We start from the raw sequence: 57,102 nt of genomic DNA, 5'->3' as shown, positions 1-57,102 counted from the left end.
GAGCAGGATGCGCTCCGGCATGCGCTCGCCGATGAGGCCGAAGAACTCGCGGTTGAGGTAGGGCCGGCCCCATTTGCGCGCGCCGGTATCGGCGTAGAACTCGTAGAACGCATCCCAATGGGCCGGCGTCAGGTCGGCGCCGGTGACGTGCTCGATGGTGATGCCCTGGCTCAGGGCGTCGCGGCGCTCGCGCCGGATCGCCTTGCGCTTGCGCGAGGAGAGCGCCCCGAGGAAATCCTCGAACCCGGCATAGCCGGCATTGTCCCAATGGAACTGCTGGTCGAGCCTCTGGAGGAGCCCCAGCGCGCCGGCCTGTTCCCATTCCCGCTCCTGCATGAAGGTGACGTGGATCGAGGAGGCCTTGGTCTCCGCCCGGAGCGCGCGCAACCCGGCGATCAGCGCGGAGGCGGCCTCGGCCACGTCCTGGCCCGGCGCGATGAGGAAGCGCGGGCCGGTGACCGGCGTGAACGGCACGCTGACCTGGAGCTTGGGGTAATACGCCCCGCCCGCGCGCTCGTAGGCATCGGCCCAGCCATGATCGAACACGTATTCGCCCTGGCTGTGCGACTTGAGATAGCACGGCGCGACCCCGACGAGCCGCCCCTCGCGCTCCACCGCCACATGCAGGGGCAGCCACCCGGTCCTGCGCGAGACGCAGCCCGAATCCTCCAGGGCCGAGAGGAAGGCGTGGGAGACGAAGGGATTGTGGGTCTCGTCCCCCGCCGCCAGGGTCTCGGGCGACGTGGCGCAGGCATCCCACTCCGCCGCCGGGATCTCGGCGAGGCCGGTGACCGCGCGCACCTGCAGGGTCGGTGCGGGATCCAGTTCTGGCTCGGCTACCGGTCCGGTCTTTTCCATGACCGCAATCTAACCCTGTCGGGCGAGGGGACAAGCGCGCGGTGCGGACGCAGACGCCGACCGCCTCCGGGGGCCGATCTCGTAGAACACGGCCCTTGCGGCTCGAAGGGCCCTGGATCAAGAATGACGGAAACTATTCCCGAGGAGGGATGAGATAGATGGGACCGACGGCTCTTGATGTCCGCCCCGGCAGCGAAAGGCGGGCACCGCCGGATGACTTCGCCGACGATGTCCTGATCGAGATGGCCAATCTCGATGAGCAGGACACCAACGTCCTCGGCACGATCTTCGTTTCGACGGCGCTGGGTTCGCACGGCCCTCGGGTGAAATGGTATCCCGACCGTGCCGGTCGCGACCTGCCCTGCCTGATCGTGTCAATCGGAGCCGATCCGAAAGTGCGCGACGATTTCTTGCCCAAGGGCGCTTCCCGCCTGGCGAGACCGCTCGTGATCGCATGGGTGCGGCTCAACCACCTAGCCCTGCTCCGATTCTGGACCGATGGCGCATCCTGGAACCGCCGCGAAGTCACGGCCTTCCTCGACGGACTTGTCCCGATTCCGAAATAGACCGTCGGCCCTCGCATCGTCGTTCACAGGAAGACCGCCCCCCATCACGCCGATCCTCAGGGCCGGAACCCCTCGAACACCATCTGGTCCGCGTGCTCGTGCGCGCGTTGACGCTGGTCGGGATTGCGCACCGTCCACGTCATCAGCGGCATCCGGCCGAGATGGCGGCAGAGATAGGTGGCGGCGCAGGGCAGGTCGTCCACGCGCCAGGACAGGAAATCGGGGCGACTCGCTTCGAGATGCAGCAGGTCGGAGAGTGAGCGCCGCAGGCTCTCCGGCATCAGCGCATAGGCCGGATCGTCCTGGGCGGTCTCGCCGACGATTCCGCGCGGGATGTCCGGCGCGAGACCGGCGAAGGCCTCGATCAGGGCCGGGTCGAAGGACTTCACCGCCACCGGGCCGTCATACCCCGAGACGATGGCGGCCACGCGCTCGACGAGGCGCAGGTCGCCGGTGAAGCGCGACTTGACCTCGACCACGAGGGGCACCCGGCCGGCGATGGTGGCGAGGGTGTCGGGCAGGGTGGGGATCGTCTCGGGCGAGCCGGCCACCGCCAGGGACCGGAGGGCGTCCGTCCGCGTCTCGGCCACGAGGGCGACGGCGCCGGTGAGGCGCCCGAGCGCCTCGTCGTGGAACACCATCGCCTCGCCGTCGGCGCTGAGCTGCACGTCGCACTCGATGGCGTAGCCGCCGGCGATGGCGGCTCTCGCCGCCGCCAGGGTGTTCTCGGGGATGCCGGCGGCCCGGTCGTGCAGGCCGCGATGGGCGATGGGCGTCGCGGTGAGCCAGGCGGGGGCGTTCGACCCCATCCTCACTTCACCTCGAACATCGCCTCGACCTCGACGGCGGCGTCGAGGGGCAGTTCGGCGACGCCCACGGTGGAGCGTGCGTGCCGGCCGCGATCGCCCAGGATCTCGACCATCAGGTCGGAGGCCCCGTTCATGATCCCGGCGAGGCCGGCGAAGGTCGGCACCGCATTGATGAAGCCGCCGAGGCGCAGGCATTGCACGACGCCATGGTCGAGATCGCCCACGGCCGCCTGCACCTGAGCCAGCACGTTGAGGGCGCAGAGCCGGGCGGCGGCGATGCCGGCCTCCGGGGAGATCTCGGCGCCGAGCTTGCCCTTGTGGGCATCGGCGAGCTTGCCGTCGGCGCCAAAGCAGATCTGGCCGGAGATGATCACCAGATTGCCGGTGCGGATGAAGGGTACGTAATTCGCTACCGGGGCCGCGGCTTTCGGCAGCACCAGGCCGAGGGCATCCAGGCGTTCCTTGACCGTGCTCATCCGTCCGTCCTTCCCTGAAGGCATGCCATTCTCGGGGGCGCGCCCGACGGGGCGGCACAGAGCACACTTGCTCCGAGCCGCGCAAGCTCGGAGCCGCGCAAGCTCGGAGCCGCGTTCCCGGCCATCCGAGCCGCACCCGCCGCGCGGGCGTCGCAGGACCATCGGCAGGACCGCCGGATCGTGTCCTCGCGCACAGCTTAACCCTCAGGCATGTCAGGCATATGAACCGGGCCGATCATTGACAGAACCGGCCAATTCTCTAGTAATCACAGCGGTGCCGCCCGGTTTCGAGGCGGCACTTTCATTTGGTGCCGCGGCCAATCCGCGTGCCCGCTTTGACGATGGGAAGTCGGGATCGTGACATCCGCCCTTCTGCCGACCTACGCCCGGGCTCCGATCGCCTTCGAGCGCGGAGAGGGCGCCTGGCTCGTGACGCGCGACGGCGAGCGATATCTCGATTTCGGCGCCGGCATCGCCGTCAACGCCCTCGGCCACGCCCATCCGCACCTCGTGGAGGCCCTGACCACCCAGGCGCAGAAGCTGTGGCACACCTCGAACCTGTTCGAGATCCCCGAGGGCGAGCGCCTCGGCCGGCGGCTCGTGGACGCGACCTTCGCGGACGTGGCGTTCTTCGCCAATTCCGGGGCCGAGGCCAACGAGGCCGCCATCAAGATGGCGCGCAAGTACCATGCGGCGGGCGGACACCCGGAGCGCTTCCGCATCGTCACCTTCGAGGGCGCGTTCCACGGGCGGACGTTGGCCACCATCGCGGCGGGCGGACAGCAGAAGTACATCGACGGCTTCGGCCCGAAGGTGGACGGATTCGACCAGGTGCCCTTCGGCGATCACGACGCGCTGGTGGCGGCGATCGGCCCGGAGACGGCCGCCCTGATGATCGAGCCGATCCAGGGGGAGGGCGGCATCCGCACGGTGCCCACCGAGATGCTGCGCGGCCTGCGGGCGCTCTGCGACGAGCACGGCCTGCTCCTGATCATGGACGAGGTCCAGACCGGCGTCGGCCGCACGGGCCGCCTGTTCGCCCATGAATGGGCGGGCGTCACACCCGACATCATGAGCGCGGCCAAGGGCATCGGCGGCGGGTTCCCCCTCGGCGTCTGCCTCGCCACGGCGGAGGCCGCGCGCGGCATGACGGCGGGGAGCCACGGCACCACCTTCGGCGGCAATCCGCTCGCCATGGCGGTGGGCAATGCCGTCCTCGACGTGGTGCTCGCCGACGGCTTCCTCGACCACGTCCTGCGGATGGGCCTGCTCCTCAAACAGCGTCTCGGCGCCGTCATCGACCGGCATCCGGGGGTGATCTCGGAGATTCGCGGCACCGGCCTCATCCTCGGGCTCAAGCTCGGCGTGCCCAACACCGCCTTCACCGCGGCGGCGCGCGACGAGCGCCTGCTGGTGATTCCCGCGGGCGACAACGTGGTCCGACTCTTGCCGCCGTTGATCGTCTCCGAGGCGGAGGTGGCCGAGGCGGTCGAGCGCCTCGACGCCACGGCCGGACGACTCGGCGCGCAGATGCGCGGAGCCGCGGAGTAACGCATGGCCGTCCGGGTCCGGCCTCGTCGCCGGACCGCGACGCCCGCAACGTCGATATGCCCAACACGAAGAACGAGCCGATGATTCCCCAGACCAACGGGACCGCCACCAGGCCCCGCCACTTCCTCGACCTGAAGGACTTCTCCGGCGAGGATCTGCGTGCCGTCCTGACCTCCGCGGCCGCGATGAAGGGCCGTCGCCGCAAGGGCGAGATCGCCGCCGAGCGCCCGCTGACGGGCAAGATGCTGGCGATGGTGTTCGATCGGCCCTCCACCCGCACCCGCGTCTCCTTCGACGTCGCCATGCGCGAGCTCGGCGGCGAGACGCTGATGCTGACGGGCAGCGAGATGCAGCTCGGCCGGGGCGAGACCGTGGGCGACACCGCCCGCGTGCTGTCGCGCTACGTCGACGCGATCATGATCCGCATCCTCGACCACGACACGATGCTGGAACTGGCCGACTTTGCGGAAGTGCCGGTGATCAACGCCCTGACCAAGGTCTCGCATCCCTGCCAGATCATGGCCGACGTGCTGACCTTCGAGGAGCATCGCGGGCCGATCCAGGGGCGCACCATCGCCTGGTCGGGGGACGCCAACAACGTGCTGGCCTCCTGGGTGCACGCGGCGGCGCGGTTCGACTTCACCCTCAACATCGCCGCCCCCCTGGAACTGTCGGCCCCGCCGGCCCTCCTCGCCTGGGCCAGGGCCGAGGGCGCGCGCATCAACGTCACCACCGACGCCTTCGAGGCGGTGGACGGGGCGGATGCCGTCGTCACCGATTGCTGGGTCTCCATGGGCGACGACGACGAGCATTACCGCCACAACCTGCTCTCGCCCTATCAGGTCAACGCCAAGCTGATGGCGGCGGCCAAGAACGACGCGATCTTCATGCACTGCCTCCCCGCCCATCGCGGCGAGGAAGTGACCGCCGAGATCATGGACGGCCCGCGCTCGGTGGTGTTCGACGAGGCCGAGAACCGGCTCCACGCGCAGAAGGGCATTCTGGCGTGGTGCCTGGGGGCGTGAGGAACGGCCCGGACGCGCTCGCCCATATCCGCTGACGACGATCTCGGTCGAGACCTTCCGACTGGGCCGGTGGCGGATGTGGTGTTCGCGCGGGGCGGAAGGCCGTGTGAAACGGCGAGCTCATCCCTATATCCGGTCTTGGATGCACGGTAGGCGGTCGAGTCCCATACTCGACGATGCAGACAGTCGCGATCCTCGCAGCGTTGCTCATCCCCCGCGCGACGTCACCCTGAGGTGCCGCGAAGCGGCCTCGAAGGAGGTCTCCAGTGTTCGTCGCGCGAACTGGAGGCGTCCTTCGAGGCCTTCGCTTTGCTACGGCGCCACAGGATGAGGTCGAGATCGAGAATCGGGCCAATGCGTTCGGTCCGCGGACCGAATGGACAAAAGACATGGAGAGGCCATGACCTCCGGACACGAGATTTCCCCCACGATCATCGACGGCGCCGACGACGTCGCCCTGCCGTTCTCTGTGGAGGCGCTGGACGTGCGCGGTCGCGTGGTCCGGCTCGGCCCCAGCGTCGACACCATCCTGCGCCGCCACGGCTATCCCGACCCGGTGGCGCGTCTGCTGGGTGAGGCGGCGGCGCTCACCGTGCTGCTGGGCTCGTCCCTGAAGTTCGAGGGCCGGTTCCAGCTCCAGACCAAGACCGATGGTCCGGTGGAGATGATCGTGGTGGATTTCGAGGCGCCCGACCGCCTGCGCGCCACGGCACGATTCGACGCCGCGCGGATCGAAGCTCTGGGGAGCGCCCCTCTCAAGGATGCCGATCTGATCGGGCAGGGCCACCTCGCCATGACCATCGACCAGGGCAACGATTTCAGCCGCTACCAGGGTGTTGTGGCCCTGGAAGGCCAGAGCCTGGAAGAGGCGGCCCATCAGTATTTCCGCCAATCCGAACAGATCCCGACTCAGGTCCGCCTCGCGGTGGCCGAGCAATTCGCCAACGGCACCAACAGCTATCGTGCCGGCGGACTCCTGATCCAGTTCCTGCCGCAATCCATCGACCGCGCCCGCCTTGCCGACCTCCCCCCCGGCGACATCCCCGAGGGCCACGCTCATTTCGATGCGGGCGCGGCGCCGGAGGACGATGCCTGGGTCGAGGCGCGCAGCCTCGTCAACACGGTGGAGGACCACGAACTGGTCGATCCGGAGGTCTCCTCCGAGCGCCTGCTCTACCGGCTCTTCCACGAGCGCGGCGTGCGGGTGTTCGAGCCGCAGGCCATCCACGAGCGCTGCCGCTGTTCGCCCGAGCGCGTGATGGGGATGATCCGCTCGTTCTCGCCCGAGGAACGCCGAGACATGATCGCCGAGGACGGGCGCATCGGCATCACTTGCGAGTTCTGCTCGCGCCGCTACGACATCGACCCGGCCGAGGCGGAGATCGATCCGGCGCGGTAGGGCGCCTTCGACCTCAGGCGAAGTGTTTCGACAGCTTCAGACCCTGGGCCTGATAGTTCGACCCGGCATCGGCGCCGTAGAGGGCGGCGGGGCGTTCGGCCATGCGCTCGTAGACGAGGCGGCCGACGATCTGGCCGTCCTCCAGCAGGAACGGAACGTCGCGCGAGCGCACTTCGAGCACCGCCCGCGCGCCGGCTCCCCCCGCCCCGGCAAAGCCGAAGCCGGGATCGAAGAAGCCGGCGTAATGGACCCGGAACTCGCCCACCAGCGGATCGAACGGAACCATCTCGGCGGCGAAATCCGGTGGCACCTGCACCGCTTCCTTGGAGGCGAGGATGTAGAACTGGCCGGGATCGAGGATCAGCGCGCCCGAGCCGTCGGCGGCCAGCGGCTCCCAGAAATCCGCGGTGCGGTGCCGGCCCGGCGCGTCCACATCGACGAGGCCGGTATGGCGCTTGGCGCGGTAACCGATGAGCCCCTCGAAGCCGGCGAGATCCACCGACACGGCGATGCCGCCCTGGAAGGACGGGGTGGCCGAGGCCACGAGCGGCGTGGCCGCATGAAGCGAGGCGAGTTCGGTGTCGGTGAGGCGCGGCTCGCCCCGGCGGAACCGGATCTGCGACAGGCGCGACCCGGTACGGACGCGGACCGGGAAGGTGCGTGGCGAAATCTCGGCATAGAGCCGGCCCCGGTAGCCCGCCTCCACCTGATCGAAGGCCTGCCCCCGGTCGGTGATGACGCGGGTGAACACGTCGATGCGGCCTGTGGAGCTTTTGGGGTTGGCGCTGGCCGCCACATCCGCCGGAAGGGCCAGGGTCTCCTGCAATTCGGCGATGTAGACGCAGCCGGTCTCCAGCACCGCACCGGCGGTCAGGTCGATCTCATGAAGGGCGAAGGCCGCGATACAGGCTGAGACCGGGCGGGCACCGGGCAGGAAGCTCGTGCGGACCCGGAAGGCGCGGGACCCCAGGCGCAGGTCGAGGCTCGCCGGCTGAACCTGATCGGCCGCGAAGGGGGTTTCGGGGAGGATGGCACCGGCCGCATGCAGGGCCTGGATCCCTTGCGCCGCCAGAATGCCCCCGGAACGCGGGTTTGTAGAAGAGAGGAGGCCCGGTCGTGCCGTGTCCTGCTTGGTATCCGGCATGGTCTCGCGTCGCCCGCTCCGAACTGGGCCACCGCCCCCGGCTGGGGATCGCGACTGCCGCATGGTTTCGCACAGTCTCTCGCGTATCCTCTAAGGGTCCCTTAACCCTCCTCGTCCTCCCGCCGGGTCCGCAGCACGATCCAGGCGACCACGAGACGGGCGATGGCGCCCATGGCGATCAGGCCCGCCAGCGCGCTCGCCACGGGGGGAAATCCGGCGGGCCAGAGCAGGAGCGCCACCGCGAAGAGCACGGCGCCGAGCCCGGCTGCCGGGCCGAAAGCCAGGACCAGCGAGGGCAGCCCGGCGATCCGGGGCGCCGGGCCGCGCCGGGCCAGCAATGCGCCTGCCAGCAGGGCGAGACCGTCGAGCACCAGCGCTCCCGCCAGGGCGAGCGCGGCCCAGCCGTTCCGCTCGGGCGCGTTCCAGGCAAAGGCACCGGCCAGGACAGCGATGGCGAGGCTGGCGAGCACGGCCCGACCTGGAAACGGAGCGGGCAGGGGCGAGACGGTCTCCTCGACCACGGTGCACGACCTTCCCATTGGAGCGGGCAGCCCCGCATTCAGCACGATTGACGCGATTTCGCCCGGGACGTACCACGGCGAAAAGGCTATGTCGCTTATGGGTGGGCGACGGCACGGGAGGCTTTGAAGGCGATGTACAAGGCCCAGACGCGCGGCATCAGCGTGACCGTCCAGCCCCGCTTCGTCGAGGAGGAATCCTCGCCCGACGAGAGCCGCTACTTCTTCGCCTACACTGTCGAGATCGTGAATAACGGCTCCGAGCAGGTGCAGCTGCGCTCGCGCCACTGGCGCATCGTCGATGGCCGCGGCGAGACCCAGGAGGTGCGCGGCGCCGGCGTGGTCGGCAAGCAGCCGGTGCTCGGCCCCGGCGAGTCGTTCAGCTACACGAGCGGCTGCCCGCTCACCACGCCCGACGGGCTGATGGCCGGCAGCTACACCATGTCGACCACCGCCGGCGAAAGCTTCGAGGCCGAGATCCCCGCCTTCTCCCTCGATTCGCCGCACGTCCGCCGTAGCGTCCACTAAGCGGGTTCACGTTGGCAGGCCAACGCTTCACCCTGCTTGGGTTCTTGCTCTGACGCAGGTTTTTGCCGCAAAATCGGGGGCCACTTTTGCGAAACCTGCTGAGGCCCATGTCGGGCGGCGGAGAACGGTTGAGCACGCTCGACCTGCTGGCGCGCCTCGTCGCCTTCGACACGGAGAGTTCGCGCTCCAACCTCGCGCTGATCGACAGCGTCTGCGCCTATCTCGACGGCTGGGGCGTGAGCCATGTGCGCATCCCCAATGAAGCGGGCGACAAGGCGGCGATCTTCGCGACGATCGGCCCGATTGTGGATGGCGGTATCGTCCTCTCCGGCCATACCGACGTGGTGCCGGTGACGGGACAGGCCTGGACCAGCGACCCCTTCACCCTGCGGATCGTGGATGGGCGCGCCTATGGGCGCGGCTCCGTGGACATGAAGGGCTTCTGCGCCCTGGCGCTCTCCGCCGTGCCGGACATGCTCGCCGCCGACCTCAAGCGGCCTATCCATATCCTACTCTCCTACGACGAGGAGACCACGTGCCTCGGCGTCGCCGACACCATCGCCCGCTTCGGCAAGGACCTGCCCCGCCCAGGCGCGGTGATCGTGGGCGAGCCCACCGATCTCGAAGTGGCGGACGCCCATAAGAGCATCGTCACCTATTTCACCACCGTCCACGGCCACGAGGCGCATTCGGCCAAACCCATGCTCGGCGCCAACGCGGTGATGGCGGCGGCCGAGCTCGTCTCCGAATTGAACCGCATCGCCGATGCGATGATCGAGCGGGGCGACGCATCGGGCCGCTTCGACCCGCCCTCCACCACCGTGCATGTGGGCACGATCTCCGGCGGGACGGCGCGCAACATCCTGCCCAAGATCTGCACCTTCCACTGGGAGTTCCGCGGCCTGCCCGATCTCGACATGGCCGAGATCCCGACCCTGTTCGCCGCCAAGGTCGAGACGGTGCTGAAGGACCGGCTCAACCGCTACGGCGATTACGGGCGGATCGAGACCGTCGAGGAGGTGGCGGTGCCGGGCCTCGCCCCCGAGCCGGGTTCCGAGGCCGAGCGCCTGACCCTGCGGGTGGCGGGGCGCAACCACACCGTCTCCGTGCCCTACGCCACCGAGGCCGGGCGGTTCCAAGGGGCGGGCATCCCCACCGTGGTCTGCGGACCCGGCTCCATCGACCAGGCCCACCAGCCGGACGAGTACATCACCCTCGCCGCCCTCGAAGCCGGCGAGGCGTTCATGCGCCGTCTCATCACGGAATGCGTCGTGACTCCATGAGCAAGTTCGCTCCCCGCACCATCGCGGCCGACGGCCCGGTGAAGCTCCGCCCGCTGGAGCGCGAAGACCTGATGTTCGTGCATCAGCTCAACAACAACGACAGCATCATGCGCTACTGGTTCGAGGAGGCCTACGAGTCCTTCGCCGAACTGGCGCAGCTCTACGAGCGCAACATCCACAACCAGACCGAGCGGCGCTTCATCATCGCCAATTCGGAGGGCGCGCCGGCCGGCCTCGTGGAGCTCGTGGAGATCAACCACCTGCACCGACGCTGCGAATTCCAGATCGCGATCCACCCGGCCTTCCAGGGCCAGGGCTACGCCCCGCGCGCCACCCGCATCGCCATGGATTACGCCTTCAGCGTCCTCAACATCCACAAGCTCTACCTGCACGTGGACAAGGACAATGCCCGTGCCGTGCGCATCTACGAGCGTTGCGGCTTCGTGCCGGAGGGCATCCTGAAGGACGAGTTCTTCGTCAACGGCAAGTACCGCGACGCGGTACGCATGTGCCTGTTCCAACCGGAATACCTGGCCCGGCGCGGCAGCGGCGATATCTCGGAGCCGGTGCTGAAGTCGTAGCCGTCGGTCCCGGACGGTCTCTGATCGCCTTCGTGCGATCGCCTCGGCAGCGATCCGCGTTCAGGCAATGCCAAAAAACACGGCCAGCGCCCGCGTCACCGCCAGCATCGTCTCGGCATCGAGATGCCCGATCCGTGCGCCGATCTTCTCCCGCTTCACCGACATGGCCTTGTCCACCATGACCTGTCAGCGTTTCTTCAAGCCATTGGCCTCTCTCGGCTCGACGGTCGTGCGGATCAGGGGAGCCTCGGCCAGCGTGCCGGATATGAGCAGCACCGTGACCGTGCCGGTCTCGACGAACGCGTCAGATTGGATGATGAGCGCCGGACGAGGTTTGCCGAAATCGCCGGGCATGGCGATGGTGACGAGATCGCCCCGCTTCATGCCTCGCGCTCAGGGAGCATATCGAGGAGCGCCGCCTCCATGAAGGCATCCAGTTCCCGATCGGCTGCATCTATCGCCGCTACGACCCGAGCCTGCCGCGCGCATTCTTCGGCAAAGCCCGCCCTCCGGGTGTCGGGCACCCAGATCTGGATGGGCCGCAGGCCGGCCGCCCGGAGCGCATCACGACGCTTGCTGACGCGCTGACCGACAGTTGCCGACATGACGAGACCTTTCCCGAGGCGTTACATGTAACGTAGGCTCCGCATGCGACGATGCCAAGGCGCCAGGACGGTGACGGACCGCCGGTCCTCGGTCTCAGCCGAAATCCGCCGCCGCGCGGTCGAGCAACCATGTCAGGGTGCCGGTGCTCGAGATGTGGCGCGCGGGCAAATCCTCGCCCTCGGCGATCCGGGCAAGGGGATCGCGCTTGCCCGCCCCCGTGACCAGAACGAGAAGCTGCCGCGAGGAGGCGAGCGCCGGAAAGGTGAGGGTGACGCGCGGTACGAATGGCGTCAGCCCGGCCTCGGGCACGGCGGCGACCCAGGATTCGCGTTCGTTCACGGCGGGCTTGCCCGGAAACAGGGAGGCGGTGTGCCCGTCCTCGCCGAGGCCGAGAAGCACGAGATCGAAGAGCGGGCGCGCCGGGTCGAGGCTATCGGCGCCGTAGAAGTCGCTCAGGGTCGCCGCATAGGCGGAGACCGCCGAGTCCAGCGTCCCGTCGGTGGGAATGCCGTGGAGATGGCCCTCGGGGATCGGGGCGTCCCCGAACGCCACGCGGGCCATGTGCATGTTGCTGGCCTCATCGGTCCAAGGCACGAACCGGTCGTCGCCGAAGAACCAGTGCAGCCGGTCCCAGGAGAGGGCACCGACATAGTCGGGTCCGCCCAGCAGGGTGTAGAGCCGCTTCGGCGTGGACCCGCCCGAGAGGCAGATGGCGATGCGCTCCTGCTTGCTCTCGACGCAGAGGGTCACGAGGCGGTCGGCCGCCGCGCGGGCGACGCTCTCGCCATCGGGAAAGATTTCCGCGTTGTTCGGTAGCGGGATCATGCGGAGATGCCTCCTCCTGGTCTGGTCCTCGATCGCCTGCACGACAGGCTATTTCGGTTCGACGTGGCCGCCGAAGCCCTTGCGCATGGCCGAGAGCAGCTTGTCCGCGTAGGAGGCGTCCTCGCGCGAGCGGAAGCGGGCGTAGAGGGCGGCCGAGAGCACATTGGCCGGTACCGATTCCTCGATGGCCGCGTTCAACGTCCAGCGCCCCTCGCCGGAATCGGCGACGAAGCCGGAGAAACCGTCCAGGGCTTCGTTGCCCGCCAGCGCCCCGGCCGTCAGGTCGAGGAGCCAGGACGAGACCACGCTGCCGCGCCGCCAGACTTCGGCGATGTCACCGATATTGAGGTCGAAGCGCTGGTCCTCGGCCAGATCCTTCGAATTGGCGTGTTTCAGGATGTCGAATCCCTCGGCATAGGCCTGCATCAGCCCGTATTCGATGCCGTTATGGACCATCTTGACGAAATGCCCGGCCCCGCTCGGCCCGGCATGAATGTAGCCCTCCTCGGCGCGGGTATCGCGGCCCTCACGGCCCGGCGTCTTCGGGATGGTGCCGACGCCCGGCGCCAGGGTCTTGAAGATCGGGTCGAGCCTGTCGAGGGCGTCGTTGCTCCCCCCGATCATCATGCAATAGCCGCGTTCCAGGCCCCAGACGCCGCCCGACGTGCCGACATCGACGTAGTGGATGCCCTTCGGCTTCAAGGTGGCCGCCCGCCGGATGTCGTCCTTGTAGAACGAGTTACCGCCGTCGATGATGACGTCGTCCGCCTGCATCAGGTCGCCGAGCTGCGCCACGGTGGCCTCGGTGATCGCGCCCGCCGGAAGCATCACCCAGGCCGCGCGCGGCACGTCGAGTTTGGAGACGAACTCTTCCAAGCTCGCCGCCCCGGTGGCGCCCTCGGCGACCAGGGCCGCCACGGCCTCCGGGTTCTGGTCGAACACCACGGCCGTGTGCCCGTCCCGCAGGAGACGGCGGACGATGTTGCCGCCCATCCGGCCGAGGCCGATCATGCCGAGTTGCATTGGGGATCTCCTGATTGAGGGGGCCTCGTCAGCCCGAGCACCGATGCGTGGTCCTATCAACCCACCTCATCCTGAGGCGCCGCAGCGCAGCGGAGGCCTCGAAGGAGCCCTCCAGCCGGCACAGTGATCTCTGGAGTCCTCCTTCGAGGCCCGCAGGAGCGGGCACCTCAGGATGAGGTAGTAGGTTGGAATGATCCGGCGGTTCCGGGTCATCCCGCTGTCCTCACACCACCGCCGCCTTGATCGCCGCCGCGATGCGCTTGAGCCCGGCTTCCACGTCGCCACCCTTGATGTGGACGCGTAGGGCCCGGCGGCCGCGCTCGGCCAGGACCGCGAAATCGCCGCGCGCCTGGGCCGCCACCACGGTGCCGAAGCCCAGCGCCCGGCCGGGGATCGCGAGATCCTCCGACGGGTCGGCGGTGATCTGCAGGAACACTCCGGTATCCGGCCCGCCCTTGTAGGCCTGGCCGGTGGAGTGGAGGAAGCGCGGCCCGAATTCGAGGCAGGTCGCGACCTTGCGCTTGTCGCGCAGAGCGATGCGGGCCTCCTGCAGGATGGCTTGGTGCGCCTCGTTACGGTCGACGTAGGCCAGCAACGCGGCGTAGTCGCCGTCCTTGATCCGCGCGAGATGGGCCTTCAGTGCCGCCTCGAACCCGTCCGCCGTCTGCGGCAGAGCCCCGGCATTGGTCGGGTCGGCGTAGAGGGCGATGGTCTCGTCGTCGAAGAGCGGCGTCTCGGAGGGCAGCGAACCGCTCTTCTCGGCGGCGTCGAACAGCTTCTTCGTCTCGATCTTGCTCGCTTCCACGTCCGGCTGGTCGAACGGGTTGATGCCGAGCAGCGCGCCGGCCACCGCCGTGGCGATCTCGAAGCGGAAGAATTCCTGCGGCAGCTGCTCCTCGTTCGCCATGGTGACGTGGGCGACGGGGTGCCCTTCGCGCTCCAGGCTGCGCACGGCCTCGTCCTGCTGCGCGTCCGCCCGGTTGTCGAGGCGCAGATAGACGAAGAAGCGGTCGCGGCCATAGACCGCCGGCACGCCCACCGGCTCGCCGTCGACGGGGATGAGACCCTTGCCGTCCTTGCCGGTGGATTCGGCGATGAGCTGCTCGGCCCAGGCCCCGAACGTGTCGATGCCCGGCGAGGCGATGAACGTGACCTTGTCGCGACCGTCATGCAGCGCCGCCGCCGCCATGGCGGTGCCCAGCAGAACGCCGGGATTCTGGGCCGGCGGCACGGCCGGGCCGCAGGAGCGGACCATGGTCCGCGCCGTGTCGAGGAACTGCTTCACGTCGATGCCGGACGCCGCCGCCGGGACCAGGCCGAAGGCCGAGAGCACCGAATAGCGGCCGCCGATCTGCTTCACCCCGTAGAAGATCCGGCGGAAATTGTCGGACTTGGCCGCCGCCTCCATGGCCGAGCCGGGATCGGTGACGGCCACGAAATGCGCGCCGGCCCGCTCGCCGACCAACGCCTTCATCCGGCCGAGGAAATAGTCGCGGAACACGTTGGGCTCGAGGGTGGAGCCGGATTTCGAGGCGACGATGAACAGGGTCGTCTCGAGGTTCACCGCGCTTTCCACGGCGCGGACCTGGTCGGGATCGGTGGAATCGAGGATGCGCAGCGTCGGGAAACCGTCGCGGGTGCCGTAGGTCTCGGCCAGCACTTCCGGGCCGAGGCTCGACCCGCCCATGCCGAGGACGACGACGTCGGTGAAGCCGGTCTGCCGGACATCCTCGGCGAAGGCCTGGTATTCGGAGACACGGGCGAGTTCGTCCTCGACGATGCGGAGCCAGCCGAGCCACTGGTCCTCGTCGGCATTCGACCAGACCGTCTTGTCATGCGCCCAGAGCCGGCGGATCGAGCCCGAGGCGCGCCAGGATTCGACCGCCTTCTTCGCCTCCGCGCCGATGGCATCGCCGAGGATCAGGGTCTGGCCGTCGAGCTTGGCGCCGAGGAAATCGGCGCGCTTGCCCGCCACCGCACCGAGCAGCTTGTCAGCGGCGTCGATGAAGAGCTGGACGCCCTCCTCCACGAGTTGCTTGGCCACCGCACCGATGTCGATGCCGGCCCTGGCCAGACGGGCCATCACGGCTTCGGCGTCGCCGAGGTTCTCCTCAATGGCGGGCTTGACCGTGCCGTGGTCGCGGAACGCATCCATCGTGGCCGGCGGCATGGTGTTGACGGTATCGCGGCCGATCAACTCTTCGACGTAGAGCACGTCGGAATAGGCCTTGTTCTTGGTCCCCGTGGAGGCCCAGAGCAGGCGCTGTGCCTTGGCGCCCTTCTGCGCGAGCGCCTGCCATTTCGGCTCGGCGAAGATGCGCTTGTAGCGCTGGTAGGCGAGCTTGGCGTTGGCGATGGCCACCTTGCCCTTGAGGGCTTCCAGTTCCGCCTTCTCGTCGGGATCGTTGGCTTCCGCGATCTTGGCGTCGAGGGCCTTGTCCACGGTGACGTCGATACGGCTGATGAAGAAGCTCGCGACGCTGGCGACCTTCGAGACGTCGCCGCCCTTGGCGCCGAACTCCTCCAGGCCGTCGATGAAGGCGCGCGCCACCTCCTCGTAGGAATCCTGGCCGAAGAGCAGGGTGACGTTGATGCTGATCCCGTCGGCGGTGAGGGCGCGGATCGCCGGGATGCCGGCCGGGGTGGCGGGCACCTTCACCATCAGGTTGTCGCGGGCCACGGTCTTGTGCAGGCGGCGGGCCTCGTCGAGGGTCTCCTCGGTGTCGAGGGCGAGGTAGGGCGAGACTTCGAGGCTGACATAGCCGTCGGCGCCGTCGCTCTCCTCGTAGACGGGGCGCAGCACGTCGGCCGCCGCCTGGATGTCGGCGATGGCACAGCCCTCGTAGAGATCGATGACGCGGGCATCGCCCGCATCCATGACCTCCTTCAGCGCACCGTCATATTCCGTGGAATCGCCGATCGCCTTCTCGAAGATCGAGGGGTTCGAGGTCACGCCCCGCAGGCCGTCCTCGTCCACCAGCTTCTTGAGGCGTCCATCGGCGATGAAACCGCGGGCCACGAAATCCAGCCACACGGCCTGGCCCTGTTCAGGGAAGAGAGCCTTGAGCGGGTTCATGCAAAAACTCCTCGTCGTCGGTCGTCGTGAGTAGCGCGCGAAAGGCGGCGTCGTTCAACACTCGTTGTCAGTGTGCGCGCCTCTCCTCCCCCTTGTGGAGAGGAGCCGGAGGTGGGCGTGGCTCCGCTGGCCTCCGCAGCCCGCGGGTCACCCAACCACCCCCACCCCTGACCCCTCCCCACAAGGGGAGGGGGACGTGCGTTCCGTCGTTCAGGGAACCCGCGAGACCTACTTCTTGTGCCGCGCGATCTGGTCGCGGGCGGCCTGCAGCACCTTCTCCGGCGTGAAGCCGAACTTGGTCTGCAGATCCTTGATCGGGGCCGAGGACCCGAACGTGTGCATGCCGATGATCGCGCCGGCGGAGCCCGCATAGCGGTCCCAACCGATGACCGAGCCCTGCTCGACAGCGACGCGGGCGAGCACCTCCGGCGTCAGCACCGCGTTGCGGTAGGCCTCGTCCTGACGCTCGAACAGGTCCCAGGACGGCATCGAGACCACGCGGGCCTTGATGCCCTCCGCCGTCAGCGCCTCGTAGGCCGAGACGCAGAGCTGCACCTCGCTGCCCGTGCCGATGAGGATGACCTCCGGCGTCCCCTCGCAATCGGCCAGCACGTAGCCGCCCTTCGCGACGCCGGCGGCGCTGCCGTACTTAGTCCGGTCGAAGGTCGGCAGCGGCTGGCGGCTCAGGGCCAGCACCGCCGGCTGATCCTTCAACCCCATGATGACCCGGTAGGCTTCCGCCACCTCGTTGGCATCCGCCGGGCGCAGGGTGACGAGGCCGGGGATGGCACGGAGCGTCAGGAGCTGCTCCACCGGCTGGTGGGTGGGGCCGTCCTCACCGACGCCGATGGAATCGTGCGTGAAGACGTGGAAGACCGGCAGTTCCATCAGCGAGGCGAGGCGGATCGGCGGGCGCATGTAATCGGCGAAGACCAGGAAGGTCGCTCCGTAGGCGCGCAGGCCGACGAGGCCGAGGCCGTTGACGATCGACCCCATGGCGTGTTCGCGGACGCCGAAATGGATGTTGCGACCGCCCGGCTCGAAGGGCGAGAGGGTACCGGCCCCCTCGAATTCGAGCTTGGTCTTGTTGGAGGGCGCCAGATCCGCCGAGCCGCCGAGCAGGTGGGGCACGTTCTTGGCGATGGCGTTGAGCACCTTGCCGGAGGATTCGCGCGTGGCCATGCCCTTGGCGTCGGCCGGGAAGACCGGGATGTCATTGTCCCAGCCCTCGGGCAGGCGGCCCGTGAGGAGGGCGTCGATCTCTTCGGCCAGGGCCGGATCGGAGGCCTTGGCCTCGGCCATGAAACCCTCCCAGGTGGCGAACAGCTCGGCGCCGCGCTGGCCGATGCCGCTGCGGAAGTTCTCCACCACGCCGTCCGGCACCAGGAACTGGGAATCCTCGGGCCAGCCATAGGCCCGCTTGGCGCCCTTCGCCTCCTCCTCGCCCAGGGCGTCGGAATGGGCCTTCGAGGTGTTCTGCTTCTTCGGGGCGCCGAAGCCGATGATCGAGTTGACGACGATGAGCGTCGGCCGGTCACTGGATTGGAGGAAGGTCTCCAGGGCGGCGGAAATGGCGTGGACGTCGTTGGCGTCGGCCACACGCAGGACCTGCCAGCCATAGCTGAGGAAGCGCGTCGCCACCTCTTCCGAGAAGGCGAGTTCGGTGTGCCCCTCGATGGTGATCGTGTTGTTGTCGTAGATCCAGCACAGGTTCGACAGGCGCAGATGCCCGGCGATGGAGGCGGCCTCGGCGGCCACGCCCTCCATCAGGTCGCCATCCGAGCAGATCGCGTAGACGTTGAAGTCGAACAGCGGCAAATCGGGGCGGTTCAGGGTCTCGCCGAGGAAGCGGCCGCCCATCGCCATGCCGACGGAATTCGCCACACCCTGGCCGAGGGGCCCGGTGGTGGTCTCGACGCCCGTGGTGAAGTGGTATTCCGGGTGCCCAGGCGTCTTGCTGTCGAGTTGGCGGAAGTTCTTGATGTCCTCGATGGTGATCGCCGGCTCGTTGCCGCCATCGCTCTGGGCGACACCGGCGAGGTGCAGCAGACCGTAGAGCAGCATCGAGGCATGGCCCGCCGAGAGCACGAACCGGTCGCGGTTGGGCCAGTGCGGATGTGCCGGATCGTAGCGCAGGTAGCGGTTCCACAGGGTGTAGGCCACGGGCGCCAGGGCCATCGGCGCGCCGGCATGGCCGGAATTCGCCTTCTGCACCGCGTCGATCGCCAGGGTACGCAGGGTGTCGATGGAGAGCTTGTCGATCTCGCTCAGTTCACCCTTCGGCTTGGTCTCGGCTCCGCTCATGGTCTCGTCTTCCTATTCTTTGCGGGGCTGCGGCGATCAGCTGTGCTGGGCCGCGGCGCCTTCTCAATTTGCGACACCCTGGCCGGGAGAACTCGCCCGGTTTGGCGATGTGGCCCGGGCGAGGGCGGATTTCTCGCTGCGCTCCCGCGCCGGCCCGCTGGCACGGCTATAGTTCAAAATCGTGTTCACCAACGTGACGTGACTGAACGCCTGGGGGAAATTGCCCACAAGGCGCTTGGCTCCCACGTCGTATTCCTCCGCCACGAGCCCGACATCGTTGCAGACGCCGATGAGGCGTTCGATCAGCTCCCGCGCCTCGTGGCAGCGGTCGAGGCCGATGAGATTGTCGGCGTACCAGAAGCTACAGGGCAGGAAAGCCCCCTCGCCGCCGGGCAGACCATCGGTATTGTCATCCTCGGTGTCGTAGCGCAGCACGAATCCGTCACGCATCAGGTGTTTGCCGATGGCCTCCACCGTGCCGACGACACGCGGGTCGTCCTGGGGCAGGAAGCCCATATGGGCGATGAGGAGCAGGCTCGCATCGAGGGGCTTGGCCCCGTAATACTGGACGAAGCTGTTCAGCTCCTTGTCGAACCCCTTCTCGCAGACCTCCTCGTGGATATGGTCGCGGATCGCACGCCAGCGATCCACGGGGGCGGGCGGCCCGTCGCCCATCTCGAAGGAGCGGATGGCCCGGTCGAAGGCGACCCAGGCCATGACCTTGGAATGGACGAAGTGGCGGCGGCCGCCGCGCACCTCCCAGATGCCCTCGTCGGGCTCGCTCCAGACCTTCTCCAGATGCTCCAGCAGGGCGAGGCCCACACGCCAGCCGTCGGCATCGCCGAGAAGGCCGCGCTGACGGGCCTGATAGAGCGCGTCGAAGATCTCGCCGTAGACATCGAGCTGGAACTGGTCGACCGCCGCGTTGCCGATCCGCACCGGCTTCGACCCCTCGTAGCCGGGAAGCCAGTCGAGCTCGATCTCGGGCAGGAGCCGCTCGCCTGCGATGCCGTAGAGGATGTGCGCCTGCTCCGGATTGCCGGCCACGGCGCGGATCAGCCAGTCGCGCCAGGCCCGCGCCTCGTCGAGAAAGCCGCCATCCATCAGTGCGATCAGGGTGAAGGTCGAATCCCGCAGCCAGCAGAACCGGTAATCCCAGTTGCGCACGCCGCCGAGTTCCTCGGGCAGGGAGGTGGTGGGCGCGGCCACGATCCCGCCCGTGGGCGTGTAGATCAGAGCCTTGAGTGTCAGCAGCGAGCGCTTGAGGATCGCGTCCCAGGGCGTGCCGGACGCGCAGCGGCTCGACCAGTCACGCCAGTAGCGATCGGTCTGGAACAGCACCTTGCGCGGCTCGATCGGAGGCGGGTCGTCCTCGTGCGAGGGGCCGTAGCTGAGGCAGAACGACAGGCTCTCGCCCTCCGCCACGGTGAAGTCCGAAACCGTGGTCTGACCGACCCCATCGAGGGGCGCGCGGGTGCGGAGAACCACCTTATGGGGACCGGAAATCGCCCGCAGGTCACCGAGTTCGTTGTGAGACACCCACGGCACCGCGAGCCCGTAATCGAAGCGCACGGCGAGGACCATGCGCATGTCGACCGAGCCGGACAGGCCTTCGACGATGCGCACCATGTGCGACCCGTCATTGGCCGGCATGTAGTCGATCACCCTGGCCTCGCCTGCGGAGGTCACATAGCGCGTCTCGAGGACGAGACTGCCCTCCCGGTAGCGGCGCGTGACCGTGGCCTCGCCATCCGCCGGGGACAGTTTCCAGAACCCGTGTTCCTCGGTGCCGAGGAGGGAGGCGAAACAGGCGGCGGAATCGAAACGGGGCCAGCAGAGCCAGTCGATGCTGCCGTCGCGCCCGATCAGCGCAGCGGTGCGGCCATCGCCGACCAGCGCGTAATCCTCGATCCGTCCCGCCATGCCCATCCTTGCCGCCGGGCCCCCGCGGCAATGCGGTCCTCGCGCCCGTCTCGTCGACGAAGGCTCACCTAGTCCCCGACAGGGGGAGAATCCAGCGGCAAAGCTCTGAAAGACTGGCCGGACCGGCCCGAAACCGCGCGTGATGCGTGAGCCGGTGCGATCAGGGCCGCAACGGCAGGCGGTCGACGAGCCCGGTCACGACATTGCCGAGGGCCATGGCCTCGGCGCCCACCGCCGCGCTCTGGGTGCCCACGAAGCTGCCGGCCCGGCTGATCGCGGAGATCGCCGGCGCGAAGGGCAGGGCGAGATGCGGAATCAGTTCCTCGTCCGCCTCGGCCTCGACCCGGAACGGCTCGGGCGAGACGGCGGCCTTCGCAGCGACGACCGACGGAACCCGGTTGGCGTCGGGTCTCGTCGCCTCGGTCTTCGCCATTTCGGACCGCGCGGAATCGGGCCGGCGTTGAGACGGTTTCACGGCGGCGGTGCGGGACGTCGCGCGGCGCGGCGCGACGCTGGCGGTCGTGGTCACGAGGTCGCGCAGCGGAAACTGATCACGGAAGGCGAAGGCGGCCGGGACGAAGGCCGTGCCCAGATCGGCGGTCTCGATCGGGCTCGCCTGCGTCGTCCGGCTCTCCATCTCGACGATCCGCGTGCTGGCGGGCGTCTCGGGAACGGGCGCGGAAGGCGTCTGGCAGAGGAAGGAGGCGGCGGACACGATCACCGCGACGACGATCGTCGGCAGCAGGGGAAGCGCCATGCCGGTCCCGGCCTCGGAGGCGAGGGCGTTCTCGACAGGCTGCGATATGCGGCACTCCACCATCCGAACACCTCACCCCGCTTCGACACCGCCATTAGCGCCCGCGTTTGCGGCGGAAGCTGGGCCATTTCCTTTCCCGAACGTATCGAAAGGTGTCGAAGCCGATGATTCGGCGACGTTCTTTTTCGGCGATGCCGGTGTGTCGGGGAGATCCGTGCGGTCGAGCCCTGTGTTAGGTACGCCTCTTGCCCGTTCCCGCCGGCACGAACCGGCCGTCCCGCCCCCCATTGGGCCCCGATGACAGAACCTTCCTTCACCGTCGCCGTGATCGATCCGAGCCGGGCCCGCGCAGCGATCCTCGAAGAGGGCCTGCGCGCCGCCGGAATCGCGGATGTGGTCATCATCCCCGACACCGCCGACCTGCCGGCGCAGGTGGCCGCCCTCAATCCCGACGTGGTGGTGATCCACCTGGAGAGCCCCAGCCGGGACATCCTCGAACAAATGTCGGGCCTGTCCCGCCATGTGGAGCGGCCGGTGGCGATGTTCGTCGACCGCTCGGACGCGCCGATGATGCAGGCGGCGGTGGATGCCGGTATCTCGGCCTATGTGGTGGACGGGCTGCATCCCCAGCGCATCCGGTCGATCCTCGACATCGCCATCCTGCGGTTCCAGGCCTTCGCCCGGCTGCAGCGGGAACTGGTGGAGGCGCGGGGCGAGCTCGCCGACCGGAAGATCGTGGAGCGCGCCAAGGGCATCCTCATGGCCGCCCGCTCCCTCAGCGAGGAGGAGGCCTACAAGCTGATGCGGCGCAAGGCCATGAACGAGAAGAGCAAGATCGCCGACATCGCCCGCGCCATCGTCACCACGGCGGACCTGTTCGGATGAGGCTCGCGCTCGGATACGTCCCCCTCGTGGATGCCGCGAGCCTGATCGCGGCGGCGGAGCTCGGCTTCGCCAAGGCCGAGGGGCTCACCCTCGACCTCGTGCGCGAGCCCTCCTGGGCGACCCTGCGCGACAAGCTGGCGGTGGGCCATCTCGATGGCGCGCATATGCTGGCGCCCCTCGCCATCGCCAGCGCGCTCGGGCTGAGCGGGCCGCTGACCCGGCTTTGCGTGCCGATGGCGCTCAACCTCAACGGCAACGCCATCACGGTGTCCCGCCCCCTATGGGAGGCGATGGAGGCCGCGGACGACGAGGTCGACACCGTGGCCGCCGCTTTCGCGCACATCGCCATGCGGCGGGAGCGGGAGGGGAGGCCATTGACGCTGGGCACGGTGCATCCGTTCTCCAGCCACACCTACCAGCTCCGGATCTTCGCCGAGCGCGGCGGCCTCGACCTCGACACGCAGACGCGCCTCGTGGTGATCCCGCCGCCACAGATCGCCGAGGCGCTGCGGCGCGAACTGATCGACGGGTTCTGCGTCGGGAGCCCCTGGAACAGCGTCGCCGTGGCGGAGGGGTATGGCCGCATCGCGGTCCTCGGCAGTGAACTCCTGCCCGATTGCCCGGAGAAGGTTCTGGCCCTGCCGGAATCCGAAGCGCCGCGCTGCGCCCCCCTGGTGCGTGCCCTCGACCGGGCCGGGCGCTGGTGCGCCGATCCCGGCAACAGCGCCGAACTCGCCTCCCTCCTTTCGCGCGACGGCTACCTGAACGTACCGGCGCCGATTCTCGAACGGGCGCTCACGGGGGACGTGATCGTCGATTCCGACGGGCGGCGGCGGCGGGACCCGCATTTCAGCCTGTTCGGCGAGCGCGCGCACCGGCCCGACCCCGGCCATGCGGATTGGTTCGTCGGCGAGGCGGAGCGCGCCGGACAGCTTGTCGCCTCCGACGAGCTTCGTTCCGCCGCCCGCGCGATCTACCGCCCGGACCTGTTCGATGCCGCTCTGAGCGGCTGATCGGGGCCGGACGCCGCTTTTGGCGGCACGAAAAGCCTCCCGATTGTGCAACGCACGCCCCGCCGAAGCCGCAGGGCCGCGTGCTCTCCCGCGCCGTCCGAACCGCCTTCGGACTTAGAGCCGTTACAGGCTGGACTGCGTCTGGCACGGAACCTGCTGAGCCTATCCCGCTCGTCAACGGCGACGGGCACGAATGTCGGCAGAGCCGCTGACCCAAGTAACCCGTTGGCGCGCTTTCGCGGCTGCCTTCGGTTGCGTTTGGGCAGCGGTTTTTTTTCGTTTTCGGGTCGAATGCTTAAGCTTCGAGGGATCGAGTTTTCCATGACTGACGGGTTTCAGAACAGCCGCCGCAGCCTCTTGAAGGGCGCCGCCGCGACCTTGTCGCTGGCAGCCCTGGCGCGCACTGCGCTGCCCGGCGGTGCCTTCGCGCAGGGGGCCGGCCCGGAAGTGAAGGGCGCCAAGCTCGGTTTCATCGCCCTCACCGATGCCGGTCCGCTCTTCGTCGCCAAGGAAAAGGGCTTCTTCGCCAAGCACGGCATGCCCGACGTGGAGGTGCTGAAACAGGCGAGCTGGGGCACCACCCGCGACAACCTCGTGCTCGGCTCGGAGGGGAACGGCATCGACGGCGCTCACATCCTGACGCCGATGCCCTACCTGATCTCGGCCGGCCGCGTGACGCAGAACAACGTCCCCGTGCCGATGCAGATCCTGGCGCGCCTCAACACCAACGGCCAATGCGTCTCGGTGGCCAAGGAGTATCTGGACGCCAAGGTCTCCCTCGATTCCAAGGTGTTCAAGGCGGCGATCGACAAGAAGAAGGCCGCCGGCAAGTCGGTGAAGGCGGCCATGACCTTCCCCGGCGGCACCCACGACCTCTGGATCCGCTACTGGCTCGCCGCCGGCGGGATCGACCCCGACAAGGACATCGAGACCATCGTCGTGCCGCCGCCCCAGATGGTGGCGAACATGAAGGTCGGCACGATGGATTGCTTCTGCGTCGGCGAGCCGTGGAACGCGCAGCTCGTGCAGCAGGGCCTCGGCTACACCGCGCTGACCACCGGCGAATTGTGGAAGGACCACCCGGAGAAGGCGTTCGCCATGCGCGCCTCCTGGGTCGAGAAGAACCCCATCGCCGCCAAGGCCCTGACCATGGCGGTGCTGGAAGCGCAGATGTGGTGCGACAAGCCCGAGAACCGGGACGAGTTCTCGGCAATCGTCGCCAAGCGCCAGTGGATCAACATCCCCGTCGGCGACGTCGCCGGCCGCATGAAGGGCACCATCGATTACGGCGACGGCCGCGTGGTCGAGAACAGCCCCTACGTCATGAAGTTCTTCGCCGACAACGCCTCCTACCCCTACCAGAGCCACGACCTCTGGTTCCTCACCGAGGACATCCGCTGGGGCAAGTTCGACGCGCAGACGGACACCAAGGCGCTCATCGCCAAGGTGAACCGCGAGGATATCTGGCGCGACGCCGCCAAGGCGCTGGGCGTCACCGCGATCCCGAGCTCCACGTCGCGCGGCAAGGAGACCTTCTTCGACGGAAAGGTCTTCGATCCCGCCGATCCCGCCGCCTACCTGTCCAGCCTCGGCATCAAGAGGATCGCGTGATGGCCAACACCTCCACCATCGCCGTGACGGGAGCCGCCGCGAAACCGGCGGCCAAGGCCCCGCGCAAGCCCCTGGTGACCCTGGCGACGTTCCGCCGGATCGCCGTCAACCTGATCCCGCCGGTCGTGGTGCTGATCGCCTTCCTGGTGATCTGGGAGCTGCTGTGCTCGCGGCCCACCGCCGGTCTGCCGCCGCCCTCGCGCGTCGTCACCGAGGCGTGGGACATCATCGCCCACCCGTTCTACGACAATGGCGGCACCGACAAGGGCCTGTTCTGGCACATCTACGCCAGCATCCAGCGCGTCGCCTTCGGCTTCGCCCTGGCCACCGTCGTGGGCATCATGGTCGGCACCCTGATCGGCCAGTCGGACTGGGCCATGCGCGGCCTCGACCCGATCTTCCAGGTGCTGCGCACGATCCCGCCGCTGGCCTGGCTGCCGCTCTCCCTCGCGGCGTTCCGCGACGGCCAGCCCTCGGCCATCTTCGTGATCTTCATCACCTCGATCTGGCCGATCATCATCAACACGGCGGTGGGCATCCGCAACATCCCGCAGGATTACCGCAACGTGGCGGCGGTGCTGCGCCTCAACCCGCTCGAATTCTTCGTGAAGATCATGCTGCCCTCGGCGGCTCCCTACATCTTCACGGGGCTTCGCATCGGCGTCGGTCTGTCCTGGCTCGCCATCGTGGCGGCGGAGATGCTCATCGGCGGCGTCGGCATCGGCTTCTTCATCTGGGACGCCTGGAACTCGTCGCACATCTCCGAGATCATCGTCGCCCTCGTCTATGTCGGGGTGATCGGGTTCTTCCTCGACCGGTTCGTGGCCTTCATCGGCACCCTCGTCACCCGCGGCGCCACCGCCTGAACGCCTCCGCACGGCACGCCGGGGCTTCCCCGTCGTGCCGTGCCCCGACCGCCTCTCGCAGAGGGACACGAGACCCATGAGCTATCTCAGCATCGAGAATGTCGGCATCAGCTTCACCCGCGCCGGGCGCACCAACGAGGTGCTGCGCGACGTGAGCGTGAAGATCGACAAGGGCGAGTTCGTCTCGCTGATCGGCCATTCCGGCTGCGGCAAGTCGACGGTGCTCAACATCGTCGCCGGGCTGCTCAAGGCCTCCACCGGCGGCGTCCTCCTTGAAGAGAAGGAGGTGAACAGCCCCGGCCCGGACCGCGCCGTGGTGTTCCAGAACCATTCCCTGCTGCCCTGGCTGACCGTGCGCGAGAACGTGGCGCTCGCCGTCGAGAAGGTGCTCAAGGGCAAGAAGACCAAGGCCGAGCGGTCCGAATGGATCGACCACAACCTCGCCCTCGTGAACATGACCCATGCCGCGGACCGTCGCCCCAACGAGATCTCGGGCGGCATGAAGCAGCGCGTCGGCATCGCCCGGGCGCTCGCCATGGAGCCGAAGGTGCTCCTCCTCGACGAGCCGTTCGGGGCGCTGGACGCGCTGACCCGCGCCCATCTGCAGGACTCGCTGATGGACATCCATGCGCGGCTGAAGAACGCCGTGATCATGATCACCCACGATGTCGACGAGGCGGTGCTGCTCTCGGACCGGATCGTGATGATGACCAACGGTCCCTCGGCCACGGTCGGCGAGATCCTGAAGGTCGATCTCGAGCGTCCCCGCCGCCGCCTCGATCTGGTGGAGGACGCCACTTACACCCATGCCCGCGCCGCAGTGCTCGAGTTCCTCTATGCCCGCCACGCCAAACCCGCCATGGCGGCGTGAGGATCGGACGCAGGTCATGAAGGAGCGTCTGGTGGTGATCGGCAACGGCATGGCGTCGTTGCGGTTTCTGGAGCGGCTGACCGAGCGCGCGCCCGGTCGCTACGACGTCACCGTCGTGGGTGCCGAGCCGCAGGCGGCCTATAACCGCGTGCTGCTCTCGTCCCTGCTGGGCGGCGAGGTGGATGAGGCGGCCTGCGCGTTCCGGGGCCTCGACTGGTACGAGGCGCACGGCATCCGCCTCATCACCGGAGCGCCGGTGACGCAGATCGACCGGGAGAACGCCCTCGTCATGGTCGGCGAGACCCATGTCCTGCCCTTCGACAAGCTCGTTCTCGCGGTCGGCTCGTTGCCGATCCGGCTGCCGAAGCCCGGCATGGACCTGCCCGGCATCATCACCTTCCGCGATCTCGCGGATGTGGCGGCGATCCGGAAGGCCGCGGTGACGGGGGCGAAGGCCATCGTCATCGGCGGCGGCCTGCTCGGGTTGGAGGCCGCCGTCGGCCTCGCGCGGCTCGGGGTCGACACCACCCTGCTCCATGTCATGGACCGGCTGATGGAGCGCCAACTCGACCACCACGCCGCCGGCCTGGTGAAGCGCGCCATGGAATCCCGCGGTGTCCGCGTCCTCCTCAAGGCCGATACCGCCCATGTGGAGGGCGACGGCCGGGTCGAGCGCCTCGTCCTGTCGGACGGCACGGTGCTGCCGGCCGACCTCGTGGTGATGTCGGTGGGGGTACGCCCCAATGCCGTCCTCGCCCAGGGCGCCGGGCTCGATGTCGGGCGCGGCATCAAGGTCGACGACCGCATGACGAGCTCCGATCCGCGCATCTTCGCGCTCGGCGAATGCGCCGAGCATCGCGGCATGGTCTACGGCCTCGTCGAGCCCGCCTACGACCAGGCCGAAGTGTTGAGCCGCCACCTCGTCGGCGAGGAGGCGGCCTATCTCGGCACCTCGCTGGCCACCAGCCTCAAGGTCTCGGGCCTGCCGGTCTTCTCGGCCGGCGAGATCGAGGCGCCCGAACATGCCGAGACGGTGGTGATGTCGGACCCCGGCCTCGGCCTCTACCGCAAGCTGATCATCGGCGACGGCAAGCTCCTCGGCGCCGTCTTCGTCGGCGACATCGCCGAACAAGGCTGGTGCAAGACGCTGATCCGCACCGGCGAACCGATCGCCGATCACCGTGACGACCTGATGTTCGGGCGCGTCCACGCCCCCGATTCCCAATCCCTGGCAGCATGATGGAGGCTTCCATGGCCGACGACTTCAACGCCGAGCAGAAGCGCTACCTCGAAGGCTTCGCCTCGGGCATCGCCGCCGCCCGCCTCACCGGCGGCCTCGCCCTCGGGCAGGGTGCCGCCGCGCCCTCCGAGCCCACCGGCCCGGACGCCATCCACATCAAGGCCCAGGACGCCACGGTGAAGGCCGGCGGCAAGCTCTGCGACCAGGAGAAGTGGAAGCGGGCCGAGAACCCGTTCGACGGGCACAACCGCCTCATCGCCGAGGCCGCCACCGGTAAGGCCCCGAAGCCGGAGGACAATTTCCGCTGGCGCTATCACGGCCTGTTCTGGCTCGCCCCGGCCAGCGGCGACTTCATGTGCCGCCTGCGCATCCCCAACGGCATCCTGCAGCATTGGCAATTCGCCGGTATCGCGGATCTGGCCGATGCCCATGGCGGCGGCTACAGCCATGTCACCACCCGCGCCAACCTCCAGGTCCGCGAGATCACGGCGGAGCACGGCCAGCCCTTCCTCGACGGGCTGATCGACCTCGGCCTCACGGCGCGCGGCTCGGGCGCTGACAACATCCGCAACGTCACCGGCTCGCCCGTGGCAGGGATCGACGCCCAGGAACTCCTCGACACCCGGCCCCTGGCCAAGTCCTGGCACAACTGGATCATCAACGACCGTTCGCTCTACGGCCTGCCGCGCAAGTTCAACGTCGCCTTCGACGGCGGCGGCGTGATGCCGGTGCTGGAAGAGACCAACGATATCGGCTTCCAGGCGGTGAAGGTCCTCGACGGCGCGGCCGTGGAGCCCGGCATCTGGATGCGCCTCGTGCTCGGCGGCATCTCCGGCCACCGCGATCTCGCCCGCGACACCGGCGTGGTGCTGAAGCCCGAGGCCTGCAACAAAGTCGCCGACGCGATCCTGCGGGTCTTCATCAAGAACGGCGACCGGACCAACCGCAACAAGAGCCGGATGAAATACGTCCTTGATGCCTGGGGCTTCGACAAGTACCTCGCGGCCGTGGAAGACGAGCTCGGCTACAAGCTCGACCGGGTCGACCCGGCCCACATCGCCCCGCGCGGACCCATGGACCGCTTCTCCCATGTGGGCGTCCACAAACAGGTCCAGCCGGGCCTGAACTGGATCGGCGTGATCCTGCCCGTGGGCAAGATGACCTCGGAACAGATGCGGGAATTGGCAAAGATCTCGTCGGAATGCGGCGACGGCGCCATCCGCATGACGGTGTGGCAGAACTTCCTGTTCTCCGGCGTGCCCGACGCCAAGGTGGCCGAGGTCCAGGCCCGCGTGGCGGCGCTTGGCCTGACCACGGAAGCCTCCAGCATCCGCGCCGGCCTCGTGGCCTGCACCGGCAACAAGGGCTGCAAGTTCGCCGCCTCGGACACGAAGGGCCACGCGCTCGTCATCGCCGATTACATGGAGGCCCACCTGCCGGAACTCGACGTGCCCGTGAACGTGCACGTCACCGGCTGCCACCATAGCTGCGCCCAGCATTACATCGGCGATATCGGCCTCATCGGCGCGAAGGTCGTCGTCTCGGAGGAGGGCGACACGGTCGAGGGCTACGACATCGTCGTCGGCGGCGGCTTCGGCGACAGCCCGAAGATCGGCACCGAGATCTGGAAGGCGGTGAAGGCGGAGGATTGCCCCTCGCGGATCGAGGCGCTGCTGCGCAGCTATCTCGGCCGCCGCGAGAGCCGGGAGGAGAGCTTCCAGGCCTTCACCGCGCGCACCGGCCCCGAGACCCTCCGCAACCTCGCCGAAGATCAACCCGTCCTGAAGGCCGCAGCATGAGCGAGCACGTCATCCCCCCGCTCGTTCTCATCCCCGAGAACGCCCCGTTCAACCCGGATCAGCGTTCCTGGCTGTCGGGCTATTTCGCCGCCCTGCTCGGCCCCGCCGTGGAGGGCGCGACGGCCCTCGCGCCCGGCGATACGGGCAGCGGCCCGAAGCTCGCCGACAATGACGACGCGCCCTGGCACGATCCGTCGATGCCGCTGCCCGACCGGATGGAGCTCGCCAAGGAGCGTCCCGAGCCCCAGAAGCTCATGGCCGCCATGGCCCAGCAGGATTGCGGGCAGTGCGGCTACAATTGCGCCGACTACGCCAACGCTCTGTTCCTGAAGAAGGAAGAGCGCCTGAACCTGTGCCAGCCGGGGGGCAAGGACACCCTCCGCATGCTCAAGAAGCTGGATGAGGAATTCGGCGCGGGCGGCGGCGCGAAGGCGGCCGAAGCGGGGGAGGGCGAGGCCAAGGCGGAGGCGCCCCTCGGACCGCTCGGCTATTGCCGCGAGAACCCGGTGGAGGCCGTGTTCCTGTCCCGCACCCGCCTCAACGAGCCGGGCGGCGAGAAGGAGACCTGGCATGTCGAGATCGATCTCACGGGCACGCCCATCGAGTACGTGGTCGGCGATTCCCTCGGCCTGTTCCCCTCGAACCCGCCGGCCCTGGTGGATGCGGTGATCGCCGAACTCGGCACCCGGCCCGAGCGCATGATCGGCGGTCAGACCCTGCGGAACCGGCTGATCAAGGATTACTCCCTGGGCGCCGCGCCGGACGGGCTCTACCAGCTCCTTTCCCTCCTCACCTCGGGGGAGGCCCGCAAGAAGGCGCGGGCGCTCTCGGCGGGCGAGGACCCGGACGGCGATGCCGCCTATCTCGACGTGCTCGGCGCGCTCCACAAGTTCCCCGGTGCCCGGCCCGACGCGGAGGTGTTCCTGGAAGCCCTCGACGAGCTGCAGCCGCGACTCTACTCGATCTCCTCCTCGCCCAAGGCCGATCCGGGCCGGGTCTCGCTCACGGTCGACGCGGTGCGCTACAACCACCGCTCGCGGCTGCGTCTGGGTGTCGCCTCGACCCATCTCGGCGAACGCATCGCCGAGAAGACCACGGTCAAGGTCTACCTGCAGAAGGCGCACGGCTTCGCCCTGCCGGAGGACCTGTCGAAGGACGTGATCATGTGCGGGCCGGGTACCGGCATCGCACCGTTCCGCGCCTTCCTGCGCGAGCGCGCCGCGACCCAGGCGCCGGGACGCAACTGGCTGTTCTACGGCCACCAGCGCCAGGCCAGCGACTTCTTCTACAAGGACGAGCTGAACGCGCTGAAGGACGGCAAGGTGCTCACCCGCCTGTCCCTCGCCTGGTCGCGGGACGGGACCGAGAAGACCTATGTGCAGGACCGCATGCGCGAGAACGGCGCGGACCTGTGGAAATGGCTCGAAGGCGGCGCCCATTTCTACGTCTGCGGCGATGCCAAGCGCATGGCCAAGGATGTGGAGCGGGCAATCATCGACGTCGCCGGAACCCATGGCGGTAAGAATCCCGACGAGGCCGTGGCCTACCTCGCCCATCTCAAGAAGACCGGGCGGTATCAGGCCGACGTGTACTGAAACCGGGAAACGCCCTCCTTTGCGGGCCATCGGATTCAAACACCTGATCGCGCTGGCAGAGCATGTCCCTCTCCCCCTTGTGGGGAGAGGCCAGCAGTGGGGGTGGCGCCGCTTGTCTCACTCGGCTGAGGGGTACCCAACCACCCCCACCTCCAACTCCTCCCCACAAGCTCGACGGATCTCGGGCAGGCCCGAGATCCGCTGGGGAGGAGAGCCACGTCGCGCGCCGGCCCGACTCTTGCTGCCCTTCGAACCCTGGAATTCGCCGAGGATTTCGCCATGAACGCGCACGTCCAGGCACCCGCCGCCGCCGTGAAGACCACCTGCCCGTATTGCGGCGTCGGCTGCGGCGTGCTGGCCACCCCCGACGGGTTCGGGGGGGCGGGCATTGCCGGCGATACCGAGCATCCGGCGAATTTCGGCCGCCTCTGCTCCAAGGGCTCGGCCCTCGGCGAGACCCTGTCCCTCGACAGCCGCCTGCTGCATCCCTCCGTCGACGGGGTGCGAGCGAGCTGGGAATCGGCGCTCGGCACCGTGGCCGGCGGCCTGCGCAAGGTCGCCGAGCAGCACGGCCCGGATTCGATCGCGTTCTACCTGTCCGGCCAGCTTCTCACCGAGGATTACTACGTCGCCAACAAGCTCGCGAAGGGCTTCCTCGGCACGCCGCATGTGGACACCAACTCGCGCCTCTGCATGTCGAGCGCGGTGGCCGCCCACCGGCGCGCCTTCGGCTCCGACACGGTGCCGGGCTGCTACGAGGATCTCGACGAGGCCGACGTGATCGTGCTGGTCGGCTCCAACACCGCCTGGTGCCACCCGATCCTGTTCCGCCGCATGGTCGATGCCCGCGCCAAGCGCGGCACCAAACTCGTGGTGATCGACCCGCGCCGGACCCAGACGGGGGAGGAGGCGGACCTCTTCCTCGGCCTGAAGCCGGGCACCGACACCGCCCTGTTCTCCGGCCTCCTCGTGCATCTCGCGAGCGCGGGCGCCCTCGATTACCGCTTCGTCCTCGACCACACGACGGGCTTCGAGGGGGCGCTCGAACGCGCGCGCTCGATCGCGCCGGACATCGCCGCGACGGCCGCCGCCACCGGCCTTTCGGACGCGGATGTGGGCGCCTTCTTCGCGCTGTTCACCCGCACGAAGCGCGTCGTCACCGCCTTCTCACAGGGGGTGAACCAGTCGGCGCAGGGGACCGACAAGGGCAACGCGATCATCAACTGCCATCTGGCCACCGGCCGCATCGGCAAGGCCGGCGCGGGGCCGTTCTCCCTCACCGGCCAGCCCAACGCCATGGGCGGGCGCGAGGTCGGCGGCCTCGCCAACATGCTGGCCGCCCACATGCATTTCGCCCCCGAGGAGGTGGACCGGGTCCGCCGGTTCTGGTCGGCGCCCAACATCATCACCGGCGAGGGCATGAAGGCCGTCGCCCTGTTCGAGGCGGTGGAGCGCGGCAAGATCAAGGCCCTGTGGGTGATGGGCACCAACCCCGTCGTGTCGATGCCACGCGCCGACGCAATCCGCGAGGCGATCAAGGGCCTCGACCTCTACGTCGTGTCCGAGGCCGTCGCCGACAGCGACACCGCCATGGCGACAGGCCGCAAGACCGTTCTGCTGCCGGCCCAGGCCTGGGGCGAGAAGGACGGCACCGTCACCAATTCCGAGCGGCGCATCTCGCGCCAGCGCAGCTTCCTCAAGGCCCCCGGCGAGGCACGGGCGGATTGGGCGATCATCAGCGACGTCGCCAAGCGCCTCGGCCACGGCGAGGCCTTCGCCTATCCGAACGCCGCCGCGATCTTCCGCGAGCACGCGTCGCTCTCGGCCTTCGAGAACAACGGCACCCGCGACTTCGACATCGGCGCGGTGAGCGATATCTCGGACGCGACCTATGCCGGCGCGAAGCCGCTGCAATGGCCGCTGACGAAGCGCGGGGCCAAGGACGGCAAGCCGCGCCTCTTCGCCGACGGACAGTTCTTCACCTTCGACAAGCGTGCCCGCTTCGTCGCCGTACAGCCTCCGGCGCTGGCCCAGGCCGTGAGCCCGGACTTCCCCTTCGTGCTCAATACCGGCCGGGTCCGCGACCATTGGCACACGATGACGCGCACGGGGAAGAGCCAGCGCCTCTCGGCTCATCGCGACGTGCCCTTCGTCGAGATCCATCCCGACGACGCGGCGGCGATGGGCGTGGTCCATGGCGGCCTCGCCACGGTCTCCACCGCGCATGGTGCGGCGGTGCTGGAGGTGATGGTGGGGGAGGGTATGCGCCGGGGCGACCTCTTCGCCGCCTTCCACTGGAGCGGGGCCACCGCGTCGGAGGGCCGCGTCGGCGCCCTCGCGCGCGGCATCCCCGATCCGGTCTCCGGACAGCCCGAGCTGAAGGCGACGCCGGCCGCCATCGCGCCGGCGGTCTATCGGAGCCGAGGCTTCCTGTTGACCCGCGAGCAGCGGTCGCTTCCCACCGGATGGTGGTGGGCGCGCGCCACGATCCAGGGCGGGTCCGGGCTGCACTTCGCCACCCAGGAGAGCTCGCGCGAGGTCGCGCTGATGCTGCGGGGGATGTTCCAGGGCCTCGAGATCGCCGAATATGCCGACCACGCCCGTGGCCGCTACCGCTTCGCCGCCTATGACGGGGAGCGTCTCGTCGCCTGTCTGGCCCTGACGCCCGGCGACGCGAAACCGGGCTGGGAATCGGAGAAGGCCTATTTCGCCTCCCCCGACCTCGAACCCTCCGCCCGGCGCGCCTTGCTTTCAGGCCGGGCCGAGACGGCGTCGGCCGGGCCGACCGTCTGCGCCTGCCACGGGGTCGGCCTCGACGTCATCACCGGCACCATCGCTGCCGGGGCGCAGAGCGTCGAGGCGGTGGGTGCCGCCTGCAAAGCCGGCACGAATTGCGGCTCGTGCATCCCAGAGATCCGCAAGCTGCTGCCGCAGGCGCTTGCGCGCGACGCCGCATAAGCTCATTTTCATAGGATGAGCACGCCCCGCCAGCCCCGGGAAACCCGACCCGCCGGAATCGCCGCCCGTGAGGGCGCCGGACATGCCGGTCTCGAACCGTTGGCGGTCCTGCCGGTCTTCGTGCCGCTGCAGGGCAAGCGCGCGGTGCTGGCCGGGTCCAATGGCGGTGCGCCGTGGAAGGTGAAGCTGCTCGCCGCCGCCGGGGCGGATGTGGACGTCTATGCCCCCGAGCCCAGCGACGAGCTGCGCGCGGTGCCGGGCGAGATCGTCGCCGGCAGCGTCACCCTGCACGAGCGCCAATGGCAGCCCGCCGACCTCCAGGGCTCGGCCTTCTGCATCGGCGCCATGGAGGACGAGGCCGATTGCATCGCCTTCGTGGCCGCGGCGCGGGCGACCGGAGCGATCGTCAACGCCGTCGACCGGCCGCATCTCTGCGACGTGAAGTTCGGCGCCATCGTCAACCGCTCGCCCATGGTGGTGGGCATCTCCACGGAGGGCGCGGCTCCGGTCTTCGGGCAGACCGTGCGCGCCCGGATCGAGGGCATGCTCCCGCGTGGGTTCAAGGCCTGGATCGGCGCCGCCCGCGACTGGCGCGAGGAGGTCACCTCCCGCTTCCACGCCTTCTCCGACCGCCGCGCCTTCTGGGAGCGCTTCACGGATCGCGCCTTCGCCGAGCCGGACCGGACACCCACCGAGGCGGATCTGGCCGAACTCCTCGGCCAGACGGAGGTGGCCCCCAAGGGCGGGGCGGTGACGCTCGTCGGCTCGGGGCCGGGCGATGCCGAACTCCTGACGCTGAAGGCCCTGCGGGCGCTCCGCAACGCCGACGTGATCCTCTACGACGACCTCGTGGCGCCCGAGATCCTCGATTATGCCCGCCGCGAGGCGCGCACCATGCTGGTGGGCAAGACCGGGCACGGCCCCTCCTGCCGCCAGGACGACATCAACGCGCTGATGGTGCAGCTCGCCAAATCCGGCAAGCAGGTGGTGCGCCTCAAATCCGGCGACCCCCTGGTCTTCGGCCGGGCCGGCGAGGAGATCGACGCCTGCCATCAGGCCGGCATCCCCGTGAGCGTAGTGCCGGGCATCTCGGCGGCGCAGGGGGCGGCCGCGTCGCTGGGCGTCTCCTTGACCAACCGCGACTCGGCGCGACGCCTGCAATTCGTCACCGGCCACGACCGCCGCGGCACCCTGCCGTCGGACCTGAACTGGGGCGCGCTCGCCGATCCGAGCGTCACCACCGTGGTCTACATGCCGAAGAAGACCCTGCGCGAGTTGCTCGACCGCGCTGTCGCCGAGGGTCTGGCACCGGCCACCCCCGCGCTCCTCGTCTTCAACGCCACGCGCCCCAACCAAGCCGTCGTGTCCGGCACAGCCGCCGATCTGGCGGACCGGGTGGAGGCATCCGGCTACGATGGGCCGGCCTTGCTGATGGTGGGCGAGGCTTTGCGGCGACAGGGGGCCGCCCTGGTGGACGAGACCGGGGAACGGGACCAGATCGCCGTGTGACAGGGTTCGTCACACCGGAGGCGTCCGCTTTTGCGGCACCGACAAGCCATAGAATGCGAGGCCCGACACGAGGGGCCCCAACAGGAAGAGCAGGTTTTCCGCCGACCCCATGGCGGCGGCGAGCCGTTGGAGAAATCCCTGCGGCCTGGAGGCGGATTCCGTCATCAGGACGAGGACGAGACAGGCGAACAGCCATACCGCGACCGGCGAGCCGAGGCTCCATGGCAGGAGATGCCGCTCGATTGACGGCCGGAAGATCGCCCCCGCGAAAATCGCGATGAGGATCAACGGCCCGGCAAAGAGAAGTCCGGCCACCATCAGGGCCATCGTTCTGCCGAGGCCCCTCGACAGGGCTCGGGCCATCGTCTCCGTCGCGGCCCCATCCGGCAAGGCCGGCCAGAGCAGCATCTGAATGACCAGAACCGATCCGACGAGGCCGATGATGCCCGCCAAGGCGACGCGCAGGGTGATCGGCCAGGAGGCGGATGACATGATCGTGTTCCTTTCGTCGGCCGAGGCAGCGAGGAGATCGCGGTGATCCGGAGCGGGCGGGCTCCGGGGGATGGGTTCAAACCGTGACGCGGCGCAATCCCTCCCTCGGCGTCAGGTCGCCCGGCTGCTTGAGCCCCCACACCAGACCGAGCCGGCGCATCGCGAGCAGCACCCACCAACCCGGATCGTGCTGACCCGGCTCGATGCCGAGGCGAGCGGAGTCCGGCCAGGCATGGTGGTTGCCGTGCCAGGCCTCGCCGAAGGTGACGAGGGAGGCCGCCGGCAGGTCGTGTCCCTGCACCGCGACACCATCCACCGTCCAGCCCTGCGGCCCACACCGGTGGGTCAGGTGGCCGACGAGCCAGTGCCCGGTGAGGCTCACGGCGATCCGCACGGGAATGCCCCAGACCAGCCACGGCATGCCGCCGAGCGCGTAGAACAGGATCGCCCACGGGATCTGCTGCGCCATCCAGCTCGCCTCCAGCCAACGCAGGAAGCCATCGCGGGCGATCCTGTCCTCCGGCACGAAGCGGGGCGGGTGGGTGAGATCGAGGCGGCAATGCATCTGCCACCACGCGTCACGTAGAAACGGTGCGCGGTGGGCATGGAGATCGTGGCACGAGGCCTGGCGCTGCGCCCAGTCCCGGGTGTCGTGGAGCCGTACCATGCCGAGCGGTCCCGCCATGCCGACCAGCGTGCCGAGATAGACCAGCACCCGCTCCACCCAGAGCGGCGCCGACAGGCTGCGATGGATCAGGAGCCGGTGCAGGCCGATGGAGTGCCCGAGACAGAGGGTGACTGCGCTGCTGGCGAGGAAGAGCAGCACCGCACCGGGCGTGACGAAGATCGGCGCCAGGGAGACAGCCGCCAACGTCATGCCACCGGTCCAGAGCGAGCGGGACGGCGCCCAGCGGACCCGCCCTTCCGTGGCGGAGGTATCCGGTCCCGCAATGAGGCGGGGTGTCGAGAGAAGCGTCATGCGGGCCTCCAATTATTAGGCACTTACCTAATTATATCAGCGACCAGTTTGTCAATCGTTAGCTCATCGCCTAAATGTTCGGTGAAGTGAGGCACCGATCCCATGCAGCGCGTCTTCGAGGCCCTGGCATCCCCAGTGCGACGGAAAATCCTCGCCTATCTTGCGCATGCCGAGTTGAGCGCGGGCGACATCGCCTCGCGCTTCGAGATGTCGAAACCGTCGATCTCGCAGCACCTGTCGATCCTGGAAAATGCCGGCCTGGTGGCGAGCGAGAAGCGCGGGCAGTTCGTGTTCTACCGGCAGGTGGAGGACAATCTCGCCAACACACTCGCCGGCTTCGTGCAGGAGGTCTGCCCCGTCGGCCGCCCGCTCCGGCGCGAGAGCGCCACCCTGGCCGGCGACCGTGGGAAGGGCGGGGAGGGCTGAGATCGGACGTCCCGTCGCGGCGACTCGCCTCCGGACGGCGTGAACGATCAAACACCTGTGAATCGACCCGGCGGCGCCACCCGCCCGATGGGCTTGCACCACGTCCAATGCGTGTAGAGTTCCGCCCAGAATCGGAGCCGCGCCGTGATCAAGCGATTCGCTGTCCTCGCCCTTGCCCTGTCGCTCGCGACGACGACACGAGCAGCCAGCGCCGACGATCCGGTGATCGCGGCGGCGACGGACTTGACCGGTGACGTCCTGTTCCTCGAATCCGGCGCGCCCGGCATGATCCTGGTGGTCGTGCGCGGGGACGGGACCTTCATCCGCGGCTACGGTGAGACCGAGAAGGGCAACGGCATCACGCCCGATGGAACGAGCCTCGTGCGGCTCAACTCCATCACCAAGGTCTTCACCACGGAGGTGCTGGCCTCCCTCGCCACGGAGAGGAAGCTCTCCCTCGCCGATCCGCTGCAGAGCTTCGCGCCGGAGGCGAAGGTTCCCGCTTTCGAAGGGCGGCCCATCACCCTTCTCGATCTGGCGACCTATTCGGGCGCCCTGCCACGCGAGATGGGACACGCCCCCGAAGGCACGAACCCTCGCGCCTGGCCGACCCGCGACGACCGCTGGTCCTGGCTGGGCAACTACACGCTGCCCTGGGCTCCCGGCACCGTCACGTCCTACTCGAATGTGGGGTTCGACCTCCTGGCCGATGCCGTCGGCGCGGCGGGGCGCGCACCCTATTCCCAATTGCTGCGCAGCCACGTCACCACGCCGCTGGGAATGGCCGATACGGGACTGTCACCGACGCCGGAGCAATGCGCGCGGCTGATGATCGGCGCGGGCCTCGGCGGCCCGGCCACCTGCGTCGACACCCAGGCGACGGGCGGAAGCGGCGGCCTCTACAGCACCGGCAACGACATGGCGCGCTGGCTCCGGCACAACGTCACCGCCACGAGCGGCGCGCTCGCCCTGAGCCACGCGGTCTACCGCCAACGCCAATCGATGCCGGCAGCGATCGGCTTCGACGAAGCCTCGCCCATGGCGGGCCTCGCCCTCGGCTGGGTGGCCCTGGCGGCCAAGGGGAACGAACCGGCGTTGCTGGCCAAGAGCGGGGGAGGCGCCGGCTTCATGAGCTACGTCGCCTTCGCGCCGGGGCGCGATGTCGGGGTTTTCGTCGTCATCAACAGCATCGATTTCGCGGCGTTCTCCGCCTTGACCAGCACGACCCACAAGCTGATCGCCGCCCTCGCGACCCGCTGACACGGGCGGTGAAGCCGGTTCAACGGCGCCCCCCCGGCGACACATTGACGGTTGCCCGCATCCCCGGCCCATGCTCTTGCCGCAGCGTCCCTCCGGAACCGGCTTGAAGGCTCCCCATGCGTCGCGCCCTTCCCCTCATCCTCTTCGCCCTCGGCCTCGTGGCGCTCGGCGTCGCCGCCACCGTGATGCTCGTGCCGAAGGCCGGGCAGGTGGCGACCAGCAGCGTCGGCGGCCCCTTCACCCTCACCGACCAGAACGGACGGCGCGTCACCGAGCGCGATTTCGCCGGGGCGACCCATCTCGTCTTCTTCGGCTTCACCCATTGCCCCGACGTCTGCCCGACCACGCTGCAGCAGATCGGTGACGTGCTGCAGGCGCTGGGCCCCAAGGGCAAGGACACGAAGGCGCTGTTCATCGCGGTCGATCCCGAGCGCGACACGCCCGAGGCCCTGAAGACCTACCTCGCCAGTTTCGATCCCCGCATCGTCGGCCTCACCGGCTCGCCGGAGGAGGTCGCCGCGGCCGTGAAGGCCTACCGCGCCTATGTCCGCAAGGTGCCGACCAAGGGAGACGATTACACGATGGAGCACACGGCGCTCGTCTACATTATGGATGGCCGGAACCGCTTCGTGAACGCCCTCAACCTGATGAAACCCGCCGACCAGGCGGCGGCGGAACTCGCCAAGGCGCTGTAACGCGTCATCGCGGCGGGTGCGGTGTCAGCGCCCCGCTGCGCGAGGTGCGGGACAGGCCGTGCTCGGTCTTGTTCCAGCGGTCGGGCGCAAGGATCAGTTCGATCACCCCGCGCCAGGCGGCGAGGCTGACGAGCAGGAAATAGGCCGGTAGCAGGGGCACGAAGGGGACGAGATCGTGCCAGCCCCGGCGCCGGCAGCCGATATAGGCCGGCAGCAGCATCGCCACGAAGCCCGAGACGAGCACCGTGATCGCGGCGCCCGTCGGCAGGTTCGACCAGAAATCGCTCCCCGGCTCGATCTGGCTGGGCCAGAGGGAGACCAGAGCCGGCAGCATCAGAAACGGATAGGCCAGAGCCGAGGCCACCGTGCCGGGGATGAGGGCGATGGCGCATAGGCTCGCCAGGGGGCCGAGTTCGCGGAACGTGACCAGGGGGGTGCGGCCATGGGTGAGGCTGGTCTGGAGGAAGCCCTTCATCCAGCGGGTGCGCTGGTTGAGCCAAGCCTTGTAGCGGGCCGGCGCCTCCTCGATCGTGTTGCTCGGCAGGTCGCCGACATCGTAGCCGGCCCGTGCCAGCCGCAGGCCGAGATCGGCATCCTCGGTGACGTTCCAGGCATCCCATCCACACACGGCGCGCAGGATGTGGGTTCGGAAATGGGTGGAGGTCCCACCCAGCGGCGTCGGCAGCCGCCATGCGGCCAGCGCCGGGCCGAGGACGTCGAACAGAGCCGTGTATTCGAGGGCGAAGCACCGGGTCAGCCAGGAGTCGCGGGCATTGTCGATGACGAGGCGGCCCTGCAGGCAGGCGGTGCGCGGGGAGGCGCGGGCGAAGGCCTCAGCGGCCGCCCGCAACTGGCCGGGATCGGGCACGTCCTCCGCGTCGTAGACCACGAGGCAGCTTCCCCTTGCCAGGGGCAGGGCGGCGTTGAGGGCGCGCGGCTTGGTCCTCGGCAGCCCCGGCGGCACGACGACGACCTCCACATGTGCCGGCAGGGTGAGGCATGCGAGCGCCCCCGCCGTGGCGGCATCGTCGGCTTCCGTGAGGAGCTTGATGTCGAGCTTCGCCACCGGGTAATCGAACCGCGTCAACGCCTCCATCAAGCGCGGCACCACCGCCGCCTCCCGGTAGAGGGCGACGAACACCGTGTAGACCGGCAGGTCGACGTCTGACATCCTTTGCCCGGTCGTGTCCTCCGGCGCGATCCTGCCGGTCGGGCCGATGGCGGCCACGCGAAAGGTGAGCAGGACGAGAAATCCGACCTGCACCAGGACCCAGGCCGCCGTGATGAGGAACGCCGGCAGGCAGGCCAGGGCGAAGAGGAACGCGCCGAAGACGAGGCCCGCCAGCGCAAGGAGCGGCGCCACCGGAACGGCGTTGTAGGCCCAGTCCGGCCTCCGCCTGAGGAGGTCGTCCGAGGCATGGGCCGCGACTCCCACCGAGCGCTGGGCGAAGATCGCGTGGCGCAGGGCCGTCGGGGTGGTGATCGCCGGCATCAGACCGGTGGGGCTGCGTCCCTGCAGCAATTCGACGAAGGCGCGTCCCCGCGGCGCATAGACGAAGGCCGCCCCCGTCCCCGGATCGAGGGGCGCCACACCTGCGACCAAACTGTCGGGAAACCGCGCCCCGGCGCCGAGGGGCAGGGGCGCGCCGAGATAGCGCGCGCCGAGGGTGAGGGCGAGGGCGCGGTAGAAGCGTTCCTCGTCCATCAGCCCGGACTGGATCAGGGCGGTGGCGGCATCGGTGCCGCTCGCCCGCGCCAGGGCGGCGGCCTTCGCCAGCAGCATCGGGGAGGCGGCGTGGCTCAGGAGAAACGCGATCTCCGGCGGCAATGCCACCGTTTCGCCGCGCAGGCTCCTGAAACCGAGGATCGACACCGGAACCGGCTCCCCGAGGCCCGGGAACGTGATAGGGGAGAGCCGTGAGCCAGACGATTCCCGCGCACAACCAGTGCGCCACAGATACAACCACACCGTCAAGCCGCCTCGCCTGGTGTGCCGCCGCTTTGCTGGTGATGGCGCTGTTCTCGGCTTGGCCGGCGGCAGCGCAAGACTCGACAGCGCACGATACGGCCTCGCGGGACACGGCCTCGCCGAGCGTGACGATCCCGAATTTCTGGAATCCGCGCAGCCGGCTCGAACGGATCGAGGCGCCGCAGACGGCGCGCGCCGTCCGCTTCCTCACCGACGACGAGTTCCCGCCCCTGCATTTCGCCGGCCCGGACGGCGCACCCACCGGCTTCGTGGTGGAACTCGTCCGGGCGGTCTGCGAGCGCCTGTCGCTCAACTGCACGATCCAGGCGCGGCGGTTCGATACGCTGCTCGACGCCCTGGCCGACCGGCAGGGCGATGTGGTCGCGGCCGCGATCCCGCTCACCCCGACCCTGCGCAGCCGATTCCTCGCCACCCGTCCGTATTTCCGCTGGCCGGCGCGCTTCGCGGCCCGCACGGACAAGGGCCTGCCCGCCCCCTCGGCCAAGGCGCTGGCCGGCAAGTCCGTCGGCATCGTCGGGGCAAGCGCCCATGCGGCCTATCTGAAGGCGTTCTTCCCCCAGGCGGAGGCGCGCGAGTTCACCGACCTCGCCACCGCCGAAGGGGCGCTCCGGCGCGGCGATGTGGATTACGTCTTCGCCGACGGGCTCAACCTCGCCCTGTGGATCGGCGGCATCGATTCCTCGAATTGCTGCGCGCTGGTGGGCGGCGACTACTTGGAGAACCGCTATTTCGGCGAGGGCATCGGCCTCGTCACCCGACGCGAGGACACGGCCCTCTCGCGCGCCCTCGACGAAGCCCTCCAACGGCTCTGGGACGAGGGGAAATACGCCGAGCTGTACCTGCGGTTCTTCCCCGTCAGTCCGTTCTGACTCGCCGGCCCATGCCTATCGGGCAGCCGGGCTAGCCGCGGGCCTGCAAGATCCCGCGCGCCTCCTCCGCCAGTTGTAGGGTCAATTCCGCCGCCCCCGTTTCCCGCGCCAGAGCCGCCGCCTGTCCCGACCAGAGCGGCGAGAAGTCGCCCGAGCCTGCAGCCTCCGCGCGCTGGCGCAGGGGCTGGAGCGCCACGGCGGCGGAGGGAAAGGCCGGCGCGTCGGCGCTCACCGGGCCGAGCTCCGCCAAAGCACGGTTGACGAGACCTCGGGCGGGACGGCCCGTGAAGACGTTGGTGAGCGCGGTATCCTCGTCGCGGGCGGCCCGTAGCGCCGCGAGATGGACGGCGGAGATGCCGGCCTCCGGGCAGAGGAGATAGGCCGTGCCGATCTGGACGGCGGACGCGCCGAGCATGAGCGCCGCGGCGATCCCGCGCGCATCGGCGACGCCGCCCGCCGCGATGACGGGCACGCGCACCGCGTCCACCACCTGCGGCACCAGGGAGAAGGTGCCGACCTGGGACTCCACCGCATCGGTGAGGAACATGCCGCGATGGCCCCCGGCATCGGCCCCTTGGGCGATGATCGCGTCCACGCCGCGCTCTTCGAGCCAGCGGGCCTCGCGCACCGTGGTGGCGGAGGAGACGACGAGACAGCCCGCCTCCCTGACGCGGCGGAGGAGGGCGGCCTCGGGGAGCCCGAAATGGAAGCTGACCACCACCGGGCGCAGATCCTCCACGACGGCGCACATCGCCTCGTCGAAGGGCGCACGGTTGGCCATGGCGACGGGCGCTGCGGGGTCGAGGCCAAGCTCGCGGTAATAGGGCGTCACGCGCTGGAGCCATGCGGCCTCGCGGGCCGGATCGGCGGCGGCCGGCGTGTGGCAGAAGAAATTCAGATTGTACGGACGATCCGTGCTCCGGCGGATCGCCGCGACCTCGCTGCCTACCTGCTCGGCGTTCAGGGCGGCGCAGGCCAGCGACCCGAGGGCGCCGGTGGTGGAGACGGCGGTCGTGAGCCGGCCCCGAGGCCCGACCATCGGTGCCTGGACGATGGGATGATCCAGACCGACGAGATCGAGGAAACGTCTGTCGGGCCACATGGCATGGTCTCCTTGGCAAGGCGTCGATCACCGTCTGTCTACACCATCGAAGCGCGATGGTTTCCGGTTGGCTCCGCATCCCGTGAGGAACGCGATGGAAAGCCTCGCTCGGGGTGGATAACCCCGCTCGCAGACGAGTTTCGCGGCCCGTCCGGATGTCGGATCGCGCGGGAACATGGTCCAACTATTGCTGGTGTTTCGGCGAGGTTTGCATCGGCGCCGATGGTGTGACGGACCTCGAGGCGATCCATGGCGATCCGGTCATATCCCGTTCCCGATGCGTCATCGACCCGGCCTCGTCCGTCGCTCGACGCGGCTTACCGCCGGATTACCTGGCGCCTGCTGCCGTTCCTGATGGCGCTCTGGATCCTGTCCTGGATCGACCGCGTCAATATCGGCTTTGCCAAGCTGCAGATGCTGTCCGATCTCAAATTCAGCGAGACGGTCTACGGCATCGGCGCGGGCATCTTCTTCATCGGCTACTTCCTCTGCGAGGTGCCGAGCAATCTGCTGTTGGAATATATCGGCGCCCGCAAGACCATCGCGCGGATCACCTTCCTCTGGGGCGCCTGCTGCGTGGCGATGATGTTCGTCACCACACCGGCCTTCTTCTACGTGCTGCGCTTCCTGCTCGGAGTGTTCGAGGCCGGCTTCTATCCGGGCGTGATCCTGTATCTCACCTACTGGTACCCCAGTGAGCGGCGGGCGAAGGTGTTCGGGCTGTTCATGTCGGCATCGGCGATCGCCGGAGTGATCGGCGGGCCGCTGGCCGGGGCGATCCTCACCGGCATGGACGGCGTGAACGGCTGGGCCGGCTGGCAATGGGTGTTCCTGCTGGAGGGCATCCCGTCGATCCTCGCAGGGTTCGTCACGCTCCTCTACCTGACCGACCGCCCCGCCAAGGCCACCTGGCTGACGCCGGAGCAGCGGGCGCTGATCGAGGCGGATCTCGGCCGCGACGCCGAGGCCCTCGGCCCGCGCGAACACCGCATCCTCGCCTCCTTGAAGGATGTCCGGGTCTGGCAGTGCATCGCGATCTTCTTCTGCATCATCATGGCGAACTCGGCCCTGACCTTCTTCGGGCCGAGCGTGGTACGCGATGCCGGCTTCACCGATCCGCTCACCGTCGGCTGGATCATGTCGGCGGCCTATCTGTGCGGCGGCATCGGGATGATCCTCAACGGGCGCCATTCCGATCGCACCAGCGAGGCGCGCCTGCATTGCGGCATACCGGCGACGATCGGAGCGCTGGCCATCACCCTCGTCGGTTTCCTGGTCCCGTCGAGCCCGGTTCTGGCCATGCTGGCGCTCGCCGCGGCGATCGTCGGCACGATGAGCGCGATCCCCGTCTTCTGGCAGATCCCCGGGCGGTTCCTGGCAGGCTCGGCCGCCGCGGCCGGCATCAGATCGGAAGAGCACNCCGGTTCTGGCCATGCTGGCGCTCGCCGCGGCGATCGTCGGCACGATGAGCGCGATCCCCGTCTTCTGGCAGATCCCCGGGCGGTTCCTGGCAGGCTCGGCCGCCGCGGCCGGCATCGCCCTGATCAATTCGGTGGCCAACCTCGCAGGCTTCGGCGCCCCCGCCCTCATGGGTTACCTGCGCGAGCATACCGGCTCCGCCTCCGCCGGCCTGTGGCTGGTCGCGGCCTTCGAACTCGCGACGATCGTCCTGATCCTCGCCTTCGTCCCACCCGCCACCCCGGCGCTGGAGCGCCGGGCCGCCGCCCGCGCCGCCCATGAGCCGGCCTGACCCCGCCCCCGGCAGCGCCGGGACCGGCCCTCTGCAGGAGACAACGTTGAACCACCCCCCTGAGCGACCCGACCTCACGCGCCGCAGCCTCGTCGGCGCCGGCCTCGCCGGACTCGGTCTCGGCGGCACGGTCGCCGCCACCGGCACGGTGCTGGCCCAGGGCGCGCCCGCCCCGGCTCCTGCACAGCCGGGCGCCCTGACCACCGGCCCGACGATGCAATCGGGCCTCGGCCCACGCCTCACCATGCACGCCATCGACAATTTCCACGGCACACCGGGCGCGGGCATGGTCTGCGACCTCTCCGTGCGCGATGGCGACACCTACCGGCCGCTCAAGACGATCACGACGGGAGCCAACGGCCGCTCGCCCGAGCCGCTCCTCATCGACGACGCCCTGAAGACCGGGCGCTACGAGTTGCTGATGCATGTGGAGGAATACTTCGCCCGGATCGGCGTGGCGCTGCCGAGCCCGAACTTCCTCGGCCTCGTGCCGATCCGCTTCCACATCCGCGACGCGAGCCAGCGCTACCACCTGCCGATCCTGTTCACGCCCTGGGGCTACTCGTACTATCGCGGCAGCTGAGAGCCCCGACCGTCCGCAACCGCTTACCCACGACACGATCCGAGAGACCCGATGGCCGGCATCACGACACATATCCTCGACTCGGAGCGCGGGCGCCCCGCGCCCGGCGTGCGCATCGACTTCTCGGTGATGGAGGAGGGGCGCTGGCGCCTCGTGAAGAGTGTCGTCACCAATGCCGACGGGCGCACCGACTCACCGATCCTGCCGGCGGCCGAGGCGAAGATCGGCCAGTACCAGCTCGAATTCTTCATCGACGGCTATCTCAAGAGCCGGCCCGGGTTAAGCGAGGCGGACATCTTCGTGGACAACCCGGTGGTGCGGTTCGCGGTCTTCGACGCCAAGCAGCATTACCACGTGCCGATGCTGTGCACGCCCGGCAATTGCACGACCTATCGCGGGAGCTAACCGCCGCCGGAAACGGGCCGAGATTTACGGCCCGATCAGGAATCGGATTGCATAAGAGGAGGGTTCATCTCGTCTTGGCGCTTCAGTGAGAGTTTCATCAACGCCGATGACGCGACCAGCTTCGGGGCGATCCATGGCGATCCGGTCACATCCAGCTCATCGTGCGTCACCGGTCGGCCAGAACCCGGCGCTCGACGCGGCCTACCACCGGATTACCTGGCGCCTGCTGCCGTTCCTGATGATGCTTTGGATCCTGTCCTGGATCGACCGGGTCAATATCGGCTTCGCCAAGCTGCAGATGCTGTCCGATCTCAAGTTCAGCGAGACGGTCTACGGTATCGGGGCGGGCATCTTCTTCATCGGCTACTTCCTGTGCGAGGTGCCGAGCAACCTGCTTCTGGAACATGTCGGCGCCCGCAAGACCATCGCGCGGATCACGCTCCTCTGGGGCGCATGCTGCGTGGCGATGATGTTCGTCACCACGCCGGCCTTCTTCTACGTGCTGCGCTTCCTGCTGGGGGTGTTCGAGGCCGGTTTCTTCCCCGGTGTGGTCCTGTACCTCACCTACTGGTACCCGAGCGCGCGACGCGCGAGGGTGCTCGGCCTCTTCATGTCGGCCGCGGCGATCGCCGGGGTGATCGGCGGGCCGCTGGCCGGTGCGATCCTCACCGGCCTGGACGGCGTGAACGGCTGGGACGGCTGGCAATGGGTGTTCCTGCTGGAAGGCATCCCGTCGATCCTCGCAGGGCTCGTCACCATCTTCTTCCTCGGCAACGTTCTCACCGACCGCCCCGCCAAGGCCGACTGGCTGACGCCTGAGCAGCGGGCGCTGATCGAAGCCGACCTCGCACGCGACGCCGAGGCCCTCGGCCCACGGGAACACCGCATCCTCGCCTCCCTGAAGAATGTCCGGGTCTGGCAGTGCATCGCGATCTACTTCTGCCTCGTCACGGGGTACTCGGCGCTGATCTTCTTCGGGCCGAGCGTGGTGCATGATGCCGGTTATACCGACCCTCTCACCATCGGCTGGATCATGTCGGCGGCCTTCCTGTTCGGCGGTATCGGGATGGTGCTCAACGGGCGTCATTCCGATCGAACCGGAGAGGCGCGCCTGCATTGCGGCATACCGGCGATGATCGGAGCGCTGGCCATCACCCTCGTCGGTTTCCTGGTCCCGTCGAGCCCGGTTCTGGCCATGCTGGCGCTCGCCGCGGCGATCGTCGGCACGATGAGNGATCGGAGCGCTGGCCATCACCCTCGTCGGTTTCCTGGTCCCGTCGAGCCCGGTTCTGGCCATGCTGGCGCTCGCCGCGGCGATCGTCGGCACGATGAGCGCGATCCCCGTCTTCTGGCAGATCCCCGGGCGGTTCCTGGCAGGCTCCGCCGCCGCGGCCGGCTTCGCCCTGATCAACTCGATGGCCAACCTCGCGGGCTTCGGCGCTCCGGCGGTGATGGGCTATCTGCGCGAGAATACCGGCTCGGCCTCCGCCGGCCTGTGGCTGATCGCGGCCTTCCAGCTCGCGACAATCGTGCTGATCCTCGCCTTCGTCCCGCCCGCCACCCCGGCCGGCGAGCGCCGGGGCACCACCGGCGCCGCGCCCGAGCCGGCCTGAACCGCCACGGCCGCGTCTCGAAAGGGCTGCCCCCGTGGGCGATGCGGAGATCGCCGTGGACAAGAGGTGGCGGGGTTCGCCATGGTCGATGCCAGGGAGCATGATCCCGCGCCGATGCCCGTGCACGCCCGGTCGTCGTACGGATTATCGCTGGAGTTGAAGCCTTTGTCGGATCTGGCCGCCATCCACCGTCTCGACCGGGACGCCTTCGTCGCCCTGCTCGGCGGGGTGTTCGAACACGCGGCCTGGGTCGCCGAGGCGGTGGCGCCGGCCCGCCCCTTCGCCCGCGTGGCCGAGTTGCACGCCGCGATGATGGACGCGGTGCGCCATGCGCCGGAGGCGCAGCGCCTCGCCTTCCTCAACGGCCACCCGGAACTCGCCGGCCCCGAGGCACGGGCGCGGGCGATGACGGCCGACTCCGCGAGCGAGCAGGGCAGCGCCGGCCTCGACCACCTCCCGCCCGAGGATGCGGCGGCCTTCGACCGCCTGAACGCCGCCTACCGGGAGAGGTTCGGTTTCCCCTTCATCATCGCCGTGCGAGGCCGCAGCCGGGCCGAGATCCTCGCGGTGTTCGAGGCTCGGCTACGACGGGAGCGGGCCGAGGAGGAGGCCACCGCCCTCGACGAGATCGGCGCGATCACGCGGATGCGCCTGGACATCCTGATCGCCGGGACGGGCGACTGAGAGCGCATCGGGGCTCCGGACACGGAACCCGCCGACTCGCGAACCCGCTCAGATGATGAAATCCGCTTCGCCGAGCGCCGAAGCGGCGACGTCGTGCAGGATGATGCGGTGGTCGATGCCGGTGTAGTTCGCGAAGGTGACGAGGGTGTCGTCTCCGCCGTGGACCGACGTGATGACGACATCGTCGAAATTCGTCGTCAGCGGCACCACGTTCAGCTTGTCCCTGCCGAGCTCGAACTCGTGGATTTCAGTGCGGCCCTTGTCCGACCGGAAGATGAACTGGTCCTTGCCCACACCACCGAGGACGGTGTTGTCGCCGCTCCAGGCGTCGATCCGGTCGCCACCGCTTCCCGCCCTGATGCGATCGTCCCCGGCGGTGCCGACGATCTTGCCGTGATCGCCCGCGACGCTCTGCGAGATGATCGACGTTCCGAGAGTGACATCCCTCATGTCGATGGACCCGTCGCTGCGAACGGCCACCTTCTCGATGCCCGAGAAGGTCTCGTCGCTGAGATGGATCGTCTCGAGATACGGGTTCACCTCCACGATCAGGACGTCCCGTCCCGCGCCCCCGTCGACCTCGACGGGCGTGGACGAGACGATCAGGCGGTCGTTGCCGTTGTTGCCATAGAGCCTGTCGGCGCCGCCATTGCCGTCGAGGGTGTTGTCCTTGCCGTCGCCCGCGAGCCGGTCGCCGTAGAGGCTGCCCGTCACGTTGGCGATGTCGTAGAGCGTGTCCTCGTTCGCATCGCCGCCGCTGACCTGATAGTTGCGGAAGAGATCGATCGTCACCCCGGACGAGGAATGCTCGTAGCTCGCGGTGTCGATCCCGCCGCCGCCGCGGATCGCGTCCGCGCCCGCGCCGCCTTCGATGAGATCGTCGCCGCCGCCGCCATCGATGCTGTCATCCCCGGCGCCACCGTCGACGGCATCGTCGCCGCCGCCACCGCCGATGACGTCCTTCCCAGCGCCGCCCTCGATACGATTGGCGCGGCCGTCTCCCGTGAGCACATCGCCGAAGCGGGTGCCGCGCACGTTCGCGATGCTCGACAGAGTATCCTCGTCGCCGGTGGGAACGGTGTAGGCCCGGGAATCCTCCAGATACACCTCGATGCTGTATTGGGCGTGCTCGTAGCTCACCGTATCGGAGCCGGTGCCACCCTTGATGACGTTGTCGCCCTCGCCGCCCTCGAACACGTCGTTGCCGCCGCCGCCGCGGAGGGTGTCGTCGCCGCTTCCGCCCCGGAGCACATCCCCGAGCGTGCCACCGGTCAGGCTCAGCGATGCCGTGTTGTCGGACAGGTCGAGGAAGACCGCGTAACGGTCGCTCGTCAGGGCGGCGTAGCCCCCCGGGACGGGCCGCGCGGCATCGGTGAAGGTCGCGCCGCCATCGTCGAGGGCGCCGGTGTCGTTCAGGATGAAGCGGCCCTGACCGTCGGGGCCGAAGGCGTGGCTGCTGGCCGGCCCGGCATAGGAGGCGAGGGGGTTGCGATCCAGGCGGATGGTCTTGGCGGAATCGTAGTCGTCGTCGAGGGTGAAGGAAACGGATGCCATCGGGGTCGCCTTTCCGCTGCATATGCCGGGATCGGGCCGCGGCACGGTTCCCGCCCGTCTCGATCGTCGCCAGGGTCAGGGATGCCCGCTTGCATAAGGCGCCGAGGATTAAAGCCGGGTTTCACGCGAAGTCCGCTCCCGCCTCGCCTTGCCTCGCCCCTCCGCGTTGACCCTCCCTGGCCCGCTCCCTAGGGTGCCGGGCCGCATCCGGCCGGTTGCGGCCTTCCTGTTTCTCCTCACAGAACTGACGCTGTTCCCATGTCCCCCCCGCCTGCTTCGTCTCCCCTCACCCTCGACCCCGCCCTCGTGGAAGCCGCCGCCAGCGCGGCCGCATGGCCGTTCGAGGAGGCGCGCAAGCTCGTGGCGCGGCTGGAGCGCAAGCCGAAATCGGAAGTGCTGTTCGAGACCGGATACGGGCCGTCGGGCCTGCCGCATATCGGCACGTTCGGCGAGGTGGCCCGCACCTCCATGGTGCGCCACGCCTTCCGCGTGCTCACCAACGACAGCGTGCCCACCCGCCTCATCGCCTTCTCGGACGACATGGACGGCCTGCGCAAGGTGCCGGACAACGTGCCGAACAAGGAGATCCTGATCCCGGCGCTGAACCAGCCGCTCACCCGCGTGCCCGATCCGTTCGGCACGCATGACAGCTTCGGCGCCCACAACAATGCCGAGCTGCGCCGCTTCCTCGACGCGTTCGGGTTCGATTACGAGTTCCGCTCGGCCACCGAATGCTACAAGGCCGGCCTGTTCGACACGGCCCTGCTCACGGTGCTCGACCGCTACGAGGCCGTGATGGCGATCATGCTGCCGTCGCTCCGGGCCGAGCGTTCGGCGAGCTACTCGCCGTTCCTGCCGCTGCACCCGGAGACCGGGGAGGTGATGCAGGTTTCCATCGACGAGGTGCGGGTCTCCGCCGGCACCCTGGTCTGGCGCGATCCGAAGACCGGCACCGCCTACGAGACCCCGGTCACCGGCGGCCACGCCAAGCTGCAATGGAAGCCCGATTGGGCCATGCGCTGGGTGGCGCTCGGCGTCGATTACGAGATGGCCGGCAAGGACCTGATCGATTCGGTGAAGCTGTCGGGCGAGATCGCCCGCGCGCTGGGCGGTGAGCCGCCGGAGGGATTCAACTACGAGCTCTTCCTCGACAAGGAGGGCAAGAAGATCTCGAAGTCGAAGGGCAACGGCCTGTCCATCGACGATTGGCTCGTCTACGGCACCGCCGACAGTCTCGCCCTCTTCATGTACAACAAGCCGCGCGAGGCCAAGCGCCTGTTCGTGGAGATGATCCCGCGTCAGGTCGACGATTACCTGAACTTCCTCGAGAAGTTCCCCGGCCAGGAGCCGGCGCAGCAACTCGGCAACCCGGTCTGGCACCTGCATGCGGGCCATCCGCCGGCGGCAGAAGCCGTGGGCAAGGGCGGCTCGTTGAACTTCGCCATGCTCCTCAACCTCGCGGCGGTGGCCAATACCGAGGATCCGGCGGTGCTGTGGGGCTTCATTCGCCGCTACGACCCGGAGATCGGGCCGCAGACCCATCCGGTCCTCGACAAGCTCGTGGGCCATGCGCTCGCCTATTTCCGCGATCTGGTGCGTCCGGCCAAGACCTACCGGACCGCGACGGAGGAGGAGAGGGCGGCGCTGGCCGACCTGTCGCGGACGCTGGACGCCCACAAGGGCTCCACCGATCCGGAGGGGCTGCAGGCCGTGGTCTACGAGGTCGGGCGGCGGCACTTCCCCGACCTGTCCGGCAAGGCCAAGAGCCCGGACGGACGGCCCGGCGTGTCGCAGGCCTGGTTCACCACCATCTACAACGTGCTGTTCGGCGAGGCACGCGGACCGCGCTTCGGCTCGTTCATCGCGCTCTACGGCGTGGCGGAGACGCAGGCGCTGATCGAGAAGGCCCTGTCCGGCGCGTTCGTGCCGGCCCCTTAATACTCACACGGCTGAGACTCGTCTTGGATCGAAGCCACCTCTTTCCTCATCACTCCCTCATCCTGAGGCGCCGGAGCGTAGCGGAGGCCTCGAAGGAGGCCTCCATCTCGCACTGAGACCTCTGGAAGTCTCCTTCGAGGCCCGCTTTCGCGGGCACCTCAGGATGAGGGCGCGAATGGGAGAGGCGGACCTTGTATTTACTAACCCCCACCTCGGAGCTTTGAGTTCCGTCGCCTATTCTATCCGTCCGAGCTGTCGCAGGCTCAGCGCCCAGACACGTTCCTGAAGCGCCTGATCGCGTCCGTTGCGAGAAGTCGGGACGGGACGGCACTTCGAGAAGTACAGACCGCTGACGCCCGCCACCTCGGGCGAGGTCGCCAGATGCAGGGAGGTCGCCGCCCCATCGGCCGGGTTGCCGAGGAAGGGCCGGATCAGCGACCAACCGACGCCGAACCATCCCCCGGTGCCGCCGGCGAACCCGCTGGCGATCACGCCGGGATGGAGCGAATTCACGGTGACACCCGTGCCGGCGAGGCGACGGGCGAGGGCGGCGGTGAACAGCACGTTGCCGAGCTTGGCCTGGGAATAGGCCTTCAGCGCGCTGTAGCGGCGCGCCCCGTCGAGATCCTCGAGATCGATCCGGCCGCGTTGATGCGCCCTCGAGGCGACGTTCACGATGCGGGCCGGCGCACTCGCCTTCATCAGGTCGAGGAGGTCCAGGGTCAGTTGCATGTAGGCGAGATGGTCGAGCGCCCAGGTCCGCTCCAGGCCATCGACTGTCACGTGCCGGGCATCGAAGATGGCTCCGGCATTGTTCACCAGCACGTCGAGGCGCGGGTAGAGCGCCCGCACCTCCGCGGCGAGACGCCGGATTTCCCCCTGTGAGGACAGGTCGGCGAGGAACACGTCGATGACGGCGCTCGGCACGGTCTCGCGGATGCGGGACGCCGCCGCGTCGGTGCGGCCGGCATCCCGGCCGACGATCCCCACACGGGCCCCCGCCTGTGCCAGGCCCAGGGCCGTCTCGTAGCCGATGCCCGAGGTGGCGCCGGTCACGAGACAGATCTTGCCGGGGATGGGTGCGGCGTTCGCCATGGACGTCACGAACTCCCGCAGGCCCGGCTACCGATCGGATGACCGCTCAGAAGACCGCCTGACCGACAGCCAAGGCGAGCACCACGATCACGATGGCGATCACTAGGAACACACCGAACAGGATGCGCGACAGGGAGCGCGCGCCCGAGGCGATGCCGGTGAAGCCGAGGCCGCCCGCCAGGAGCGAGATGACGAAACAGATGAGGGCCCATTTGAGAAGGGTCATACGCGCAAAACTCCAGCGTGCGGAACGACCGATAACCCTCCTGTAGGGTCAAGCGTTCCGCTCAAGCTTGTGCGGCGTCGCGATGACGGGCGCGGCACTGGATTCGGCCTTCTCCAGGATGGTGGCGGCCAGCGCGTGATAGAGCCCTTCGCGGCAGATCAGCTTGGAGACCGCATCGGCGATGAGGGCGGTGACCATGAGTGGGATCATCATCGCATGGTCCTGGGTCATCTCGGTGACGATGACGAAGGCGGTGATCGGCGCCTGCAGGGTACCGGTGAGGTAGGCGGTCATGCCGATGAGCACGAGGGCGCCGATGGGCACGTCCGCGAACAGGCCATGCAGCCAGACGCCCATCCCCGCCCCGACGCTGAGGGAGGGGGCGAACAGGCCACCGGGAATGCCGCTGATGGAGGAGAACACCGTCGCGAGGAGTTTCAGCGGAGCATAGGCCGGATGCCCGGTATCGGTGCCGTGGAGCATGGCGCGGGCCTCCTCGTAGCCGGTGCCGTAGACCGTGCCGCCGGAGGCGAGGCCGCAGAGGGCGACGCCGAGCCCGCAAAGGGCACCGAAGACGATGGGGTGGCGGCGGATGGCGGCGCCGATCCGGCCGGGCAGTCCCCTGGCGAAGAGGAGGGTGACGCGGCCGAACAGGCCGCCCGCGATACCCCCGACCACGCCGAGGATCGCAACGGCGAGCCATCCCGGCCCGAAGGGCAGGGCGGCCTTGGTGGTGCCGAAATAGGTGTAGTCGCCCTGGATCGCCAGCGCGGTCAGTCCGGCCGCGATGACGGTGGCGACGATGAGGCCGCTGGTGCGCGCCTCGTAGGTCCGGCTCAGTTCCTCGATGCCGAAGACGATGCCGGCGATGGGCGTGTTGAAGGCGGCGGCGACTCCCGCCGCGCCACCGGCGAGGATGACACCCGGCAGGCGTTCCGCGTCGAGCCGGCCGACGGCCGCCATGATCGCGGCCCCCACCTGGACCGTCGGCCCCTCGCGCCCCGTCGAGGCGCCGCAGACGAGGCCGAGGGTCATGACCAGGATCTTGCCGAACGCGGTCTTCAGGGAGACCAGGGCGTTGCGGATCGCCGGATCCTCCGTATGGCGCGCGGCGATCACCTGGGGGATCCCCGAGCCTTGCGAGTTCGGGAACACCCGGATGGCGAGCAGGATCGCGATGGCAAAGCCCAACGGCGTCAGCACCAGGGCGACGAGGGGGGAGGGCGAGACGATCCAGCGGAACGCCTCGTGCGCGAGGTCCGCGAGCTTTGCCATCGCCACGGCGGCGAGCCCGACGCAGAGGCCCCCGAACAGGAACAGCAGGCGCTGCCGCCACAGGGGCGCCGCATCGGAGGCCGCGCCGCGCAAGCGGTCCAGTCGCCTGCGCGGCGGAGGGGAGGCGGGAGCGGGGTCAAGCATGATCGCCGGCCTCAGCGGGCGATCGATCGTCGGATGGGCGACACGTCCGTGAACCGACCCCGTCTTTCCGGGGCTGCGCGGCAGAGCCCGGATTCCAGAACCAGAGGTCGATCGTCATTCTGCTCCACCGGCGGTTCTGGATTCCGGGCTCATCGACGGCGTTCCGGAAGGGCGGGAAGGACTATGAGCGTGTAGGGCGCTTGTGCCGGTACGAACTCAAAACTTGAGGACACTCGCCAAGCAAGGCCCGCGACGCAAGGCGCATACCGCCCTCAGCTCTTCTTGCCCGATGTCTTTCCCGCCTTCTCCTCGGCTTGGCAGAGTTCGCGGACGGTCTTGAGATAGGCTTTGGCGTCGAACTTCCGGAGCGAGTTCTCGCTCTGGTAGCGTACCGTCCCGAAGATCGGACGGCGCGCCCAGGGACGGTCGTGCAAGCCGTAGACCCAGGCGACATTGGTGAAGGAATTGGCGTCGCGCCCGTCGAGGAAGTAGCGGTTGTTGAGGCGCAGGGTGCGCTTGAAGCCTTCCTCCGCGCTCGGGGACCATTCGAGAATCTTCTTGCCCCAGTACATGCGCAGGTGGTTGTGCATGTAGCCGGTCACCCGCATCTCGGCCTGGGCGGCGTTCCAGTATTCGTCGTGGGTCTTGCCCTCGGCGAGTTCGGCCTCGGTGTAGAGGTGCGGGCGCTCGTCATCGGCGTGGTCGGCCAGGGCTTTGCGCGCCCAGTCCGGCACCGCGTGCTCGAAACTGTCGTAGCGCTCCGTGTAGTTGACATGGTTCATGGCGAGCTCCCGCCGCACCACGAGTTCCTCGAGATAGGAGGCCTTGTCCTCCGACGCCCCCGCCTTCGAAGCCCTCACGGCTAGGGCGATCTCCACCGGCGAGATCTGCCCGAAATGCAGGTAGGGGCTCATATGCGAGGCGGCCCCCGCTTCGGGCCGGTTGCGGTCGCTGCCATAAGAGCGGAACGGCCCGGCGAGATAGGCCTTGAGGCGCCGGCGCGCTTCCGTCTCGCCACCGGTGAAGCGCGTCACCGGGGCGACCTCGCGGTCGAGGCTCATCCCCGCCAGCACGTCCTCGGAGTCCGAGACGTCGATCTCGCTCTTCGGCAGGCCGCGCCCGGCCTTGTGCTTCACGGCACGGGGTTTGAGCTCCTCCACATACTCGTCGAGGAGCTTCAGGATCTTGGGACGAAGGGTACGGGCCGCGTATTCGTGCTTCGGGGAGGCGGCCTCCACCGGAACCACCACGTCTCCCTCCACCTGGACGACGCGGGTCTTCACCGCCTCCACGATCTCCCCGTACCAGCGCTTCTGGATGGCGAGGTAGCCCCGGTCGAGGACGAGGAGGGCCGCCTTGGCCGAGAGGTCGATGGCGATCTCGGCCGGCGAGGCCTTGCGCATCACGAAATGGATGCCGCGCGCCTCCAGCCCTGCCTTCGCGTCGGCGAGTCCCTGCAGCAGGAAGGCGTAGTGGCGCGCATTGGCTTCGGGAAACCCGTTGGCCCCGTCGAGAAGTCCGAAGCAGACGACGACGGGAAGGCCGAGCCGGTTGGCCTCCTCGATGGCCAGTTCGAGCGCCGGGTTGAAATGGGCCCGGTTCGCCTGCTGCAGCAGATAGAGGACGTAGGATCCGTCTTCATCCGGTTCGAAGTCGTTCAGTTCTCGAACCCGCTTCGCCTGTATCGCCATCGTGTGAGACCGCCCCGCCACCGTCGAAGTTTATGCCCCCGCCAGGCGGGAATCAGGAATTATCAATCTCGCAAGCTGGCCGTCAGGGAGACGGCTGCACTAGAATTCGCGATCGCGCGGGCAATGCAGATGGGGCGTCTCCCATCGCGGTCATTGCCTCCGGAGGCGGCGGGGTGAGGAAAGACTGATCTGACCTTGCCCCGCGACATTTTCGACACATAAGAATTAGGAAGTGCGGCGTCACACGAAAACGCATGGCGCCGTTGCACGAACGACCTTGCAATTCCGTGCGGGACGATCAGATTGTGCATTGCGGGAACGCGATGGCGTCGCGGTCCTGCTGCCCTTCTTGGGCGTTTCCTCCCTAGACTTCGGGCCGCTCTTCGGAGCGGCCTTTTTTCTGTCCGCAGCCCTTCATCACCCGTCGGCCACGCAGTGCTCATCCCCGAGCGCGCGCTCGGATCATGAAATTGTCGTAGGTGTACTCCGCCACCTGGAACCAGAGGTACTCCTCGTTCCGGAACGTCTTCATCGCCTCGTAGATGCGCTTGAAATCGGCGTTCTTGGCCGAGATCTCGGCATGGACATCGTTGGAATGCTTCAGGGCCGTCTCCATGACGTCCTGGGGGAAGGGCCGCAGCTGTGCACCGGCGGCCACCAGACGGCGCAGGGCGCGGGGGTTGCGCGCATCGTATTTCGCCAGGACCTCGGCATGGGCCTGCGCGGCTGCGG

At 68.6% G+C, this 57,102-nt stretch carries 47 protein-coding genes and 4 pseudogenes (2 of these 51 only partly in view); 28 read left to right on the top strand and 23 right to left on the bottom strand.

Going from position 1 to position 57,102, the window contains the following annotated elements; all coding sequences use genetic code 11:
* Positions 1-858: the 5' portion of a GNAT family N-acetyltransferase gene (locus ASF08_RS05935; protein WP_056142481.1), read on the bottom strand. It extends 402 nt beyond the left edge of the window; only the first 858 of its 1,260 coding nucleotides appear in the window; the start codon lies at positions 856-858; the stop codon falls past the left edge of the window.
* A gap of 158 nt (positions 859-1,016) precedes the next feature.
* On the opposite strand from ASF08_RS05935, the gene ASF08_RS05930 reads away from it, so the two are divergent.
* Positions 1,017-1,424, top strand: coding sequence for a hypothetical protein (locus ASF08_RS05930; RefSeq protein ID WP_056142478.1), 408 nt, complete (start codon positions 1,017-1,019; stop codon positions 1,422-1,424).
* 56 nt (positions 1,425-1,480) lie between these two features.
* On the opposite strand, the gene ASF08_RS05925 is transcribed toward ASF08_RS05930, so the two are convergent.
* Positions 1,481-2,233 (bottom strand): glycerophosphodiester phosphodiesterase family protein, encoded by a 753-nt coding sequence (locus ASF08_RS05925; protein WP_056142473.1) that lies wholly within the window; start codon positions 2,231-2,233, stop codon positions 1,481-1,483.
* 2 nt (positions 2,234-2,235) lie between these two features.
* Complete coding sequence (locus tag ASF08_RS05920) at positions 2,236-2,709, bottom strand: RidA family protein (protein WP_018044106.1); 474 nt, start codon at positions 2,707-2,709, stop codon at positions 2,236-2,238.
* 357 nt (positions 2,710-3,066) lie between these two features.
* Here ASF08_RS05920 and ASF08_RS05915 point away from each other — a divergent pair, with 357 nt between their 5' ends.
* From ASF08_RS05915 to ASF08_RS05905, 3 genes are all read left to right on the top strand, one after another.
* On the top strand, positions 3,067-4,260 hold the full coding sequence (locus tag ASF08_RS05915; RefSeq protein ID WP_018044105.1) for an aspartate aminotransferase family protein: 1,194 nt from the start codon (positions 3,067-3,069) through the stop codon (positions 4,258-4,260).
* Positions 4,261-4,316: 56 nt separating this feature from the next.
* On the top strand, positions 4,317-5,285 hold the full coding sequence (gene argF, locus ASF08_RS05910; protein WP_244474466.1) for an ornithine carbamoyltransferase: 969 nt from the start codon (positions 4,317-4,319) through the stop codon (positions 5,283-5,285).
* A gap of 400 nt (positions 5,286-5,685) precedes the next feature.
* Complete coding sequence (locus tag ASF08_RS05905) at positions 5,686-6,684, top strand: Hsp33 family molecular chaperone (RefSeq protein ID WP_056142470.1); 999 nt, start codon at positions 5,686-5,688, stop codon at positions 6,682-6,684.
* A 13-nt stretch (positions 6,685-6,697) separates the two neighbouring features.
* Here ASF08_RS05905 and ASF08_RS05900 read toward each other — a convergent pair whose 3' ends face one another.
* Both ASF08_RS05900 and ASF08_RS05895 read right to left on the bottom strand, forming a co-directional pair.
* A complete protein-coding gene (locus ASF08_RS05900; protein WP_056142468.1) occupies positions 6,698-7,828 on the bottom strand; it encodes a 2'-deoxycytidine 5'-triphosphate deaminase in 1,131 nt (376 codons plus the stop codon).
* Between the two features lie 101 nt (positions 7,829-7,929).
* Positions 7,930-8,349 carry a hypothetical protein gene (locus ASF08_RS05895; protein ID WP_056142465.1) on the bottom strand — a complete coding sequence of 140 codons (420 nt, stop codon included), beginning with the start codon at positions 8,347-8,349 and terminating at the stop codon, positions 7,930-7,932.
* 132 nt (positions 8,350-8,481) lie between these two features.
* Between ASF08_RS05895 and apaG the strand changes: the two genes are divergently transcribed.
* The 3 genes from apaG to speG all read left to right on the top strand — a co-directional run bounded on the left by apaG (position 8,482) and on the right by speG (position 10,738).
* Positions 8,482-8,874, top strand: a complete 393-nt coding sequence (gene apaG, locus ASF08_RS05890; protein ID WP_018044100.1) for a Co2+/Mg2+ efflux protein ApaG — start codon at positions 8,482-8,484, stop codon at positions 8,872-8,874.
* Between the two features lie 107 nt (positions 8,875-8,981).
* Entirely contained in the window at positions 8,982-10,157 is a 1,176-nt protein-coding gene (gene argE / locus ASF08_RS05885; protein ID WP_056142463.1) for an acetylornithine deacetylase, read from the top strand.
* Positions 10,154-10,738, top strand: a complete 585-nt coding sequence (gene speG, locus ASF08_RS05880; RefSeq protein WP_018044098.1) for a spermidine N1-acetyltransferase — start codon at positions 10,154-10,156, stop codon at positions 10,736-10,738. The genes argE and speG overlap by 4 nt, the downstream gene beginning before the upstream one ends.
* A 60-nt stretch (positions 10,739-10,798) precedes the next feature.
* Here speG and ASF08_RS05875 read toward each other — a convergent pair.
* The 8 genes and pseudogenes from ASF08_RS05875 to ASF08_RS05840 form a co-directional block, all read right to left on the bottom strand.
* Positions 10,799-11,122 (bottom strand): annotated as a pseudogene (locus tag ASF08_RS05875) (type II toxin-antitoxin system PemK/MazF family toxin).
* Complete coding sequence (locus tag ASF08_RS05870) at positions 11,119-11,343, bottom strand: antitoxin MazE family protein (protein WP_056142461.1); 225 nt, start codon at positions 11,341-11,343, stop codon at positions 11,119-11,121. The pseudogene ASF08_RS05875 and the gene ASF08_RS05870 overlap by 4 nt, the downstream one beginning before the upstream one ends.
* Positions 11,344-11,437: 94 nt before the next feature.
* Complete coding sequence (pgl, locus tag ASF08_RS05865; RefSeq protein WP_056142572.1) at positions 11,438-12,169, bottom strand: 6-phosphogluconolactonase; 732 nt, start codon at positions 12,167-12,169, stop codon at positions 11,438-11,440.
* Positions 12,170-12,217: 48 nt separating this feature from the next.
* Positions 12,218-13,192 carry a phosphogluconate dehydrogenase (NAD(+)-dependent, decarboxylating) gene (gene gnd / locus ASF08_RS05860; RefSeq protein WP_056142459.1) on the bottom strand — a complete coding sequence of 325 codons (975 nt, stop codon included), beginning with the start codon at positions 13,190-13,192 and terminating at the stop codon, positions 12,218-12,220.
* A gap of 223 nt (positions 13,193-13,415) precedes the next feature.
* Entirely contained in the window at positions 13,416-16,268 is a 2,853-nt protein-coding gene (locus ASF08_RS05855; RefSeq protein ID WP_056142456.1) for a bifunctional transaldolase/phosoglucose isomerase, read from the bottom strand.
* A 228-nt stretch (positions 16,269-16,496) separates the two neighbouring features.
* Complete coding sequence (tkt, locus tag ASF08_RS05850; RefSeq protein ID WP_056142454.1) at positions 16,497-18,572, bottom strand: transketolase; 2,076 nt, start codon at positions 18,570-18,572, stop codon at positions 16,497-16,499.
* Positions 18,573-18,635: 63 nt separating this feature from the next.
* Complete coding sequence (locus ASF08_RS05845; protein ID WP_056142451.1) at positions 18,636-20,495, bottom strand: glycoside hydrolase family 15 protein; 1,860 nt, start codon at positions 20,493-20,495, stop codon at positions 18,636-18,638.
* 160 nt (positions 20,496-20,655) lie between these two features.
* A complete protein-coding gene (locus ASF08_RS05840; protein WP_156629472.1) occupies positions 20,656-21,252 on the bottom strand; it encodes a hypothetical protein in 597 nt (198 codons plus the stop codon).
* A 297-nt stretch (positions 21,253-21,549) separates the two neighbouring features.
* Between ASF08_RS05840 and ASF08_RS05835 the strand changes: the two genes are divergently transcribed.
* From ASF08_RS05835 to cysG, 10 genes are all read left to right on the top strand, one after another.
* Entirely contained in the window at positions 21,550-22,137 is a 588-nt protein-coding gene (locus tag ASF08_RS05835; RefSeq protein WP_018044090.1) for an ANTAR domain-containing response regulator, read from the top strand.
* Positions 22,134-23,150 carry a CmpA/NrtA family ABC transporter substrate-binding protein gene (locus ASF08_RS05830; protein WP_056142445.1) on the top strand — a complete coding sequence of 339 codons (1,017 nt, stop codon included), beginning with the start codon at positions 22,134-22,136 and terminating at the stop codon, positions 23,148-23,150. Before ASF08_RS05835 ends, ASF08_RS05830 begins: the two co-directional genes overlap by 4 nt.
* 321 nt (positions 23,151-23,471) lie before the next feature.
* Positions 23,472-24,761 carry a CmpA/NrtA family ABC transporter substrate-binding protein gene (locus ASF08_RS05825; protein ID WP_056142444.1) on the top strand — a complete coding sequence of 430 codons (1,290 nt, stop codon included), beginning with the start codon at positions 23,472-23,474 and terminating at the stop codon, positions 24,759-24,761.
* The gene (gene ntrB, locus ASF08_RS05820) at positions 24,761-25,627 is read left to right on the top strand and encodes a nitrate ABC transporter permease (RefSeq protein WP_056142441.1); all 867 of its coding nucleotides are present in this window, start codon (positions 24,761-24,763) and stop codon (positions 25,625-25,627) included. Before ASF08_RS05825 ends, ntrB begins: the two co-directional genes overlap by 1 nt.
* Before the next feature lie 76 nt (positions 25,628-25,703).
* On the top strand, positions 25,704-26,498 hold the full coding sequence (locus tag ASF08_RS05815; RefSeq protein WP_018044086.1) for an ABC transporter ATP-binding protein: 795 nt from the start codon (positions 25,704-25,706) through the stop codon (positions 26,496-26,498).
* A 16-nt stretch (positions 26,499-26,514) separates the two neighbouring features.
* Entirely contained in the window at positions 26,515-27,738 is a 1,224-nt protein-coding gene (locus ASF08_RS05810; protein ID WP_056142440.1) for an NAD(P)/FAD-dependent oxidoreductase, read from the top strand.
* An 11-nt stretch (positions 27,739-27,749) separates the two neighbouring features.
* Positions 27,750-29,537, top strand: a complete 1,788-nt coding sequence (locus ASF08_RS05805; RefSeq protein ID WP_056142567.1) for a NirA family protein — start codon at positions 27,750-27,752, stop codon at positions 29,535-29,537.
* Entirely contained in the window at positions 29,534-31,132 is a 1,599-nt protein-coding gene (locus ASF08_RS05800; protein WP_056142435.1) for a sulfite reductase subunit alpha, read from the top strand. The genes ASF08_RS05805 and ASF08_RS05800 overlap by 4 nt, the downstream gene beginning before the upstream one ends.
* A gap of 279 nt (positions 31,133-31,411) precedes the next feature.
* Complete coding sequence (locus ASF08_RS05795) at positions 31,412-34,090, top strand: nitrate reductase (RefSeq protein WP_056142432.1); 2,679 nt, start codon at positions 31,412-31,414, stop codon at positions 34,088-34,090.
* A 15-nt stretch (positions 34,091-34,105) separates the two neighbouring features.
* Positions 34,106-35,599, top strand: a complete 1,494-nt coding sequence (gene cysG, locus ASF08_RS05790) for a siroheme synthase CysG (protein ID WP_056142429.1) — start codon at positions 34,106-34,108, stop codon at positions 35,597-35,599.
* Positions 35,600-35,608: 9 nt separating this feature from the next.
* Here cysG and ASF08_RS05785 read toward each other — a convergent pair whose 3' ends face one another.
* Both ASF08_RS05785 and ASF08_RS05780 read right to left on the bottom strand, forming a co-directional pair.
* Positions 35,609-36,091 carry a hypothetical protein gene (locus ASF08_RS05785; RefSeq protein WP_056142426.1) on the bottom strand — a complete coding sequence of 161 codons (483 nt, stop codon included), beginning with the start codon at positions 36,089-36,091 and terminating at the stop codon, positions 35,609-35,611.
* 76 nt (positions 36,092-36,167) lie between these two features.
* Complete coding sequence (locus tag ASF08_RS05780) at positions 36,168-37,070, bottom strand: acyl-CoA desaturase (RefSeq protein ID WP_056142424.1); 903 nt, start codon at positions 37,068-37,070, stop codon at positions 36,168-36,170.
* A 102-nt stretch (positions 37,071-37,172) separates the two neighbouring features.
* Between ASF08_RS05780 and ASF08_RS05775 the strand changes: the two genes are divergently transcribed.
* The 3 genes from ASF08_RS05775 (at position 37,173) to ASF08_RS05765 (ending at position 39,451) form a co-directional block, all read left to right on the top strand.
* Positions 37,173-37,496 carry a metalloregulator ArsR/SmtB family transcription factor gene (locus tag ASF08_RS05775; protein ID WP_018044078.1) on the top strand — a complete coding sequence of 108 codons (324 nt, stop codon included), beginning with the start codon at positions 37,173-37,175 and terminating at the stop codon, positions 37,494-37,496.
* A gap of 144 nt (positions 37,497-37,640) precedes the next feature.
* Positions 37,641-38,756, top strand: a complete 1,116-nt coding sequence (ampH, locus tag ASF08_RS05770) for a D-alanyl-D-alanine-carboxypeptidase/endopeptidase AmpH (RefSeq protein WP_056142422.1) — start codon at positions 37,641-37,643, stop codon at positions 38,754-38,756.
* Between the two features lie 116 nt (positions 38,757-38,872).
* On the top strand, positions 38,873-39,451 hold the full coding sequence (locus ASF08_RS05765; protein WP_056142564.1) for an SCO family protein: 579 nt from the start codon (positions 38,873-38,875) through the stop codon (positions 39,449-39,451).
* Positions 39,452-39,455: 4 nt separating this feature from the next.
* Here ASF08_RS05765 and ASF08_RS05760 read toward each other — a convergent pair whose 3' ends face one another.
* Entirely contained in the window at positions 39,456-41,324 is a 1,869-nt protein-coding gene (locus ASF08_RS05760) for a glycosyltransferase family 2 protein (RefSeq protein ID WP_156629471.1), read from the bottom strand.
* A gap of 44 nt (positions 41,325-41,368) precedes the next feature.
* Here ASF08_RS05760 and ASF08_RS05755 point away from each other — a divergent pair, with 44 nt between their 5' ends.
* Positions 41,369-42,310: a transporter substrate-binding domain-containing protein gene (locus ASF08_RS05755; RefSeq protein ID WP_422395341.1), complete on the top strand. Its 942-nt coding sequence runs from the start codon at positions 41,369-41,371 to the stop codon at positions 42,308-42,310.
* Positions 42,311-42,341: 31 nt separating this feature from the next.
* Here ASF08_RS05755 and ASF08_RS05750 read toward each other — a convergent pair whose 3' ends face one another.
* Complete coding sequence (locus ASF08_RS05750; RefSeq protein WP_056142418.1) at positions 42,342-43,412, bottom strand: NAD(P)H-dependent flavin oxidoreductase; 1,071 nt, start codon at positions 43,410-43,412, stop codon at positions 42,342-42,344.
* A 249-nt stretch (positions 43,413-43,661) separates the two neighbouring features.
* Here ASF08_RS05750 and ASF08_RS05745 point away from each other — a divergent pair.
* The 6 genes and pseudogenes from ASF08_RS05745 to uraD form a co-directional block, all read left to right on the top strand.
* Positions 43,662-44,831, top strand: a pseudogene (locus ASF08_RS05745) (MFS transporter); the annotation flags it as partial.
* A gap of 1 nt (position 44,832) precedes the next feature.
* Positions 44,833-45,162, top strand: a pseudogene (locus ASF08_RS25440) (MFS transporter); the annotation flags it as partial.
* 46 nt (positions 45,163-45,208) lie between these two features.
* Positions 45,209-45,745, top strand: a complete 537-nt coding sequence (gene uraH, locus ASF08_RS05740; protein WP_056142415.1) for a hydroxyisourate hydrolase — start codon at positions 45,209-45,211, stop codon at positions 45,743-45,745.
* A gap of 51 nt (positions 45,746-45,796) precedes the next feature.
* Positions 45,797-46,150, top strand: a complete 354-nt coding sequence (gene uraH, locus ASF08_RS05735; protein ID WP_056142413.1) for a hydroxyisourate hydrolase — start codon at positions 45,797-45,799, stop codon at positions 46,148-46,150.
* Positions 46,151-46,256: 106 nt separating this feature from the next.
* A pseudogene (locus ASF08_RS25685) lies at positions 46,257-47,383 on the top strand (MFS transporter); the annotation flags it as partial.
* Between the two features lie 545 nt (positions 47,384-47,928).
* Positions 47,929-48,447: a 2-oxo-4-hydroxy-4-carboxy-5-ureidoimidazoline decarboxylase gene (gene uraD, locus ASF08_RS05725; RefSeq protein WP_082473083.1), complete on the top strand. Its 519-nt coding sequence runs from the start codon at positions 47,929-47,931 to the stop codon at positions 48,445-48,447.
* A gap of 48 nt (positions 48,448-48,495) precedes the next feature.
* Here uraD and ASF08_RS05720 read toward each other — a convergent pair whose 3' ends face one another.
* Complete coding sequence (locus ASF08_RS05720) at positions 48,496-50,001, bottom strand: calcium-binding protein (protein ID WP_056142409.1); 1,506 nt, start codon at positions 49,999-50,001, stop codon at positions 48,496-48,498.
* 258 nt (positions 50,002-50,259) lie between these two features.
* Between ASF08_RS05720 and ASF08_RS05715 the strand changes: the two genes are divergently transcribed.
* Positions 50,260-51,939 carry a lysine--tRNA ligase gene (locus tag ASF08_RS05715; RefSeq protein ID WP_056142407.1) on the top strand — a complete coding sequence of 560 codons (1,680 nt, stop codon included), beginning with the start codon at positions 50,260-50,262 and terminating at the stop codon, positions 51,937-51,939.
* A gap of 234 nt (positions 51,940-52,173) precedes the next feature.
* Here ASF08_RS05715 and ASF08_RS05710 read toward each other — a convergent pair whose 3' ends face one another.
* The 5 genes from ASF08_RS05710 to ASF08_RS05690 all read right to left on the bottom strand — a co-directional run.
* Complete coding sequence (locus ASF08_RS05710) at positions 52,174-53,034, bottom strand: SDR family oxidoreductase (protein ID WP_082473082.1); 861 nt, start codon at positions 53,032-53,034, stop codon at positions 52,174-52,176.
* Between the two features lie 46 nt (positions 53,035-53,080).
* Positions 53,081-53,260 (bottom strand): DUF1328 domain-containing protein, encoded by a 180-nt coding sequence (locus ASF08_RS05705; RefSeq protein ID WP_018044058.1) that lies wholly within the window; start codon positions 53,258-53,260, stop codon positions 53,081-53,083.
* Between the two features lie 48 nt (positions 53,261-53,308).
* Entirely contained in the window at positions 53,309-54,679 is a 1,371-nt protein-coding gene (locus tag ASF08_RS05700) for a chloride channel protein (RefSeq protein ID WP_056142404.1), read from the bottom strand.
* Between the two features lie 272 nt (positions 54,680-54,951).
* Complete coding sequence (locus ASF08_RS05695) at positions 54,952-56,370, bottom strand: deoxyribodipyrimidine photo-lyase (RefSeq protein WP_056142403.1); 1,419 nt, start codon at positions 56,368-56,370, stop codon at positions 54,952-54,954.
* 439 nt (positions 56,371-56,809) lie between these two features.
* On the bottom strand, positions 56,810-57,102 hold the 3' portion of the coding sequence (locus ASF08_RS05690) for a TRAP transporter substrate-binding protein (protein WP_156629470.1). Its footprint extends 805 nt past the window's final position; only the last 293 of its 1,098 coding nucleotides appear in the window; the start codon falls outside the window, past its right edge; the stop codon is at positions 56,810-56,812.

This window comes from Methylobacterium sp. Leaf85 (assembly GCF_001422125.1).
Classification (GTDB): domain Bacteria; phylum Pseudomonadota; class Alphaproteobacteria; order Rhizobiales; family Beijerinckiaceae; genus Methylobacterium; species Methylobacterium bullatum.
The sequence above is the reverse complement of the archived record's forward strand: the minus strand, read 5'-3'. Positions and strand labels throughout refer to the sequence as shown.

Excerpts from the sequence above, each read along its gene's own strand:
- ASF08_RS05930 (WP_056142478.1), top strand. The coding sequence starts at position 1,017 with ATGGGACCGACGGCTCTTGATGTCCGCCCCGGCAGCGAAAGGCGGGCA.
- ASF08_RS05925 (WP_056142473.1), bottom strand. The coding sequence starts at position 2,233 with ATGGGGTCGAACGCCCCCGCCTGGCTCACCGCGACGCCCATCGCCCAT.
- ASF08_RS05920 (WP_018044106.1), bottom strand. The coding sequence starts at position 2,709 with ATGAGCACGGTCAAGGAACGCCTGGATGCCCTCGGCCTGGTGCTGCCG.
- argF (WP_244474466.1), top strand. The coding sequence starts at position 4,317 with ATGCCCAACACGAAGAACGAGCCGATGATTCCCCAGACCAACGGGACC.
- ASF08_RS05905 (WP_056142470.1), top strand. The coding sequence starts at position 5,686 with ATGACCTCCGGACACGAGATTTCCCCCACGATCATCGACGGCGCCGAC.
- ASF08_RS05900 (WP_056142468.1), bottom strand. The coding sequence starts at position 7,828 with ATGCCGGATACCAAGCAGGACACGGCACGACCGGGCCTCCTCTCTTCT.
- apaG (WP_018044100.1), top strand. The coding sequence starts at position 8,482 with ATGTACAAGGCCCAGACGCGCGGCATCAGCGTGACCGTCCAGCCCCGC.
- argE (WP_056142463.1), top strand. The coding sequence starts at position 8,982 with ATGTCGGGCGGCGGAGAACGGTTGAGCACGCTCGACCTGCTGGCGCGC.
- speG (WP_018044098.1), top strand. The coding sequence starts at position 10,154 with ATGAGCAAGTTCGCTCCCCGCACCATCGCGGCCGACGGCCCGGTGAAG.
- ASF08_RS05870 (WP_056142461.1), bottom strand. The coding sequence starts at position 11,343 with ATGTCGGCAACTGTCGGTCAGCGCGTCAGCAAGCGTCGTGATGCGCTC.
- pgl (WP_056142572.1), bottom strand. The coding sequence starts at position 12,169 with ATGATCCCGCTACCGAACAACGCGGAAATCTTTCCCGATGGCGAGAGC.
- gnd (WP_056142459.1), bottom strand. The coding sequence starts at position 13,192 with ATGCAACTCGGCATGATCGGCCTCGGCCGGATGGGCGGCAACATCGTC.
- ASF08_RS05855 (WP_056142456.1), bottom strand. The coding sequence starts at position 16,268 with ATGAACCCGCTCAAGGCTCTCTTCCCTGAACAGGGCCAGGCCGTGTGG.
- tkt (WP_056142454.1), bottom strand. The coding sequence starts at position 18,572 with ATGAGCGGAGCCGAGACCAAGCCGAAGGGTGAACTGAGCGAGATCGAC.
- ASF08_RS05845 (WP_056142451.1), bottom strand. The coding sequence starts at position 20,495 with ATGGCGGGACGGATCGAGGATTACGCGCTGGTCGGCGATGGCCGCACC.
- ASF08_RS05840 (WP_156629472.1), bottom strand. The coding sequence starts at position 21,252 with ATGGCGCTTCCCCTGCTGCCGACGATCGTCGTCGCGGTGATCGTGTCC.
- ASF08_RS05835 (WP_018044090.1), top strand. The coding sequence starts at position 21,550 with ATGACAGAACCTTCCTTCACCGTCGCCGTGATCGATCCGAGCCGGGCC.
- ASF08_RS05830 (WP_056142445.1), top strand. The coding sequence starts at position 22,134 with ATGAGGCTCGCGCTCGGATACGTCCCCCTCGTGGATGCCGCGAGCCTG.
- ASF08_RS05825 (WP_056142444.1), top strand. The coding sequence starts at position 23,472 with ATGACTGACGGGTTTCAGAACAGCCGCCGCAGCCTCTTGAAGGGCGCC.
- ntrB (WP_056142441.1), top strand. The coding sequence starts at position 24,761 with ATGGCCAACACCTCCACCATCGCCGTGACGGGAGCCGCCGCGAAACCG.
- ASF08_RS05815 (WP_018044086.1), top strand. The coding sequence starts at position 25,704 with ATGAGCTATCTCAGCATCGAGAATGTCGGCATCAGCTTCACCCGCGCC.
- ASF08_RS05810 (WP_056142440.1), top strand. The coding sequence starts at position 26,515 with ATGAAGGAGCGTCTGGTGGTGATCGGCAACGGCATGGCGTCGTTGCGG.
- ASF08_RS05805 (WP_056142567.1), top strand. The coding sequence starts at position 27,750 with ATGGCCGACGACTTCAACGCCGAGCAGAAGCGCTACCTCGAAGGCTTC.
- ASF08_RS05800 (WP_056142435.1), top strand. The coding sequence starts at position 29,534 with ATGAGCGAGCACGTCATCCCCCCGCTCGTTCTCATCCCCGAGAACGCC.
- ASF08_RS05795 (WP_056142432.1), top strand. The coding sequence starts at position 31,412 with ATGAACGCGCACGTCCAGGCACCCGCCGCCGCCGTGAAGACCACCTGC.
- cysG (WP_056142429.1), top strand. The coding sequence starts at position 34,106 with ATGAGCACGCCCCGCCAGCCCCGGGAAACCCGACCCGCCGGAATCGCC.
- ASF08_RS05785 (WP_056142426.1), bottom strand. The coding sequence starts at position 36,091 with ATGTCATCCGCCTCCTGGCCGATCACCCTGCGCGTCGCCTTGGCGGGC.
- ASF08_RS05780 (WP_056142424.1), bottom strand. The coding sequence starts at position 37,070 with ATGACGCTTCTCTCGACACCCCGCCTCATTGCGGGACCGGATACCTCC.
- ASF08_RS05775 (WP_018044078.1), top strand. The coding sequence starts at position 37,173 with ATGCAGCGCGTCTTCGAGGCCCTGGCATCCCCAGTGCGACGGAAAATC.
- ASF08_RS05765 (WP_056142564.1), top strand. The coding sequence starts at position 38,873 with ATGCGTCGCGCCCTTCCCCTCATCCTCTTCGCCCTCGGCCTCGTGGCG.
- ASF08_RS05750 (WP_056142418.1), bottom strand. The coding sequence starts at position 43,412 with ATGTGGCCCGACAGACGTTTCCTCGATCTCGTCGGTCTGGATCATCCC.
- uraH (WP_056142413.1), top strand. The coding sequence starts at position 45,797 with ATGGCCGGCATCACGACACATATCCTCGACTCGGAGCGCGGGCGCCCC.
- ASF08_RS05720 (WP_056142409.1), bottom strand. The coding sequence starts at position 50,001 with ATGGCATCCGTTTCCTTCACCCTCGACGACGACTACGATTCCGCCAAG.
- ASF08_RS05715 (WP_056142407.1), top strand. The coding sequence starts at position 50,260 with ATGTCCCCCCCGCCTGCTTCGTCTCCCCTCACCCTCGACCCCGCCCTC.
- ASF08_RS05710 (WP_082473082.1), bottom strand. The coding sequence starts at position 53,034 with ATGGCGAACGCCGCACCCATCCCCGGCAAGATCTGTCTCGTGACCGGC.
- ASF08_RS05705 (WP_018044058.1), bottom strand. The coding sequence starts at position 53,260 with ATGACCCTTCTCAAATGGGCCCTCATCTGTTTCGTCATCTCGCTCCTG.
- ASF08_RS05700 (WP_056142404.1), bottom strand. The coding sequence starts at position 54,679 with ATGCTTGACCCCGCTCCCGCCTCCCCTCCGCCGCGCAGGCGACTGGAC.
- ASF08_RS05695 (WP_056142403.1), bottom strand. The coding sequence starts at position 56,370 with ATGGCGATACAGGCGAAGCGGGTTCGAGAACTGAACGACTTCGAACCG.